General features: G+C 64.1%; 51 protein-coding genes and 1 pseudogene (2 of these 52 running past the window's edge). 29 read left to right on the plus strand and 23 right to left on the minus strand.

All coding sequences use genetic code 11. The features are described from left to right. Nucleotides 1-123 carry the start of a thioredoxin family protein gene (locus tag AWB75_RS18565; RefSeq protein WP_061125549.1) on the minus strand. It extends 405 nt beyond the left edge of the window, so only the first 123 of its 528 coding nucleotides appear in the window; the start codon lies at nucleotides 121-123; its stop codon lies beyond the left edge, outside the window. Between the two features lie 20 nt (nucleotides 124-143). On the opposite strand from AWB75_RS18565, the gene AWB75_RS38580 reads away from it, so the two are divergent. The 4 genes from AWB75_RS38580 to AWB75_RS18585 all read left to right on the plus strand — a co-directional run bounded on the left by AWB75_RS38580 (nucleotide 144) and on the right by AWB75_RS18585 (nucleotide 4841). Next, the gene (locus tag AWB75_RS38580) at nucleotides 144-470 is read left to right on the plus strand and encodes a hypothetical protein (RefSeq protein WP_235012155.1); all 327 of its coding nucleotides are present in this window, start codon (nucleotides 144-146) and stop codon (nucleotides 468-470) included. Beyond that, the gene (locus tag AWB75_RS18575) at nucleotides 457-1200 is read left to right on the plus strand and encodes a response regulator (RefSeq protein ID WP_061125551.1); all 744 of its coding nucleotides are present in this window, start codon (nucleotides 457-459) and stop codon (nucleotides 1198-1200) included. The genes AWB75_RS38580 and AWB75_RS18575 overlap by 14 nt, the downstream gene beginning before the upstream one ends. After that, the gene (locus AWB75_RS18580) at nucleotides 1197-2528 is read left to right on the plus strand and encodes a sensor histidine kinase (RefSeq protein WP_061125552.1); all 1332 of its coding nucleotides are present in this window, start codon (nucleotides 1197-1199) and stop codon (nucleotides 2526-2528) included. Before AWB75_RS18575 ends, AWB75_RS18580 begins: the two co-directional genes overlap by 4 nt. Nucleotides 2529-2837: 309 nt before the next feature. Beyond that, nucleotides 2838-4841, plus strand: coding sequence for a glycoside hydrolase family 28 protein (locus tag AWB75_RS18585; protein WP_061125553.1), 2004 nt, complete (start codon nucleotides 2838-2840; stop codon nucleotides 4839-4841). Nucleotides 4842-4856: 15 nt separating this feature from the next. On the opposite strand, the gene AWB75_RS18590 is transcribed toward AWB75_RS18585, so the two are convergent. From AWB75_RS18590 to AWB75_RS18630, 9 genes are all read right to left on the minus strand, one after another. Next, entirely contained in the window at nucleotides 4857-6170 is a 1314-nt protein-coding gene (locus AWB75_RS18590; RefSeq protein WP_061125554.1) for a c-type cytochrome, read from the minus strand. A 10-nt stretch (nucleotides 6171-6180) separates the two neighbouring features. Continuing rightward, complete coding sequence (locus AWB75_RS18595) at nucleotides 6181-7956, minus strand: GMC family oxidoreductase (protein WP_061125555.1); 1776 nt, start codon at nucleotides 7954-7956, stop codon at nucleotides 6181-6183. A gap of 3 nt (nucleotides 7957-7959) precedes the next feature. Further along, nucleotides 7960-8685 carry a gluconate 2-dehydrogenase subunit 3 family protein gene (locus AWB75_RS18600; protein WP_061125556.1) on the minus strand — a complete coding sequence of 242 codons (726 nt, stop codon included), beginning with the start codon at nucleotides 8683-8685 and terminating at the stop codon, nucleotides 7960-7962. Between the two features lie 273 nt (nucleotides 8686-8958). Further along, nucleotides 8959-9726, minus strand: a complete 768-nt coding sequence (locus AWB75_RS18605) for a glycosyltransferase family 2 protein (RefSeq protein WP_061125557.1) — start codon at nucleotides 9724-9726, stop codon at nucleotides 8959-8961. A 69-nt stretch (nucleotides 9727-9795) separates the two neighbouring features. Continuing rightward, complete coding sequence (locus AWB75_RS18610; protein ID WP_061125558.1) at nucleotides 9796-10581, minus strand: lysophospholipid acyltransferase family protein; 786 nt, start codon at nucleotides 10579-10581, stop codon at nucleotides 9796-9798. Further along, nucleotides 10574-11434 (minus strand): MipA/OmpV family protein, encoded by an 861-nt coding sequence (locus AWB75_RS18615; protein ID WP_061125559.1) that lies wholly within the window; start codon nucleotides 11432-11434, stop codon nucleotides 10574-10576. The genes AWB75_RS18610 and AWB75_RS18615 overlap by 8 nt, the downstream gene beginning before the upstream one ends. Further along, nucleotides 11434-12774: an NAD(P)/FAD-dependent oxidoreductase gene (locus AWB75_RS18620; protein ID WP_061125560.1), complete on the minus strand. Its 1341-nt coding sequence runs from the start codon at nucleotides 12772-12774 to the stop codon at nucleotides 11434-11436. The genes AWB75_RS18615 and AWB75_RS18620 overlap by 1 nt, the downstream gene beginning before the upstream one ends. Before the next feature lie 39 nt (nucleotides 12775-12813). Beyond that, nucleotides 12814-13530, minus strand: a complete 717-nt coding sequence (gene fabG / locus AWB75_RS18625) for a 3-oxoacyl-ACP reductase FabG (RefSeq protein WP_061125561.1) — start codon at nucleotides 13528-13530, stop codon at nucleotides 12814-12816. Nucleotides 13531-13696: 166 nt separating this feature from the next. Further along, the gene (locus AWB75_RS18630) at nucleotides 13697-13957 is read right to left on the minus strand and encodes a phosphopantetheine-binding protein (RefSeq protein WP_008348277.1); all 261 of its coding nucleotides are present in this window, start codon (nucleotides 13955-13957) and stop codon (nucleotides 13697-13699) included. Between the two features lie 444 nt (nucleotides 13958-14401). Between AWB75_RS18630 and AWB75_RS18635 the strand changes: the two genes are divergently transcribed. The 10 genes from AWB75_RS18635 to AWB75_RS18680 all read left to right on the plus strand — a co-directional run bounded on the left by AWB75_RS18635 (nucleotide 14402) and on the right by AWB75_RS18680 (nucleotide 24832). After that, complete coding sequence (locus tag AWB75_RS18635) at nucleotides 14402-15055, plus strand: COG4648 family protein (protein ID WP_061125562.1); 654 nt, start codon at nucleotides 14402-14404, stop codon at nucleotides 15053-15055. A 20-nt stretch (nucleotides 15056-15075) separates the two neighbouring features. After that, nucleotides 15076-16758, plus strand: coding sequence for an AMP-binding protein (locus AWB75_RS18640; RefSeq protein ID WP_061125631.1), 1683 nt, complete (start codon nucleotides 15076-15078; stop codon nucleotides 16756-16758). Further along, a complete protein-coding gene (locus AWB75_RS18645; RefSeq protein ID WP_087086678.1) occupies nucleotides 16755-17729 on the plus strand; it encodes an LpxL/LpxP family acyltransferase in 975 nt (324 codons plus the stop codon). The genes AWB75_RS18640 and AWB75_RS18645 overlap by 4 nt, the downstream gene beginning before the upstream one ends. Before the next feature lie 4 nt (nucleotides 17730-17733). Next, on the plus strand, nucleotides 17734-18318 hold the full coding sequence (locus tag AWB75_RS18650; protein WP_087086679.1) for a LolA family protein: 585 nt from the start codon (nucleotides 17734-17736) through the stop codon (nucleotides 18316-18318). A 6-nt stretch (nucleotides 18319-18324) separates the two neighbouring features. Then, entirely contained in the window at nucleotides 18325-20688 is a 2364-nt protein-coding gene (locus tag AWB75_RS18655; protein WP_061125564.1) for an MMPL family transporter, read from the plus strand. Continuing rightward, on the plus strand, nucleotides 20685-21497 hold the full coding sequence (locus tag AWB75_RS18660) for a polysaccharide deacetylase family protein (RefSeq protein ID WP_061125565.1): 813 nt from the start codon (nucleotides 20685-20687) through the stop codon (nucleotides 21495-21497). The genes AWB75_RS18655 and AWB75_RS18660 overlap by 4 nt, the downstream gene beginning before the upstream one ends. Nucleotides 21498-21537: 40 nt before the next feature. Then, entirely contained in the window at nucleotides 21538-22260 is a 723-nt protein-coding gene (locus AWB75_RS18665; RefSeq protein WP_061125566.1) for a class I SAM-dependent methyltransferase, read from the plus strand. Between the two features lie 99 nt (nucleotides 22261-22359). Then, on the plus strand, nucleotides 22360-23568 hold the full coding sequence (locus tag AWB75_RS18670; protein ID WP_061125567.1) for a beta-ketoacyl-[acyl-carrier-protein] synthase family protein: 1209 nt from the start codon (nucleotides 22360-22362) through the stop codon (nucleotides 23566-23568). Continuing rightward, on the plus strand, nucleotides 23565-24365 hold the full coding sequence (locus AWB75_RS18675) for a beta-ketoacyl synthase chain length factor (protein WP_061125568.1): 801 nt from the start codon (nucleotides 23565-23567) through the stop codon (nucleotides 24363-24365). Before AWB75_RS18670 ends, AWB75_RS18675 begins: the two co-directional genes overlap by 4 nt. After that, the gene (locus AWB75_RS18680; protein ID WP_061125569.1) at nucleotides 24362-24832 is read left to right on the plus strand and encodes a hotdog family protein; all 471 of its coding nucleotides are present in this window, start codon (nucleotides 24362-24364) and stop codon (nucleotides 24830-24832) included. Before AWB75_RS18675 ends, AWB75_RS18680 begins: the two co-directional genes overlap by 4 nt. Here AWB75_RS18680 and AWB75_RS18685 read toward each other — a convergent pair. Together AWB75_RS18685 and AWB75_RS18690 are read right to left on the minus strand one after the other, a co-directional pair. Next, nucleotides 24805-25590, minus strand: a complete 786-nt coding sequence (locus AWB75_RS18685; protein WP_061125570.1) for a class I SAM-dependent methyltransferase — start codon at nucleotides 25588-25590, stop codon at nucleotides 24805-24807. The genes AWB75_RS18680 and AWB75_RS18685 overlap by 28 nt on opposite strands. A 221-nt stretch (nucleotides 25591-25811) precedes the next feature. Further along, the gene (locus AWB75_RS18690; RefSeq protein WP_061125571.1) at nucleotides 25812-26393 is read right to left on the minus strand and encodes a flavin reductase family protein; all 582 of its coding nucleotides are present in this window, start codon (nucleotides 26391-26393) and stop codon (nucleotides 25812-25814) included. A 122-nt stretch (nucleotides 26394-26515) separates the two neighbouring features. Between AWB75_RS18690 and AWB75_RS18695 the strand changes: the two genes are divergently transcribed. The 5 genes and pseudogenes from AWB75_RS18695 (at nucleotide 26516) to AWB75_RS18715 (ending at nucleotide 31535) form a co-directional block, all read left to right on the plus strand. Continuing rightward, entirely contained in the window at nucleotides 26516-26986 is a 471-nt protein-coding gene (locus AWB75_RS18695) for a LysR family transcriptional regulator (RefSeq protein ID WP_087086680.1), read from the plus strand. Between the two features lie 144 nt (nucleotides 26987-27130). Next, nucleotides 27131-28888 (plus strand): IlvD/Edd family dehydratase, encoded by a 1758-nt coding sequence (locus AWB75_RS18700; RefSeq protein ID WP_061125572.1) that lies wholly within the window; start codon nucleotides 27131-27133, stop codon nucleotides 28886-28888. A 173-nt stretch (nucleotides 28889-29061) separates the two neighbouring features. Then, nucleotides 29062-29304, plus strand: a pseudogene (locus tag AWB75_RS18705) (dihydrodipicolinate synthase family protein); the annotation flags it as partial. A 157-nt stretch (nucleotides 29305-29461) separates the two neighbouring features. Further along, on the plus strand, nucleotides 29462-30733 hold the full coding sequence (locus AWB75_RS18710; protein WP_061125574.1) for a LysR family transcriptional regulator: 1272 nt from the start codon (nucleotides 29462-29464) through the stop codon (nucleotides 30731-30733). A 136-nt stretch (nucleotides 30734-30869) separates the two neighbouring features. Then, a complete protein-coding gene (locus AWB75_RS18715; RefSeq protein ID WP_061125575.1) occupies nucleotides 30870-31535 on the plus strand; it encodes an O-methyltransferase in 666 nt (221 codons plus the stop codon). 105 nt (nucleotides 31536-31640) lie between these two features. On the opposite strand, the gene AWB75_RS18720 is transcribed toward AWB75_RS18715, so the two are convergent. After that, entirely contained in the window at nucleotides 31641-33218 is a 1578-nt protein-coding gene (locus AWB75_RS18720; protein WP_061125576.1) for a SulP family inorganic anion transporter, read from the minus strand. An 82-nt stretch (nucleotides 33219-33300) separates the two neighbouring features. Next, a complete protein-coding gene (locus AWB75_RS18725; protein WP_061125577.1) occupies nucleotides 33301-33948 on the minus strand; it encodes a carbonic anhydrase in 648 nt (215 codons plus the stop codon). A 291-nt stretch (nucleotides 33949-34239) separates the two neighbouring features. Here AWB75_RS18725 and AWB75_RS18730 point away from each other — a divergent pair, with 291 nt between their 5' ends. Next, complete coding sequence (locus AWB75_RS18730) at nucleotides 34240-35040, plus strand: alpha/beta fold hydrolase (protein ID WP_235012153.1); 801 nt, start codon at nucleotides 34240-34242, stop codon at nucleotides 35038-35040. 1 nt (nucleotide 35041) lies between these two features. On the opposite strand, the gene AWB75_RS18735 is transcribed toward AWB75_RS18730, so the two are convergent. Then, nucleotides 35042-35896 carry a polysaccharide deacetylase family protein gene (locus tag AWB75_RS18735; RefSeq protein WP_061125579.1) on the minus strand — a complete coding sequence of 285 codons (855 nt, stop codon included), beginning with the start codon at nucleotides 35894-35896 and terminating at the stop codon, nucleotides 35042-35044. After that, complete coding sequence (locus AWB75_RS18740) at nucleotides 35893-36978, minus strand: glycosyltransferase (protein ID WP_061125580.1); 1086 nt, start codon at nucleotides 36976-36978, stop codon at nucleotides 35893-35895. The genes AWB75_RS18735 and AWB75_RS18740 overlap by 4 nt, the downstream gene beginning before the upstream one ends. A gap of 496 nt (nucleotides 36979-37474) precedes the next feature. On the opposite strand from AWB75_RS18740, the gene AWB75_RS18745 reads away from it, so the two are divergent. Then, nucleotides 37475-37885: a hypothetical protein gene (locus AWB75_RS18745; RefSeq protein WP_061125581.1), complete on the plus strand. Its 411-nt coding sequence runs from the start codon at nucleotides 37475-37477 to the stop codon at nucleotides 37883-37885. Nucleotides 37886-37920: 35 nt separating this feature from the next. On the opposite strand, the gene AWB75_RS18750 is transcribed toward AWB75_RS18745, so the two are convergent. Next, nucleotides 37921-38676 (minus strand): FadR/GntR family transcriptional regulator, encoded by a 756-nt coding sequence (locus AWB75_RS18750; protein ID WP_061125582.1) that lies wholly within the window; start codon nucleotides 38674-38676, stop codon nucleotides 37921-37923. Between the two features lie 587 nt (nucleotides 38677-39263). On the opposite strand from AWB75_RS18750, the gene AWB75_RS18755 reads away from it, so the two are divergent. Then, entirely contained in the window at nucleotides 39264-39686 is a 423-nt protein-coding gene (locus AWB75_RS18755; RefSeq protein ID WP_061125583.1) for a hypothetical protein, read from the plus strand. A 25-nt stretch (nucleotides 39687-39711) separates the two neighbouring features. On the opposite strand, the gene AWB75_RS18760 is transcribed toward AWB75_RS18755, so the two are convergent. Beyond that, nucleotides 39712-39960 (minus strand): hypothetical protein, encoded by a 249-nt coding sequence (locus AWB75_RS18760; RefSeq protein WP_061125584.1) that lies wholly within the window; start codon nucleotides 39958-39960, stop codon nucleotides 39712-39714. A gap of 145 nt (nucleotides 39961-40105) precedes the next feature. On the opposite strand from AWB75_RS18760, the gene AWB75_RS18765 reads away from it, so the two are divergent. After that, nucleotides 40106-42787: an excinuclease ABC subunit UvrA gene (locus AWB75_RS18765; protein ID WP_061125634.1), complete on the plus strand. Its 2682-nt coding sequence runs from the start codon at nucleotides 40106-40108 to the stop codon at nucleotides 42785-42787. On the opposite strand, the gene AWB75_RS18770 is transcribed toward AWB75_RS18765, so the two are convergent. Continuing rightward, the gene (locus tag AWB75_RS18770; protein WP_061125633.1) at nucleotides 42770-43306 is read right to left on the minus strand and encodes an HD domain-containing protein; all 537 of its coding nucleotides are present in this window, start codon (nucleotides 43304-43306) and stop codon (nucleotides 42770-42772) included. The genes AWB75_RS18765 and AWB75_RS18770 overlap by 18 nt on opposite strands. A gap of 14 nt (nucleotides 43307-43320) precedes the next feature. Beyond that, entirely contained in the window at nucleotides 43321-44037 is a 717-nt protein-coding gene (locus AWB75_RS18775; protein WP_061125585.1) for a YdcF family protein, read from the minus strand. A gap of 400 nt (nucleotides 44038-44437) precedes the next feature. Here AWB75_RS18775 and AWB75_RS18780 point away from each other — a divergent pair, with 400 nt between their 5' ends. The 5 genes from AWB75_RS18780 (at nucleotide 44438) to AWB75_RS18800 (ending at nucleotide 50566) form a co-directional block, all read left to right on the plus strand. Then, nucleotides 44438-44689, plus strand: a complete 252-nt coding sequence (locus AWB75_RS18780; protein ID WP_061125586.1) for an acyl carrier protein — start codon at nucleotides 44438-44440, stop codon at nucleotides 44687-44689. After that, a complete protein-coding gene (locus AWB75_RS18785) occupies nucleotides 44686-45939 on the plus strand; it encodes an acyl-CoA dehydrogenase family protein (protein ID WP_061125587.1) in 1254 nt (417 codons plus the stop codon). Before AWB75_RS18780 ends, AWB75_RS18785 begins: the two co-directional genes overlap by 4 nt. A gap of 2 nt (nucleotides 45940-45941) precedes the next feature. Beyond that, entirely contained in the window at nucleotides 45942-47018 is a 1077-nt protein-coding gene (locus tag AWB75_RS18790; protein WP_087086681.1) for an amino acid--[acyl-carrier-protein] ligase, read from the plus strand. Continuing rightward, nucleotides 47015-48019, plus strand: coding sequence for a DUF1839 family protein (locus AWB75_RS18795; protein ID WP_061125588.1), 1005 nt, complete (start codon nucleotides 47015-47017; stop codon nucleotides 48017-48019). Before AWB75_RS18790 ends, AWB75_RS18795 begins: the two co-directional genes overlap by 4 nt. Before the next feature lie 75 nt (nucleotides 48020-48094). Further along, nucleotides 48095-50566, plus strand: coding sequence for a glycosyl hydrolase 2 galactose-binding domain-containing protein (locus AWB75_RS18800; RefSeq protein ID WP_061125589.1), 2472 nt, complete (start codon nucleotides 48095-48097; stop codon nucleotides 50564-50566). A 15-nt stretch (nucleotides 50567-50581) separates the two neighbouring features. Here AWB75_RS18800 and AWB75_RS18805 read toward each other — a convergent pair whose 3' ends face one another. Continuing rightward, nucleotides 50582-54118: an indolepyruvate ferredoxin oxidoreductase family protein gene (locus AWB75_RS18805; RefSeq protein WP_061125590.1), complete on the minus strand. Its 3537-nt coding sequence runs from the start codon at nucleotides 54116-54118 to the stop codon at nucleotides 50582-50584. Nucleotides 54119-54221: 103 nt separating this feature from the next. Here AWB75_RS18805 and AWB75_RS18810 point away from each other — a divergent pair, with 103 nt between their 5' ends. Continuing rightward, the gene (locus tag AWB75_RS18810) at nucleotides 54222-55127 is read left to right on the plus strand and encodes a LysR family transcriptional regulator (protein ID WP_061125591.1); all 906 of its coding nucleotides are present in this window, start codon (nucleotides 54222-54224) and stop codon (nucleotides 55125-55127) included. 6 nt (nucleotides 55128-55133) lie between these two features. On the opposite strand, the gene AWB75_RS18815 is transcribed toward AWB75_RS18810, so the two are convergent. Together AWB75_RS18815 and AWB75_RS18820 are read right to left on the minus strand one after the other, a co-directional pair. Next, the gene (locus tag AWB75_RS18815; RefSeq protein WP_061125592.1) at nucleotides 55134-56576 is read right to left on the minus strand and encodes an MFS transporter; all 1443 of its coding nucleotides are present in this window, start codon (nucleotides 56574-56576) and stop codon (nucleotides 55134-55136) included. Between the two features lie 52 nt (nucleotides 56577-56628). Then, nucleotides 56629-56815, minus strand: partial view of an aconitase family protein gene (locus AWB75_RS18820; RefSeq protein WP_061125593.1) — the final stretch only. The gene runs 1775 nt beyond the window's last position; 187 of the gene's 1962 nt are visible here — the last part of the coding sequence; its start codon lies off the right edge, out of view; its stop codon occupies nucleotides 56629-56631.

Raw genomic sequence — 56815 nt, forward strand, 5'->3', positions numbered from 1 at the left:
ATCGATGCCGGCGAATTCCGGCGCGGCGTGCGTGTTGATGTCGGCGCTGGCGCTTGCGGGCGCGACGGCGGCGCACGCGGCCAGTCCGGCGCATGCGGCGGCTTTCCTGATTGCAGCAAACATGATGAAGTCCTCTCGATGCGGTGAAAAAAGCCGACGTTCTCATCGGCATGACCGCATTGGACTGCTTGCGCGTATCGCGCTTGTGTCGGCGAAAGGGCATTGCGCAATGTTATGTATCGTGCGGCATGCGAGATACACTGCGATACAAAACCCCCGCCGAACCGCGCTATAACGCAGTCATCGGTTATCAGCGGGAGCAGGACATGAAGCGCATGCTGGCAGTGCTCGCCTTCCTCGCAGGCGGGATAGCGACGGAATTGGCTCATCCGGTTCAGTGTCTGCTGGTCAGCGCGAGCCGGGTGCAACTCAAGCGTCAACGACAACGATCCATCGATGGAAACCACTGATCACGTATTGATCGTCGACGACGATCGCGGCATTCGCGAGCTCCTCGCGGAATACCTCGAAAAGAACGGCATGCGCGTGTCGCTCGCGGCGAACGGCCGGCAGATGCGCGCCGTGCTCGAACAGCAGGGCGCGCCCGATCTCGTCGTGCTCGATCTGATGCTGCCTGGCGAAGACGGCCTCGTGCTGTGCCGCGAACTGCGCTCGGGCAAGTTCCGCGATGTGCCCGTGCTGATGCTCACCGCGCGCAACGAGGAAGCGGACCGCATTCTCGGCCTCGAAATGGGCGCCGACGATTACCTGCCGAAGCCCTTCGCCGTGCGCGAGCTGCTCGCGCGCATCAAGTCGGTGTTACGCCGCACGCGCATGCTGCCGCCGGGCATGGAGGTGAGCGAGTCGTCGCAGATGCTCGGCTTCGGCGACTGGCGACTCGACACCACCGCGCGCCACCTGCTCGACGCCGAAGGCACGATGGTCGCGCTCTCGGGCGCGGAATATCGACTCTTGCGCGTGTTTCTCGACAATGCCCAGCGCGTGCTCACGCGCGATCAGTTGCTCAACCTGACGCAGGGCCGCCAGGCCGATGCGTTCGACCGCTCCATCGACCTGCTCGTGTCGCGACTGCGTCAACGTCTGCGCGATACGGCGCGCGAGCCGCGCTACATCAAGACGCTCCGCAGCGAAGGCTATGTGTTCTCGGCCGAGGTCAAACCCATCGAGTCGTCCCAATGAGCACGGTTTCATCGACTCCGTTGCTGCACTGGCCGCGCACCTTGTTCGCGCGGCTCGCGCTGATCCTCGTCGTCGGATTGGCGCTGGCGCAGACTTTCTCGTTTCTGCTGACGATGCGCGAACGCGACGACTCGATGACCAACGTCATGGTGGGTTACGTCGAGCGCGAGGTCGCGAGTTCGGTCGCGCTGCTCGATCATCTGCCGCCGGACGAACGCGCCGCGTGGCTGCCGCGGCTCGCGCGGCGCAGCTACGAGTTCATTCTCGGACCGGGCGACACGAACGGCGCGCCGCCCGACGCCGCGCTCTCGGAACGCTTCGCGCGTTCGATCAGCGATGGCATCGGCAAACGCTATCCGGTGACCGTCAATGCGGTGCCCGGCCACAAGGAACGCTTTCAGGTGCATCTGAAGTTGTCGGACGGCTCGCCGCTCACAATCGACATGCGTCCGATGGTCGGCACGCCGCTGTCCACCTGGCTGCCGCTGGTTCTCGTGCTGCAACTGATCGTGCTGGGCGCATGCTGCTGGCTCGCGGTGCGCCTCGCCACCGGCCCGCTCAAGCAACTCGCGAGCGCCGCGGACACGCTCGGTCCCGATCTCAAGGCCGAGCGCCTGCCGGAATCCGGTCCGGAGGAAGTCGCGCGCGCCGCGAAGGCGTTCAACGCGATGCAGGATCGCGTCTCGCTGTACATGACCCAGCGCATGCAGATTCTCGCGGCGATCACGCACGATCTGCAGACGCCGATCACGCGGATGCGCCTGCGCGTCGACACGATGGACGACGAAAAGGCCGGCGCGAAGCTCCAGCAGGACCTGAAGGAGATGGAATCGCTCGTGAAGGAAGGCGTCACCTATGCGCGCACGCTGCACGGCACGAACGAAGCACCGCGGCGCATCGATGCGGACGCGCTCTTCGAAAGCATGGTCGACGATTATCTGGATGCCGGCCAAAGCGTGACGCTGAGCGGCAGCATCGGCGGCGCGCTGATGGCGCCGCCGCAGGCGCTCAAACGCGTGGTGGGCAATCTCGTCGATAACGCGATCAAGTATTCCGGTGCGGCGGAAGTCGAGGTCGCTTCTCGCGCCGATGGCCGCGCCGTGATCGCCGTGCTCGATCGCGGGCCGGGCATCCCGGCCGAATCGCTGGAGGCGGTGTTCGAGCCGTTCGTCCGGCTCGAAGGCTCGCGCAACCGGCAAACCGGCGGCACGGGCCTGGGTCTCGCGATCGCGCGACAGCTCACGCTCGCGATGGACGCGTCTCTCACGCTGCATCGGCGCGAAGGCGGCGGGCTGGAAGCGCGGCTCGTGCTGAAGAAAGCCGCTTAAATACGATGTCCGATATCTGTACGCAACGTGCACCGGTGCAGACCGGCGTACACGTAAGTCCCGCTTGACGTTCGACCGTCAACTCCGCTAACGTTTGCAGCACGACGCGCGGACCACGCGCGCATGAGAATATCGCTGGAGACGCCATGCCCCGCCGCAATCAAGTCATACGACATCGTTTATTTGAGCGTTGCCTCGCGCAATCGCCGCACTGAGTCTTCCCTTTTCCTCCGCTTCGAACTCAGGCCGGACGTTCTCACGTCCGCGCGCTCGCACGCATCCATAAATCCGTATCAGGGAGACATTTCGATGAAGCAACCGAAACACGCATCCGCTGTGCGCTCGGCCGCGCGCCGCACCTTCGTGAAATTCGCGGGCATTTCGGCGGGCGCACCGCTCATCGGCGCGATGGGAACGCTCGGCGTGCTGGCCGGCTGCGGCGGCCACGACTCCGGCTCCGGCACGCCGCCGCCGCCCGCCGCGCAAGATCCGATCTGGGGTCCGTCCGGTTCCGCGACGCAGATCGTCAACGCGCTGCAAAGCGTATCGACATCGATGTTCCCGAGCCGCCAGTTTCCCGTCACCGATTACGGCGCAAAGCCCTGCGCAGTCGTCGCGGTGGCGAACCCGTACACCGATCCGGCTAAGTCGCCGCTATCCACCGGCGCGGACCAGACCAATGCGCCCGCCTCGTTCGATTCTCGCCCGGCGTTTCTCGCGGCCATCGCGGCGTGCAACGCAGCGGGCGGCGGTCACGTCGTCGTGCCGGCGGGAACGTGGTACTGCGCGGGCCCGATCGTGCTGCTGTCGAACGTCGACTTTCATCTGAGCGCGAACTGCACGATCTACTTCAGCCCGAATCCCGCCGACTACGCGAAGGACGGCCCCATCGATTGCGGCGCGAACGGCAAGCTCTTCTACAGCCGCTGGCAGGCGAACGATTGCCTGAACTACGGCCCGCCGGTTTATGCGCGCAACCAGAAGAACATCGCGGTCACGGGCGAAGGCGACACCTCCGTGCTCAACGGCCAGGCGATGACGCCCTTCGCCGGCAGCGGCAACACGGCGACGTGCTGGTGGACATGGAAAGGCAATAACGGCGTGTATGGCTGCGTGAACGCATCGACGCCGTCGCAGGCATCGCTCAATCCGAACAACGTCGATCTGAAAACGGCCGTGCCCGGCATCGCCGATGCGCTCTACGCGAAGCTCACCGATCCCGCCACGCCGTGGCAGCAGGATCAGAACTATCTGCCCGCGCTATCCGAGGCGGGCGTCGCGATCGAGAAACGCGTGTTCGGCATCGGTCATTACCTGCGGCCCTGCATGGTTGAGTTCATCGGCTGCACCAACGTGCTGATGCAAAGCTATCGCACGAACAACACCCCGTTCTGGCAGCATCATCCGACCGATTGCCAGAACGTCGTGATGCGCGGCGTGACCGTCGACAGCATCGGCCCGAACAACGACGGCTTCGATCCCGACGCATGCGACACGGTGCTGTGCGAGAACGTCACGTTCAATACCGGCGACGACTGCATCGCGATCAAGTCGGGCAAGGATCTCGACACGCAGTACGGCCCGGCGCAGAACCACGTCATTCAGAATTGCACGATGAACAGCGGCCACGGCGGCATCACGCTCGGCAGCGAAATGGGTGGCGGCGTGCAGAAAATCTATGCGCGCAACCTGCAGATGCTCAACAAGTTCTGGGCGACGAATTCGCTGAACATCGCGATTCGCATCAAGACGAACATGAACCGCGGCGGCTTCGTGAAGGATTTCTACGTGGACAACGTGACGCTGCCCAATGGCGTGAGCCTCACGCCTTCGGGCTATGGCAGCAGCCTGCTCGCGGGCAGTCCGATCAACGCGACGGTGCCGCTCGGCGTGGCGACGGCGAGCGCGGCGAATCCATCGGCGGCGCAGGGCGGCATCATCACCTTCGATTGTGATTACCAGCCGTCGAAGGACGCGATCCGCACGCGGCCCGCGCTCGTGCAGAACGTGAATATCTCGAACGTGAAGGCGAGCAATGTGACGCTGAACAGCGCGACGGGATCATGTTTTCAGGCGATCGTCGCGCAGGGGCCGGTCGCGTTCGACTACAACGGCCCCGCCCCCACGCCCGCGATTCCCGCGATCACCGGCGTCACGATCACCGATTGCGATTTCGGCACGCCGGTCGCGGCCGGCCCCGCGTCGGCCACCGCGCCCGGTCCGATCTACGCCTACAACGTGCACGACATCACGTTGAAGAACACGTTGATCGCCGGCGTTGCGATGAACACGACAGTCAGCGACGCGCGCTGATTCGTCGTGTATGCGTCAGCCGTTCTCGGGCCGCGTCGGCTGCGGCCTGGCGCCGGTCACGTGGCGCAGCGTTCTGACCTGATCGGCCGTCACCGCCGGCGCGCGATTGCCCCAGCTCGAACGCACGAAGGTCAGCACATCGGCGATATCGCGGTCGGTCAGGCGGTTCGCGAAGCCGGGCATGCCGTAGTGCGTCGGCGCGGCCTTCGTCCACGGCATCTGGCCGCCCTTCAGCACCAGCGTGATGAGTGAGCTCGGATCGTCCGAATTCACCACCGTATTCAGGCCCAGCCGTGGGAACGTGCCGCCGTAACCCGCGCCGCTCGTGCGATGGCACGCCGCGCAGTTGTCGACATACGTCAGCGCGCCATTACCCGTGTCGGTGCCGGCGCGCAGCCTGAGCGCGGCGGCATCGTCGGGCTTCAGCGCCGGTTCCGCTGCGCGCACGGGAGACAGCGTCTTCAGATAAAGCGCGATCGATCCGAGGTCCGCGTCGCTCATGTGCTGCGTGCTGTCCTGAACCACGTCCCTCATGCCGCCGAACGCGGCCGAATGCGCGGTGCGTCCGCTTTTCAGGAAGGCCGCGATGTCCGCCTCGCTCCATGCGCCAAGGCCGTCCTTCGTGTCGCCGCGCAGGCTTTTCGCGAGATAGCCGTCGACCGTGCCGCCCGACAGATACAGCGGGTTCGCGTCGGTAAGCGCCTTTTCCTGCAAGCCGATGCCGCGCGGCGTATGGCACGCGCCGCAATGCCCGAGCCCTTCGACGAGATAGCGCCCGCGCGCGGCGGAGTGATCGGCGAGCGGCATGTCGTCCGCGACGGGCGCCGGCGCGAACATCATGCGCCAGAAGCGCAGCGGCCAGCGCATCGAGAGCGGCCACGGAATATCGGTCGCGCGGTTGGGCTGCGAAACCGGCTGCACGCCGTTCATGAAATACGCGTAGAGCGCCTTCACATCGGACGGTCTGACCTTCGCATACGACGCGTAGGGCATCGCGGGATAGAGCGTGGAGCCGTCCCTGGCGATGCCCTGGCGCAGCGCGCGGTCGAAGTCCTCGAGCGTGTAAGCGCCGACGCCCGTGTCCTTGTCCGGCGTGATATTGCCCGAATAGATCGTGCCGACCGGCGACGCAATGCCGAGCCCGCCCGCGAACGGCTTGCCGCCCTTCGCCGTGTGGCACGCGGCGCAATCGCCGACGCTTGCGAGATAGCGCCCGCGTTCGATCAGTTGCACATCCACGCTGCCCGATGCAATGGCGTCATGCGTGACCGCCGAACCCGCGACGATCAGCGCCGACATGAACGCGGTCGTGAGTTGCCTGAATGTCATCACCGTCTCCTCAAGCCTGCACCAGCGGAGCCGGCTGCTTCAGATACTGTTCGCGGATCGCCTTCGCCGTGTGGAAGGCGAGCGCGGCCACGACGCCCGTCGGGTTGTAGCCCATGTTCTGCGGAAACGCGGACGCGCCCGTCACGAACACGTTATGCACGTCCCAGCTCTGCAGATACTTGTTGACGACGCTCGTTTGCGGCGATGAACCCATGACCGCGCCGCCCGTCGTGTGCGTCGACTGATAGGCGCGCGTGTCGTAGTGGTCGCCCTTTTTGCGGATCGCCTTGAAGTACGCTTCGGGCTTCATCGCCTTCGCGACGCTTTCCATGCGATCGCCCATGTAGCCGAGCATCGCGTATTCGTTGTCGTGCCAGTCGAAGGTCATGCGCAACAGCGGCAGTCCATGCGCGTCGCGATACGTCGGGTCGAGATCGAGACAGGCGTCGCGATACGGCATGACCGAACCGGAAATGCCGATGGTCATATAGCGCTGATAGGCGTCGACCACGCCGTCTTTCCACTTGCTGCCCCAGGCGGGCGTGCCGGGCACCGTGGGCGTCATGTTGATCGGGCGCCCGCCGTACATCACCTGGCGAATGCTCGCACCGCCGAGGAAACCGAGCGGGCCGTGATCGAACTGGCCGCCGTTCAGATCGTCCAGCGCGACGCCGCCCGCGCCCGTGCCGATGAACGGATTGAGCTGCGTGCCCTTCGGCAGCAGCACGTTGATGCCGCCGTTCATCTGATACGCATAGTTGCGCCCGACGACGCCCTCTCCCGTCTTCGGGTCATACGGCTTGCCGATGCCCGACAGCAGCAGGAGACGCACGTTGTGCATCTGGAACGCCGCGACGATCACGATATCGGCGGGCTGGATGACTTCGCGGCCTTGCGCGTCGATATAGCTGACGCCCGTGGCGCGCTTTCTGTCGGAATCGAGCAGCACCTTGGTCACGTAGGCATTCGTGCGCAGCTCGAAGTTGGGCTTTTTCAGCAGCACCGGCAGGATGGTGGTCTGCGGCGACGCCTTCGAATACATGTAGCAGCCGAAGTCTTCGCAGAAACCGCAGAAGTTGCACGGGCCGAGGCGCACGCCATACGGATTCGTGTACGGCTCGGACGCATTCGCCGCCGGCGCCGGATAGGGATTGAAGCCCGCTTCGCGCGCGGCTTTCTCGAAGAGTTGCGCGGAGAGCGAGTTCTTCAGCGGCGCGGTCGGATACTCGCTGCTACGAGGCCCTTCGAGCGGATTGCCGCCCGGCTGGATCGTGCCGTTGAGATTGCCCGCCTTGCCCGATGTGCCGAACACCTTCTCGGCGAACGTGAAATGCGGTTCGAGCTCGTCGTAGGTCACGCCGAAGTCCTGAACCGTCATGCCTTCGGGAATGAATTTCTTGCCATAGCGCTCTTCATAGTGCGAACGCAGCTTCAACTCTTCCGGCAGGATGCGATAGTGCATGCCGTTCCAGTGGAAACCCGCGCCGCCCACACCATTGCCGAGCAGGAAGGAACCATGCTGACGATACGGCACAGCCAGATCGTCGACCCCGTGACGGATCGTGACCGTTTCGTTGGCCAGATGCTGAAACAGCTTGCCGCGCCGCACGTGGGCCAATTCGTCGATGACTTTCGGATATTCCGCGTCCGTCGGCGTGTCGCGCATTGCGCCGCGTTCGAGCGCGACGACATCGAGCCCCGCATCGGTCAATTCCTGACCCAGAATCGCGCCGGTCCAGCCGAAACCCACGATCACGCAATCGACTTTTTTCTTTTGAATCGCCATGACTTAGCCTCGCCTTCCGTCGATCGATACCGGGCCATACGGATATTTCTCGCCCGGCCGGTCGATCCAGTCGGCGAAATCCGCGCGCGCGCCAGGAAAACCGACCATCTTCCAGCCCGCCATGTCTTTATTGCCGCCGTAAATCGGATCGGCGAAAAAACCTTCCTTGGTGTTCGTGAGCAAATACGAAAAGAAGGTTTGCGCGGGCAGCGTGCCGAATTCCGCCTTGCCATGCTCCAGTTGCCCGAGCACGGCTTCCTGCGTGGCGAAATCGAGATCCGCGAAGACTTTGCCGCCGTGCTGTTTCTCGCACCAGTCGTTGCAGGCCTCGATGCCGAGGCGATAAATATCGCGCGGCGCGAGATTCATCTGATAGCCGAGTTCCGGCGGCAAATCCGTATGGAACGGCCCCTGCATATACCAGAGCTTGCCGTAGCCGTAAGGTGTTTCCATTTGCCGGTCGATGAATTCCGGGACGCCTGCCTTCAGCGCGCCCGGACCGTGCCGGTCTTCGGGAATCAGACGATCGACGGCGGCTTGCAGAAAGCGCCATTCGGACGCGTGGAAATAGACGGGATGATAGTCCCGGGAAGGCGATGCGGCTGCCGTCTCCGTCGACTGGCTGCACGCGGATTGCGTGAGCGCCGCGCCCGACGCGACGCTCGCTGCCGGCATGATGGCAATGACCTGCCGCAGGAAGCGGCGGCGCGGCTCCTGATTATTCGACATATTCAAACTCGCTGGATCAGGGATTAATTCGATTAGTTATTCGAATTTATTTCAGCAACGATCGCAATCCGGCGCGCGCGGTTATTATTCTCGCCGCGCCATTCGGGAGCAGTTGAAATGCGGTTGCTGAACCTATTGAACGAGTATGGCAGCCGGAACCGGACTAAAAGGTTGAAAATTGCAAACGTTGATTACGATTTACGTTTTCGTCAAGAAAACCGAAAAGCATTCAACGATTTATTCGCCTTGCCGTTCGTGGAACCGGATGAGGCTTTAACGGGTTTTCAAACGCCGCGCAATCAACAGCGGCAGCCGTATCAGAAAACCAATCAATAGCCGCGCGTGCATCCACGTCAGCAGCGCGTTGTCGCGGCCATAGTGAAAATGCGAAACGCCGCCCTCTTCCGGCCTGAAGTAGCGCACGGGCGCGTCGAGATTGATCGGCCGCACGCCGCGCCAGCACAGACGCACCACCGCTTCGGGATCGAAGTCGAAGCGGCGCATGAACATCTGCGAGCGCATCACGGCGGCGAGCGGCGCGACCGGATACACGCGAAAGCCGTAGAGCGAATCGCCGATGCCCATCCACAGCGTCTCCAGATTCGCCCAGCCGTTCGAGATGCGCCGCCCCTGCACGCGCAATTGCGGCGCGCTCGCGTCGAACCTGGGGCGGCCGAGAATCATCGCTTCGGGCGCGGCCATCGACGTTTCCATGAACGTGCGGATCAGCGCGGCGGGATGCTGGCCGTCCGAGTCCATCGTCAGCACATGCGTGAAGCCGAGTTTCGCCGCTTCGTCGAGGCCCGCCAGGATCGCCGAGCCCTTGCCGCGATTGTCCGGCAGCACGATCACGCGCAGGCCGGGATCGGTTTCGGCCATTTTCACAAGACGCGCGGCGCTGCCGTCCGTGCTGCCATCGACGACGACCCATACGGGATTCCACTGCTCGCGCGCGCCGCGCACGGTTTCATCGACTTTCTCGCCGGGGTTGTAGCTCGGAATCAGGACGAGATGCGTGGACGATGCGCGTGTCGAAGGCATTAGGGGAAACAGGAAAACGAAAAGATGCGACGAATTTTAACGTCTGCGGTCGCCGCCGCTCTCAGTCGCTCAGTCGCGCCTGCGATGCGTGTCGAGCTCGCCCGCATAGAAGCGCTGCAATTCGCCGATGAACGCCTGCAGCGCGGCGTGATCGCGTCCCGGCGGCGCGAAGCGGCGGCCGAGCGTCACGCGATAGGTGATCGGCAGAGCCGGCTTCCTGAAGATCTGCCAGCCCTTGCCGAGAAAGCCCGAATCCGTCTCGATGATGAGCGTCTGCACCGGCGCCTGCGCGCGCGCCGCGATCAGCGCGATACCGCCTTTCAGCGGATTCACCGAGGCGCTTTCCGTGCGCGTGCCTTCGGGAAACAGCAACAGCGGACTGCCGCGCTGCAGTTCGGCGACGGCGGCGCGGATCAGTCCGACAGGCGAGTCGTTGACGATATAGCCCGCGAGCAGCGCGCCGGGCCCGAGGAACACGTTTCCAGCGACGTCGCCTTTCATCACGCAGCATGTATCGGGCACGCGCGACGCGATGAGCAGCGCATCGAGCAGGCACGGGTGATTCGGCGCGAGGATCATCGCGGATTCGCCCGCGAGCGCATCGAGCTCGGCGAGATCGAAGCGGCACGCGCCGAGCGTGCGCAGCAGCGCGAAGTACATGTGCCACACGCGCTGGACGGCGGTGCGCCCGACGCGCCGCCCCGCATCGACGGACAGCACGCATCGCAGAATCAGCGCGAACGGAAACCACGCGAGGCATACGAGCGCGAGCACGACGAGCGCGAAGTAGAACGCCACGCATTGCCAGACGCTTTCGAGGTCCGCGCCGCCGATTTTCCGATGCGCGTCACTCATCGCTCGCCACCGTTTTCGACGATTGCCCGAACACCCACGCAAGCGCCACGCCGCCCGACAGCACGCTTTTCTGACGCACGAGCGGACTGTCGGCGAAGCTCGCGCCCGCGAGATTGGCGTAGCGCATGAACGCGCCGACCCAGTAATGGCTGAAGCGCCGCGACATCGACACGAGCGCCTGCGCGCCCGAATAGCCGCCGCTCGCCTGAAACGCCGGCCGGCCGGGCGTCGCGTATTGCGGCGCGACGGTGTAGTAGTGATCGCTGTAGTGACCGTTCGCGAACATCGGCCCGGCGAACATGCCGACGCGCAGGCCCGGCACGCCCGCGACATCGACGAGATCGAGGTTCACGTTCGGCTCGAACTGCCAGCCGACCGTCTTCGGCGACGATTCCAGCGTGATGCCCATGCGCAGCGGCATGCGCAGATCGAGCAGCATGTCGCGCGAAAGCGTCCGCCACAGATGCACTTCCACCGACGGACCGATTTCGATCGTCGGCTTGAGATCGGGCATGCCGGCGCGCGCGTTGTCGTCGCGGCTGGAAACCGGCAGCGAGCCGAGCACGCTGATATTGAAGTTGACGCGGTCGGTATTGAGCAACTGGCCGCGCACGCCGTCGCGGTCCGCGCGCAGGAACTTGCCGCGATAGATCACGTACGGAAACGGAAAGACCCATGCGCGTGTCTGGTCCGAACCGGGATAATGCGGAAACGCAGCCACGCCCGCGCCGATGCCGAGCTCCCACAGCGGCTTGCTCGGCGGCGGCGCTTCTTCGTCGGCGCAGGCACCGCTGCTCGCGGCGAGCAACAACAGCAAAGCAAAGCGTGACGGACGGATCGGCGGCATCGTCATCAATTGGCCGACAGCTCCGCGCGTTCCGCATCGCTCAGATTGCGCTTTCGCATCCGGTATGCACGCAGCGAATTGCGCCAGTCGAGCGCCGCCGTGACGTAATAGATGCCCTTGAACGCGCGCAACGAACGCCAGATCGGTGTCGTGCCGAAGATATCGCCCGCAAGCAGCGACAGCAGCGCTTCCTTCATGCGCAGCGGGTTCCTCGGTCCCATAAAGAGATTGCGCATCGTCGGCGATGTCATGCGGTAGATGAACCACGAGAATTCGCGCGGCCCGTGGCGCACGTCGCGATCGAACTTCGCGAGCGCGGCTGGCGCGCCAGCCGGGTTCGAGAGCGCGCCGTCGATCGCTTCCGCGCCCGCGAACGCGCTTTGCATCGCGAGCATCACGCCGGACGAGAACACCGGATCGATGAACGCGAAGGCGTCGCCGAGCAGCAGGAAGTTGCGTCCGTGCGTCATGTCGCCGGTGTAGGCGTAGTTGCCCGTCGCGTGAACTTCGCTGATCAGCTCGGCGTCGCTCAGGCGCTCGGCGAGCGGCGCACAGAGCGCGATCGTCTCGCGGAAGTACGCTTCCACCGACGTGCCCTTCGGACGGCGCTTCAGATACGCCGGCCACACGACCGCGCCGATGCTCGTCGCGCCGTCGGCGAGCGGGATGAACCAGAACCAGCCGTGCTCGAACCAGAACACGGTGATGTTGCCCTCGTTCTGCCCGGCGTTGCGGCGCGCGTTCCTGAAATGGCCATACAGCGCCGACGAGTTGTGGCGCGCGTTGCGGCGCTTCGTTCTGAACTGATTCGCGAGCAGCGTATCGCGCCCCGATGCATCGACGATGAAGCGCGCCCGCACTGCCTCGATGCGGCCATCGTCGTGCTCGGCGCTGATCGTCGCGCTGGAATGGTCGGGCGCGAAGGCGACATCGCGCGCGCGGCAGCCTTCGCTCACGTGCGCGCCGTGCTTCGCCGCGTTGCGCAGCAGGATTTCGTCGAGTTCGGAACGGCGCACCTGATACGCGCTCGGCATCGACTTGTCCCACGCATCGGCGAACATGAAACGCTGCATGCGATTGTCGTGCTGCGGCGACACGAACTCGGCCGCGAGCTTGACCATGCCGATCGCGCGTACTTCGTCGGCTACGCCGAGCCGTTCGAACAGCCGCAAATTCGCCGGCAAAAGGGATTCGCCGATATGAAAGCGCGGATGCCGCGCCTTTTCCAGCACGCGCACGCGATAGCCGCGATCCGCGAGCAGCGTCGCCGCCGTCGATCCGGCCGGACCGCCGCCGATCACGACGACGTCCCAGGTTTGCTGCTGCGTTTGCGTCGCTTCGCTCATCCGTGTTCCTTTGCGTTCATGCAGCGTTCATGCAGCGTTTTAGGCGATCCCGCCGTTGATCGACAAGACCTGTCCGGTGACATAAGCCGCCGCGTCCGACACCAGATACGCGACCATGCCCGCGACTTCTTCCGCCGTGCCCGCGCGCTGCGCCGGCACGAGCTGCCTGATGCGCTCCGGGGGAAACGCCTGGCCGAGCATCGGCGAATCGATGACGCCGGGCGCCACCGCATTCACCGTGATGCCACGCGACGCGAGTTCCTGCGCGAGTGCGCGCGTCGCGCCGATCAGCCCGGCCTTCGCCGCCGCGTAATTCACCTGGCCGCGGTTGCCCATCAGCCCCGACAGCGACGACATGTTGACGATCCGTCCCCAGCGCGTGCGGATCATCGGCATCAGAAGCGGCTGCGTGACGTTGAAAAAGCCGTCGAGTGTCACGTCGAGCACGCGTTTCCATTGCTGGCGCGTCATGCCTGCCATCGGCGCGTCGTCGTGGATGCCCGCGTTGTTCACGAGAATCTGGACGGGACCGTCGGCCAGAATGCGCGCGAGCGCGGTGTCCGTTGCGTCGGGGTCGGTGACATCGAAGGCGATGGCATGCGCCGCGCCGCCCGCCGTGCGGATCGCTTGCACACAGCTTTCGGCACGTTCGATGCCGCCGTTCGCGTGAACCCAGACCTCGTGCCCGGCGGTTGCCAGCGTTCGGCTCACCGCCTGTCCGATCGCGCCGCTGCCGCCTGTCACGAGCGCGCGCATGGGGCTTCCGTCATCGATTGCACTCCGCTTTCGTGTGTCGCCGCAACGAGTTCGCACGAGCGTGCGCGTCGTCCAGTCTCGATGCGGCGGATTTCAGTTGCATGACAGCGGCTGCGTGCTGGACGATCGGACGATCGGACGATCGGACGACCGGACGAGCCGCGTCTTACCGCGTGCGATGCGCGGCGACGTGCGCCGCGAGCGCGCCGAGGCTTGCGAAGATTTTCTGGTTGTCGGGATTGTCCGAGCGCAGCTCGAAACCGTACTTCTTCGAGATCAGCAGCGCGATCTCGAGGATGTCGATGGAATCGAGCCCGAAACCTTCTTCATACAAGCGCGTATCGGCCGAGACCGCCTTCGGATCGACGTCTTCGAGATTCAGTTCGGCGACGATCAGCTCGGCGAGCTCTCTTTCCAGTTCATTCATAGTGTGTACAACCAGCGCAAAAACGCGCGGCGAAGGTCGCTCGCAATACGTGCGCCCCGCGTTCTCCGCACGCTGCCGGCCGCCTGTTATCGAGATAATTGCGGTGGCGAAATTCTAGACGATGCCCTCTGGCACGCCTAGTAGTAAAGGTAACCGCCGGTACACGGCTCACCGGCAGGATTTTATCGAGAAAAATCAGTGGTTTCCCCCTCTGCTCGGGGGGCCGCGCCGGTAGGGTAAAATTCGCGCGTCTGACGAATGTAAGATCATCGAACAATCGGTTACAGACCGACCCACCACCCGCGCGGGAAAATGATCGTCAGGCGGGCGACTGCCGCATCTTTGTTCAACAACCGAGCGTTCAGAAAGAACGCCGCAGCCGCATCCCATGTTGCGTACCTTTTTCCTTTCTTCACGCGCGTTGCGCGGCGCGGGACTTTGCCGATGAGCGCCGCCCGCTTCCTGCGCGCGGCCGGCGTCGTGGCCGCGATCGTCGCATACCAGCTTGCCGCGCATCATGCCGCGTCCACACCGGGCGGGCACGGGCTGGGGCTCGCGCTCGTCCTCGCGCCGCTGCTGCTCGTCACGCTCAACGCGGCATTGCGCTCGAACGCGCGCGCATGGCTGCTGCCGCTCTGGGCGCTGGCGTGCGCCGTATTGTGGCTCGGGCGCGCGCCGCTCACCGCGCACTTCGGCTGGGGGCTTTGGCTGGAGCACGCGAGCTTCAATCTCGCGCTCGCGTGGATGTTCGGCCACACGCTCGCGGCCGGCCGCGAACCGCTCTGCACCCAGTTCGCGACGATGATCCACGGCAAGCTCGAACCGCGCGTCGTGCGCTATACGCGCGGCGTCACCATCGCGTGGACGCTCTTCTTCATCGCGACCGCGCTCGTTTCGACCGCGCTGTTCGCGCTCGCGTCGATCGTCGCGTGGTCCACGTTCGCGAACTATCTCGCGCTGCCGGCGGTAGGGCTCATGTTCGTCGCCGAATACGCGTGCCGCCGCATCGCGCTGCCGGACATAGCGCCCTCGGGCATCATGGACGCCGTGCGCGCCTATACGCATTCGATGCAGATGCGTCGCAGCGGGGCGCGGTGATGCCGACGAGCCCATCGCCCATGCAGACTTTTCCGCTGGTCTTTCACGCGTCGCCGGATCAGACGATCGCCTGGCGCGACGGTGCGCCCGTCAGCGTGCGCGAATTTCTCGCCGATGTGCGGACGCTCGCCGCTGCGCTGCCCGAAGGCGGTCATGTGTTCAACGTGTGCACGGATCGATACCGCTTCACGGTGAGCCTGTGCGCGACGCTCGTCGCGGGCAAGACAAGCCTGTTGCCGTCGACCCACACGCCCGACATGGTGCGCGCCCTCGCCTCGTTCGCACCCGACGCGTTCTGCCTGCACGACCATGACGACTGCGCGATCGACCTGCCGCGCTTCCGCTATCCGGAGCGCGCGCCGGCGTGCGCGGACGGCGAAACGCAGGTGCCGCATATCGACGGCGCGCGCGTCGTGGCCTACGTGTTCACCTCCGGCTCGACCGGTGCGCCGGTGCCGCATCGCAAGACGTGGGGCTTTCTGGTGAAGAACGTGCGCGCGGCGGCGGCGCGTCTGAACCTGCTCGGCGAAGCGCATGCGACGCTCATCGGCACGGTGCCGCCGCAGCACATGTACGGCTTCGAATCGACCGTGCTGCTCGCGCTGCTCGGCGGCCTCGCGTTCAGCAACCGCCAGCCGTTCTATCCCGTCGATATCCGCGCGGAGCTCGATGCCGTGCCCGAGCCGCGCGTGCTCGTGAGCTCGCCGATCCACCTTCGCGCGCTGTTCGCCAACGACGAAGCGCTGCCGCGCGCGTCGCTGGTGCTGTCGGCGACCGCGCCGTTATCGGAAAAACTGGCGCTCGACGCAGAAGCGCGCCTGCAAGCGCCCCTGATGGAAATCTACGGCAGCACCGAAACCGGCCAGATCGCGACGCGACGCACCGCGCGAACCGCCGCATGGGAGCTGTTTCCCGACATCATGCTGACGCCGCGCGCCGATGACTCGAATGAACCGACGATGTGGGCGTCCGGAGGCCACGTCGAAGTGCCCGTGCCGATGGGCGACGCGCTCGAACTCATCGACGGCGCGCATTTTCTGCTGCACGGGCGCAAGGCGGATCTCATCAATATCGCGGGCAAGCGCACGTCGCTCGCGTATTTGAACCATCAGTTGAACGCGGTGCCGGGCGTCGTCGACGGCGTGTTCTACATGCCCGACGAATCTCCGTCCGACAGCGAGCCGGTGCGCCGCCTGCTGGCGCTCGTGGTCGCGCCGGAACTCGCGGCGGCCGATTTGCAGCGCGCGTTGCGCGAGCGCATCGACGCCGCCTTCATGCCGCGGCCGCTGCTGTTCGTCGATTCGCTGCCGCGCAACGCGACCGGCAAGCTGCCGCGCGAAGTGCTGACGAAGCTGATCGACACCGAACGCAACCGGCGCGCCGCGCTGACGTTCACCGTGCCGCCCGGGCATCCCGCGCTCGCCGGACATTTTCCGGGGCGTCCGATCGTGCCGGGCGTAGTCCTCCTCGATCACGCGCTCGATGCGATCGGCGTCGCGCTCGGACAGCGCTTCGACGCGTGCCGGATCGAATCGGCGAAATTTTTGAGTCCGGCGAAACCGGGCGAAACGCTCGACATCGCCTACGAGACGGCGGCGAGCGGCGCGATCCGCTTCACGATCCGCGCGGGCGAACGCGCGGTGGCGAGCGGTGCGCTCGCTACGTCATCTACAACAAACGTCACGGATAAGCACACATCGTGAACGAGCCGCGCAACCGCGACGACTGGGCCGACCGCCAGGAACGCAGCAACCTCGCGTTGCTGCGCTTCATGACGTGGGTATCGCTGCGCTTCGGACGGCGCGCGGGACGTGTGCTGCTGCGGATCATCACCGCGTATTTCGTGGCCTTCTCGCCGCGTGCGCGGCGTGCGTCGCGGTCTTATCTGAATCGCGCGCTCGGGCGGCACGCGGGCTGGCGCGACGGTTATCGCCACGTGTTTTCGTTCGCATCGACGATTCACGACCGCATCTATCTGCTCAACGAACGCTTCGATCTGTTCGATATCCGCACGCATGGCGTCGAACATGTCGAAGCCGCGCTCGCCGATGGGCGCGGCGCATTTCTGATGGGCGCGCATCTCGGCAGCTTCGAAGTGGTGCGCGCGATCGGGCGGGCGCAGCCGCATATCCGTATCGCGATCACGATGTACGAGGAGAACGCGCGCAAGATCGGCGCGATTCTCGCTGCCGTGAATCCGGCCGCGCATCACGACGTGATCGGGCTCGGCAAGGTCGATGCGATGCTGAAAGTGCGCGAGCGGCTCGATGCGGGCAGTCTCGTCGGCATTCTCGCGGACCGCACGCTGCGCCAGGCCGGCGACACGCTGAAGGAGCGCGATTTCCTCGGCGCGCCCGCCGCATTTCCCCTCGGGCCACTGCACATGGCGGCGGTGCTGCGGCGGCCGGTCGTCTTCATGACGGGGCTGTATCTCGGCGGCAATCGTTACGACATCCACTTCGAAACGCTCGCCGATTTTTCGACGGTCGAGCGCAGCGAGCGCGCCGCCGCCGTCGATGCCGCGTTGACGCGCTACGTCGCGCTGCTGGAAAAGTACTGCCGCGCAGCACCGTACAACTGGTTCAACTACTTCGACTTCTGGCAGGCGAACGCCGCGCAGGAGCCCGAGCGCGCGCCGGACGCCGTCTTGCAGAAAATTGTGGAGGATGCCTGAGCTTATGCGAGTTTTCGCCGCGGTGCTGACCGCCGCCGTTCTTTGCGCTTCATCGACGCTGGCCGTCGCCGCCGACACACCCTGGACGCTCGATCGCCTGATGAATACGCTCGGCGCGAAGAAGTCCGGCCGCGCGCGCTTCACCGAGACGCGTTATCTGAAGATCGCGCAGGAGCCGCTCGAATCGTCGGGCGAACTCGTGTTCGTCGCGCCGGATCATCTGGAAAAGCATACGGTCAGCCCGAAGCCGGAGAATCTCGTCGTCGATGGCGACATGCTCACCGTCGATCGCAAAGGCCGCAAGATCACCATTCCGCTGCGCAACTATCCGGAGCTGGGCGCCTTCATCGACAGCATTCGCGCGACGCTCGCGGGCAACCGCTTCGCGCTGGAAGAGGCGTACAAGGTTTCGATCGACGGTAAAGGCAACGACTGGACGATGACGCTCGTGCCGATCGATTCGCGCATGAAGCAGAAAGTCAGTTCGATCACGCTCGCCGGCACGGGCGCGGCGCTCGCGCGCGTCGAGATCAGACAGGCCGATGGCGACCGTTCGCTGATGCGCCTGCAAGACGCGTCGGCGCACTGAACACGCATGCGCGCGGTTCTTCGTCGGCCTGCGGTCATCGCCTGGCTGTGCTTTCTCGCGGTATGCGCGGCGGTCATCGCGCGCACGAACTTTTCCGCCGATCTCTCCGCGTTCCTGCCGCGCTCGCCGAGCGAGCAACAGCGCGTGCTCGTCGAGCAGTTGCGCGACGGGCTCGTGTCGCGGCTGATTCTCGTCGGCATCGAAGGCGGCGATGCAAAGGGGCGCGCGGAAGTCTCGCGCAAGGTCGCGGCGAAGCTCCGCGAGGACAAGCGCTTTTCCGCCGTCAACAACGGCGAACCGGTCGGACAGGCGCGCGACGAGCGCTTCGTGTTCGATCATCGATACCAGTTGAGTCCGGCGGTGACGCCCGAGCGTTTCAGCCAAACCGGCCTGAAAGACGCGCTCGCCGACAGCCTCGACTTGCTGACGTCATCGGCCGGCATGATGGCGAAAGACCTGCTGCCGCACGATCCGACCGGCGAAGTCACCGCGCTCGTCAGCCAGTTGGACAGCGGCGCGCAGCCCGCGATGCGCGACGGCGTGTGGGCATCGCGCGACGGCCAGCGCGCGGTGTTGCTCGCGCAAACCGCGAACGCCGGTTCCGACACCGATGCGCAAGCGAGCGCGATGGCCGCCATCCGCGATGCGTTCGCATCGGTTGCGCCGTCGTATCGCCTTTTGATGACGGGCCCCGGCGTGTTCGCCGTCGAGACGCGCGACACGATCATGCACGACGTGCGCTGGCTGTCGGCGGCGAGCATCGTGCTGATCGTCGTGCTGCTGCTGGCGGTGTATCGCTCGCTTCCGACGCTGCTGCTCGGCCTGATGCCCGTTCTGTCGGGCGTCGCGGCGGGCGTCGCCGCGGTGAGCCTCGCGTTCGGCACCGTGCATGGCCTGACGCTCGGTTTCGGCACGACGCTGATCGGCGAGGCCGTCGATTATTCGATCTATCTCTTCGTGCAGTCGGCGGGCGTGACCTTTGGCGGGCGACGCGAATCGCTGAAAGACTGGGTCGCGGGCTTCTGGCCGACGATCCGTCTCGGCGTCTTGACGTCGATCTGCGGCTTCGCGTCGATGCTCTTCTCCGGCTTTCCGGGCCTCGTGCAACTCGGGCTGTATTCGATCGTCGGTCTGGCGACGGCGGGCATCGTCACGCGCTTCGTGCTGCCGCATCTGCTGCCGCAAGGCTTCGCGATCCGCGACGTGTCGCGCCTCGGCAATCTGCTCGCGCGGGTCGCGGCGCGGGCGTCGCGGTTGCGCGTCGCGCTCGCCGTGCTGCTGCTCGTGGCTGTCGCGGCGTTGCTGATGCAGCGGCATGGATTGTGGAGTCAGGAATTGTCGGCGCTGAGTCCGGTCCCGAAAGCGAGCCAGGATCTCGATGAACGCCTGCGCGCGGATGTCGGCGCGCCGGACGTGCGCTATCTCGTCGTGGTGTCGGCGGTGGATGAGCAGACGGCGCTGGAGCGCGCGGAAGCGCTCGCGCGTCAGCTTCAGCCTCTCGTCGATGAACACGTGATCGCCGGCTACGAAAGCCCCGCGCGCTATCTGCCGAGCGATGCGGCGCAGCGCGCGCGCATCGCGAGCCTGCCGCCCGCCGATGCGTTGCGCACGCGCCTCGCCGCCGCGCTGCGGGCGCAGACCGTCCGCGTGAAGCCCGACGTTTTTGAGCCCTTCATCTCCGATGTCGAAACCGCCCGCGCGCAGCCGCTTGTGCGCCGCGCCGATCTGCAAGGCACGTCGATGGCGCTCGCCGTCGATTCGCTCCTCACGCAACGCGACGGCCGCTGGACCGCGATGCTGCCCTTGCGCGCCGCGCAAGGCTCCGACGTGCAGGCGCAGACGATCCGCGCGGCGGTGGCGTCGGCGCACGTGCCGGACGCGCTTTTCGTCGATATGAAAGCCGAGGCCGACCGCCTCTATCAGAACTACGTGCACGAGGACATTCGTCTTTCGCTCGGCGGTTTCGCCGCGATCGTCGTGCTGCTCGTAGTGGCGCTGCGCTCGCCGGTGCGCGCGGCGCGCACGCTCGCGCCGCTCGTCGCGGCGGTGATCGTCGTGATCGCGGCGCTCGCGCTGGCGGGCAAGTCGCTCACGATCCTGCATCTGATCGGCATGCTGCTGATCGTCGCGGTCGGCTCGAACTACGCGCTCTTCTTCAACTATCGCGCGCACGCGGACGACAACGCGATCTCGCCGCAAACGCTCGTGTCGCTCGTGATCGCGAATCTCGCGACCGTGCTCGGCTTCGGCCTGCTCGCGCTGTCCAGCGTGCCGATGTTGAAAACCTTTGGCCTGACCGTCGGCCCCGGCGCGATTCTGGCGCTGTTGTTTTCTGCGATCCTCGCGCCGCGTTCGGGATTCAGGCGATGAACGCGCCGGGCACGTCACGCCGATGGACTCCGACGCCGCTGATCGGCGGCGCGGTCGCCGTGCACGCGGGCGCGCTCGCGTCGCTGGCCGTCGCGCCTGGCGCATGGCCGTGGGCGGCGGGCGGCGTGATCGCGTCGCATCTCGCGCTGACGGCGGCGGGACTCTGGCCGCGCAGTTCGCTGCTCGGTCACAACTGGACGACGCTGCCGGAGTCGGCGGGCGCGTGCATCGCGATCACCATCGACGACGGTCCCGATCCCGACGTCACGCCGCGCGTGCTCGATCTGCTCGACGCGCATCGCGCCCGCGCGACGTTCTTCTGCATCGGCGAGCGGGTGCGCGCGCATCCGCGCATCGTCGAGGCGATCGTCGCGCGCGGACATGCCGTGGAGAACCACAGCCAGCGGCATCGGCACAATTTTTCGCTGATGGGGCCGCGCGCGCTGCGGCGCGAAATCGAAGCCGCGCAAGCGACGATCGGCGAAATCGCGGGCACGCGGCCCGTGTTCTTTCGCGCGCCCGCCGGACTGCGCAATCCGTTTCTGGAGCCCGTGCTATGCGGTCTCGGCCTGCATCTCGCGAGCTGGACGCGGCGCGGCTTCGATACGCGCGCGGGCGATGCCGCGCTCGTCGCCCGGCGTCTCTTGAACGGGCTCGCCGCGCGCGACATTCTGCTCGTCCACGATGGCCACGCCGCCCAAGCGCCCGACGGCGCGCCGGTCGTGCTGGCCGCGCTCGATGCGGTGCTGCGCGCGGCGGCGGATCGCGGGCTTGCCACGGCGACATTGCGCGAGGCGATTGCCGGTTAGTCGGCTAGACTGCACGGGCCCATCGTTCAACTGCGCCCGCATGGTCCCGACCGCGCTCATCGAAGCCGCCTGCCGTCCTTACCGCGCCGCGGGCCGGTTCGCGTGGCACTTCGCGTCGGCGAAACTGCGTCACGATCCGTTCTTCGCCCACGTCCTCGCGCATGGACTGATCGGCGATGGCGCGCGCATCCTCGATCTCGGCAGCGGACAGGGCCTGCTCGCCGCGTGGCTCGTCGGCGCGCACGCGTGGCATCGCGATGACGCATCACGGAAGTGGCCGTCGCGCTGGCCCGCGCCGCCCCTGCCGCATTCGATACACGGCATCGAGCTGACGCCGCGCGATGTCGAGCGGGCGCGCATCGCGTTGAAGGCGCACGAAGCGCGCATCCGCTTCGTCTGCGACGACATTCGCGTCGCGCCGTTTCCATCGGCCGATGTGGTCGTCGCGTGCGATGTGCTGCATTACGTCGACGCCGACGCGCAAGCGTCCATCCTCCGCCGCGTGCGCGCGAGCCTCGCGTCGGACGGCGTGCTGCTCCTGCGCGTCAGCGACGCCGCCGCGGGCTGGCATGCGACGCTCGATCGCGCCGTCGATTTCGGCGTGCAGATCGCCCGGTCGGGACGCACGAACGGGCTCACCTGCCGCAGCGAAGCGCAATGGCTCGCGCTGCTCGACGAACTGCGCTTCCACACGAAGATCCGTCCGATGGGCAGCGGCGCGCACGACGCCAATCGTCTGCTGATCGCGCGACCGGCCGGCTGAGCGTCGTCCCGTCCCGAAAATCTCGTTTGTTACAATTAATCGCATCGAAATGCCACTGGGCGCCACCGAGCGCCACTGAATGTCGAGGCCGAACCTGTAGTGAACCCTCTTTTGCTTACGCATTTCACCGCCACGAGCTGCGCGGGACGCGGCCTCGACGCGACGCTCGCCGCGCTCGCGCAAGGACGCGGCGGCCTCGCGCCATGCGACTTCGAAGGCGCCGCGCTTGCCACGTACACGGGGCGCGTCGCGGGCATCGAAGACGCGCCGGTACGCGCGGACCTCGCCGGATTCGACTGCCGGAACAACCGCCTCGCGCAACTGGCGATGACGCAGGACGGCTTCGAGGCGCGCGTGCGCGAAGCGATCGAGCGGGTGGGCTCGGCGCGCGTGGGCGTGTTCATGGGCACGAGCACGGCGGGCATTCTCGAAACCGAACTCGCGTACCGGCGTCGCGATGCGCGAACCGGTGCGCTGCCCGCCGATTTCAACTATGCGACCACGCACAACCCGTATTCGCTCGCCGGCTTCGTGCGCGCTTATTTCGGGCTGCGCGGACCGGCGGTGTCGGTGTCGTCGGCGTGTTCGTCGGGCGCGAAGGTGTTCGGCTCGGCGCGGCGCATGCTCGAAACCGGTCTCATCGACGTGGCCGTGGTCGGCGGCGTCGATACGCTCTGTCTCACGACGCTCTACGGCTTCAATTCGCTCGAACTGCTGTCGACCGGGCCGTGCAAGCCGTTCGACGTGAAGCGCGACGGCATTTCCATCGGCGAGGCGGCGGCGTTCGGGCTGCTCGAACGTGAGTCGACCGACCGTGCCGACGATGGCGACGCGATCCGTCTGCTCGGCATCGGCGAATCGAGCGACGCGTATCACATGTCGTCGCCGCATCCAGAAGGGCTCGGCGCGCGGATCGCTATGGAACAGGCGCTCGCGAGCGCGGGCCTCGACGCGCGCGACATCGGCTATGTCAATCTGCACGGCACGGCGACGCCCAGCAACGACGCCGCCGAAAGCCGCGCGCTCACGGACCTGTTCGACCGCGTGCCGTGCAGCTCGACCAAGGGCGCGACGGGCCACACGCTCGGCGCGGCCGGCGCGCTCGAAGCGGTGATCGCTGCGCTCGCGCTCAAGCATCGGATGATTCCGGCGGGCGCCAACACCACGGAGCCCGATCCCGCGCTCGGTCTCGACTACGTGCTCACGTCGCGCGACGCGCCGCTCTGCGCAGTGCTGTCCAATTCGTTCGGCTTCGGCGGGACGAACTGCAGTCTCGTGTTCGGGCGCAAGGGAGCGGCATCGGCATGACTCCATTGCGCGCGTATATCGAAGGGATCGGCGTGATCGGGCCGGGCCTCGCGGACTGGCCGCGGGCCGCCAGCGTATTGATGCAACGCGCCGCGCGCGACGCCGCCGCGCGGACCTCGCTGCCGGCGCCCGCCAGCCTGCCTTCCGCCGAGCGGCGCCGCACCGGGCCGGTCGTGCGCGCGGCGCTCGCGGCCGCGCACGAAGCGGTCGCGCAGAGCGGACGCGAGGCCGCGGCGCTCGCCGCCGTGTTCGCTGCATCCGGCGGCGATGGCGGGAATTTTCACGCGATCTGCGAAACGCTCGCGAGCGACGAGCCGCAACTCTCGCCGACGCGCTTCCACAACTCCGTCCACAACGCGCCGGCGGGCTACTGGAGCATCGCGACGCGCGCGATGGCCGCATCGAACGTGCTGTGTGCTTATGACGGCAGCTTCGCGGCGGGCTTGCTGGAGAGCCTCGCGCAAGTGAGCGTCGATGGTGCCGCGACGCTGCTCGTCGCCTACGACACGGATTACCCGGAGCCATTGCATCAGGCGCGCCCGATCGCCGATGCGTTCGGCGTCGCGCTCGTGCTCGCGCCCGAATCGAGCGGCCGCACGCTGGCGCGCATCGAGGCGCGTCTCACGGACGCCAACGCTTTCATTTTCGCCGATGCGGATCTCGAAGCGCTGCGCCTGTCGAACCCCGCGGCGCGCGCGCTGCCGCTGCTCGAAGCGCTGGCACGCGGGGAGGCATCGAGCGTCGTCCTCGATTATCTCGACGGCACGCGCCTAGCCGTGGATATCGACCCGACATGAGCGACGCCGCGCACATTCTCGATCGCGACTGGATCGCGGCGCGCATTCCGCACAGTGGTCCGATGTGCCTGCTCGATGCCGTCGTCGCGTGGGATGCGCAGCGTATTCGCTGCACAGCGACGAGCCATCTCGCTTCCGACAATCCGTTGCGTTCGAAAGGACGGCTCGCGTCGGTATGCGGCATCGAATATGCCGCGCAGGCGATGGCGACGCATGGCGCGCTCGTCGGCGATGCAAGCGAGCGTCCGCGCGTGGGCATGCTGACGAGCGTGCGCGGCGTTCAGATGCACGTCGATCGCCTCGATACGCTCGACGGCCCGCTCGATATCGACGCCGAGCGCATGGGCGGCGACGACAACACCGTGCTCTATCGCTTTGCCATGCATTGCAAGGGACGCTTGCTGCTGAGCGGACGCGCGGCCGTGATCCTCGACGCGGCTCAGGCGGCTGGCTTGATCGCGCAATAAGCGGAGAAGATGCCGAGCTCGACATCGCGGCGCACGTTCGCGAAACCCGCGCGGCGGATGGCGGCGAGCACGGTGTCGGGCGGCACGCAGGCTTCGATCGTGTCCCAGTAATAGCGCATCAGCTCGACGCTTTCCTCTTTCTTCCCGACGAGTCGCGCGATCACAGGCACCACGCCGCGCATGTACAGCTTCAACGCGGCGATGCCCACGCCATGCGCGGGGCGCGTGATTTCGAGCACGCAGAGCCGTCCGCCGGGCGCGAGCACGCGAAAATATTCGTCGAAGACTTTCGCGAGATCGCTGACATGGCGCAATGCGAAACCCATGCTGAGAAAATCGTACGCGGCGGTGTCGCACGGCAGGTCTTCGGCAGTGCCGATGCGCGTTTCGACGCCTTTCGGCAGATGCGCCTGACCGACCATGCCCGGACTCGGATCGACGCCCGTGACGAGCGCGGGGTTGCCGGTGATCGCGACCGCTTCCTTCGTGACGAGCCCCGTTCCCATGCCGACATCGAGCACACGCATGCCGCGCGCGAGACCCGCCGAGCGCAGCGCGCGATTGCGGTACCACGGGCCCGAGCCGAAGGCCATCGCACGTTCGATGGCATCGTAGTCGGAGGCGGTGCGGTCGAAGATGCCGCGCAGCCAGAGGCGTCGTCGGGATTCGTCGGGGTAATAGGAGGTGAGCGGCTCGTGCGGGGCTTTTTCGTTGGTTTTGTTGGTTTCGTGGCTCGTGTCGCGCCGGGGGGAAGTCATCGAGTCTCCTGGGTCTTGTGCGCGCGAGACCGGTACGCCGCGTCAAATCGCTTGGACACGCTCGTCATGACGCCTCACGCTCGTCACGGCGGCGCGGGATATCGCTCATCCTTAACCGATGCCAATCTGCATCAATTTGATCTCGTTCGCAACGCTGGAAGCGCAGCCTGCACAGCCTCGTCGCGGGCCAAAGCGGGCGCGCCAGGCACCCGTGCAACGCATCAGCGTGCAAGCGGCTTCGCCTGCTCCATCGACGACGCGCGCACGAACTTGCCCGCGCCAAGGTGATGAATCGTGTGCAGCGGCTGATTCGATTCGTCGATAGTCCAGTGACCGTCGGCAAACACGCGCGCATCGGCGGCGGCCGCGACGACTTCCGCGAAACAGGTGTCGTAGGCGTCTTCGGTGTGCTTTTCGTCGATGAGCCGGCACTCGAGCCAGGCCGCGCAGTTCGTCTCGATGAGCGGCAGGCCGAGCACCGGCCCTCGCACCGTCTCGATGCCGAAGGCCTCGAACTTGTCGATCTCGCGCCCGCTCGTCGAACCGACCGCGTAAGTCAGATCGATCATCGCCGCGCCCGGCACGATGATGCCGAACCTGCCGCTCGCGGCGGCTAACTCGCGCGTGTACGTGCTTTTGTCGATCACGACAGCGATACGCGGCGGCGTGAATTCCACCGGCATCGACCACGCGGCGGCCATCACGTTGCGCCGGCCGTCGTGCGCGCTCGTGACGAGCACCGTCGGACCATGATTGATGAGGCGGCTCGCGTGCTCCAGCTTGACGGGATGAAAGTGGCTCATGGTTTTATGAATGCAAAAGACAATGCGCGTAATTGTATGCGGCGTTCAAAATGCGCGCCGCCGCACGATCGCTCGCCGCAAACTCGGCTTGACAGACACTCTTACGATATAACTTTTTATCGATGGACTCGCGCTATCTGCAGAGCTTCGTGTTCGTCGTCGAGCTCGGCTCCATTGCCGAAGCCGCGCGCCGACTGGATCTCACGCCCGCCGCAGTCGCGCAAAGGGTGAAGATGCTGGAGGCCGAACTCGGCGCGACGCTCGTGCGCCGCTCGGGCCGCACGGTCGGCGCGACGGAAGCCGGCGAGCGCATTCTCGCGCGGGCACGCACCGTGCTGCACGACATACGCGACCTGCGCGCGGACATCGACGATACGGATCAACTCGGCGGTCAACTGCGCCTCGGCGGCATGGCGACAATGATGGCGGGCCTTATCCCCGATGCGCTCGCGGTGCTCCTCGATCTGAAGAAATGGGCGTTGCCGCATGCGGCGCCCAAGCGGTTCGTCGGCCTGCTTTGGGGACGTTCATCCGCGCGATTACGCCTCGTGCAAGCGTTTCTGGCCGCGGCCGACTCCATCGAACGACACTGACAAGCGACGATCATTAGCGTTGCCCACTTCGGGAAGCAAAAATCTCTATGGTTTGAAGCAAACGCCACGTGCGCTCAAAGCCTGCCAAAGCCGCGATAATCAAGGCACGGAGACATTCAACGCTCACTCGACGGTAGTGCAGCCATGACAGATACGTTCAATAAAAAGCCCGGCGACGAGCCCACGCAACCGGGCGGCCTGCGCAAATCGCTGACGAGCTATGGCGACAGCGGCTTTTCGCTCTTTCTGCGCAAGGCATTCATCAAAGGCGCGGGTTATACCGACAGCGCGCTCGATCGCCCGGTGATCGGCATCGTCAATACAGGCAGTGCTTATAACCCTTGTCATGGCAACGCGCCGCAACTCATCGAGGCCGTGAAGCGCGGCGTGATGCTCGCAGGCGGCCTGCCGATGGATTTCCCGACGATATCGATCGCCGAATCGTTCTCGCAGCCGACGAGCATGTACTTGCGCAATCTGATGTCGATCGATACGGAAGAAATGATTCGCGCGCAACCGATGGACGCGGTCGTGCTGATCGGCGGATGCGACAAGACGGTGCCGGCGCAACTGATGGGCGCGGCATCGGCGGGCATTCCGGCCATTCAGCTCATCACAGGCTCGATGCTCACGGGCGCGCATCGCGGCGAGCGTGTCGGCGCGTGCACCGATTGCCGCCGCTATTGGGGCCGTTTTCGCGCTGAGGAAATCGACGAAGCCGAGATCGCCGCGGTGAACAATCAGCTCGTCGCGAGCGTGGGCACCTGTTCGGTAATGGGGACCGCGAGCACGATGGCGTGCATCGCCGAAGCGCTCGGCATGACGGTGCCGGGCGGCGCATCGCCGCCGGCGGTGACGTCGGATCGCATGCGCATCGCCGAGATGACCGGCACGCAAGCGGTGCAGATAGCGCGCGATAACCTCACGATCGACAAGATCCTTACGGCGGAAGCATTTGAAAATGCGATGCGCGTGCTGCTCGCGATCGGCGGCTCGACCAATGGCATTGTGCATCTCACTGCTATCGCCGGACGCATGGGTTATGACGTCGACTTGAAGGCACTCGATCGCATGGGGCGCGAGACGCCGGTGCTCGTCGATCTGAAGCCTTCGGGCTCGCATTACATGGAAGACTTTCACAAGGCCGGCGGCATGGCGACGCTCCTGCGTGAGTTGAAGCCGCTTCTGAACCTCGACGCGCTGACCGTCACGGGCCGCACGCTCGGCGAAGAAATCGAAGCGGCCGGGTCCGCTTTCGAGCAGGATGTCGTGCGTCCGTTCGATAAGCCGATCTTTCCGCAAGGCGGCATCGCGGTGCTCGAAGGCAATCTCGCACCGGGCGGCGCGATCATCAAACAGTCGGCGGCGGATGCGAAGCTGATGGAGCACGAAGGACGCGCGGTCGTGTTCGAGAATGGCGCGGATCTCGCGGCGCGCATCGACTCCGACGATCTCGACGTCACGGGCGACGATATTCTCGTGCTGAAGAACATCGGTCCTAAAGGCGCGCCGGGCATGCCCGAGGCGGGCTATATCCCGATTCCGCGCAAGCTCGCGGTCAAGGGCGTGAAGGATATCGTGCGCATCTCGGATGGACGCATGAGCGGCACGGCCTTCGGCACTATCGTTCTTCATGTCACACCGGAAGCGGCCGTCGGCGGGCCGCTCGCGCATGTCCGCTCGGGCGACCGCATTCGCCTTAGCGTGTCCAAACGCGAAATCAGCCTGCTGATCAGCGATGAAGAACTTGCAGCACGCGCGAAAGCAACGCCTGTGACAGTGCCGACTGCGGACCGCGGTTATCGCAAGCTGTTTTATGACACGGTGACGCAAGCGGATAAAGGCGTCGATTTCGACTTTCTGCGCGCAACGCAAACGCGAGGCGTGACACCGCGGCGATGACGTCGGCGTTCAATCGAGTCGTTGCCAGGCCACCTACGAGTGGCCTTTTTTACGCTCCACGCGACCGACCACAAGACATAAAAAATTTTTGCGTTTGAAGCAAGCGGCCCCCGGTTCTTCGATGCTTGACGCACGGCGATACTGGCTTCCATCGCAAAGGACCGTAAAGGAGATACTACAAAGGCGTGAGCGACGAAGGACTGTTTCGTGCGTATGCGAGCGTGATCGAAGCAATCGGCGATGCGCGTCTGAAGATCTATCTCTATCACATCCCGCCCGTCTCGCAAGTCGGCCTGAGCCTGACGCTGATCGAGCGCCTGCTCAAAGCTTATCCCGATGCAATCGCGGGCATCAAGGACAGCTCGGGCGATTGGAACAACACCGCCTCGCTCATCGACGATATGTCGATACATGGCGCTACCCCCCGAACACTGAATAGCGCGTTATGAAAGTTCAATACATAACTTCACGATCGGCGCGAGAATTAGCTTTCAGTGAGCGCACCCCTCTGATATGGGCGTGACGATGCGATAAATTAAACTGATAGCCTGCGCATTCGATCGCCTTTCGGATATGGACAATCGCGAACTGCTGAACCTCGGCTACTTGCGCGCATTCCGGCTCGTCGCGCAAACCGGAAGCGCCACTCGTGCCGCCGCTGCATTATTCCGCGCGCAATCGGCCGTAACGCGTTCGCTGCAAGAACTCGAAGCGTCGGTGGGCGAAACCCTGCTTGAACGCCGTCCGTCAGGCATGTTGCCCACGCCCGCCGGTCGCGCGGTGCTGTTGCGTTGCCAGCGCATCTTCGGCGAGCTGGAGGAACTGGCGCAATGGTGCGCAACGCGTCAATCACGCAGAAGAACCGCAACCGGGGGCACGCTCCCCGCGTTCCTGCTCAACACACGGCGTCTGCAATTGTTCTCCGCACTCGCGCGACATCGGCACATGCCGAGCGCGGCGCAGACCCTGGGACTCAGTCAGCCGGCCGTGAGCAGCGCGATCCGCATCATGGAGACGGGCGCCGGAATGCAATTGTTTTATCGAAGCCCGCGCGGGCTTCTGCTCACGAGCGAAGGCGAGACCTTCGTGCTGCACGTGCGCCGCGCACTGAACGAATTGCGCCATATTCCCGACGATCTCGCGGCGTTGCGCGGCACGATACAAGGTTATGTCACGGTGGGCTCGCTGCCCCTCGGCAGAACGCTGATCCTGCCGAGTGCAATCGCGCGCGTCGCCGCGCAATATCCAGGCGTGCGCATCGTGACTGACGAGAGCGCTTATGAAACGCTCGTCGCGGGATTGCGCGCCGGCGATATCGACTTCGTGCTCGGCGCGCTGCGGCACAACGATGCGTCGAGCGGGCTCGTGAACGAACCCCTCATGTCCGAAGACATCGTCGTGATCGCGGGGCGCGGGCATCCGCTTGCGAGCGCGAGCGGATTGACGCTCAAGGATCTGATCTCCGCGCAATGGATTCTGCCGCGCAGTCAGGCTCCTGCGCGCGGCTTGTTCGAAGCGCAGTTCAGACGCTGGAAGCTGAAGCCGCCGATGCCCACCGTCGAAACGGCGGACCTCGCCGTCATTCGCGGTTTGTTGACGCACACGGATATGCTCGCTGCCGTATCAGCGCAACAGTTGCACTACGAATGCGAATCGGGCCAGCTCGTCGTGATGGATGTGCCGCTGCACAACACACGGCGCGATATCGGCCTCACGATGCGCGCGGGTGGCACTCCGTCGCCGGCAGCGCGGGCGTTGATAGATGCTATACGATTGACCGTCGATCAACTCGGACATGACATGCGTCGCAAATCGGCCGGCGCTGTCAAAGCCGCTGCTTCATGAAACCATGATGTCACTTTCATTGCAGCGTGATGGCATCGCGATAAAGCGCTTTGTATCAGCCCGTGCGCGTGCTGTATCGTGTCGTGAGCGTCACTACGGAAACGGCAGCGGCAAAGGCAACCGCAAAGGAGATGCGATGGACGAGCAGCAATGGATGGCAGTCGACGAGTACCTGTGCGAGCGGACGCAAACACCGGACGAATCGCTCGATGCGGCCTTGAAATCCAGCGTGGAAGCAGGCCTGCCCACGATCAACGTCGCGCCGAATCAGGGCAAACTGCTGAACATGCTCGCGCGCCTGCGCGGGGCGCGGCGCATTCTCGAACTCGGCACGCTCGGCGGCTACAGCACGATCTGGCTCGCGCGCGCCCTGCCCGAAGACGGGACGCTGCTCACGCTCGAAGCCGTCGAGCACCATGCTGATGTCGCGCGCAGGAATATCGAGCGTGCGGGCTTATCGGGCGTCGTGTCGGTGATCGTCGGAGATGCAGTGGATACGATGCAGGCATTCGTGCGCGACGGCATTCCGCCGTTTGACTTCGTTTTTCTCGATGCCGACAAGCAAAGTTATCCCGCGTACCTGCGCCTCGTCTTGCGCCTCAGCCGGCCAGGAACCGTGATCGTCGCGGACAATGTGGTTCGCGGCGGCCGCGTGACGGAGGCTCAAAATAGCGACCCGGCCGTCGTCGGCGTGCGCGCGTTCTTCGATATGCTCGCCGCAGAAAAAGACGTGTGCTCCACGGCGATTCAGACGGTGGGAAGCAAAGGCTGGGACGGGTTTTCGATTTCCATCGTGTCCTGAGTTCGAAGAATAGTTGCCCGAACTATTTTCATCCGAGAAACAGTCGGGCAACGCCGGATGGCCGGTGAATTGACGCCGTCGACGCCCGGTTGATCTCGCGCTCGCTCACTCGGACGTCATGCCCTGTCTCGTGAATCCGAGCCATTTCCCGCGCAAGGCGGACATGCCTGTTTCCGCCGAGGTAAGCGGCAGCTTTCGGCATTCGACATGCATGTTTCGCGAAGGCGCGGCAGTCACGAACTTGTCGATTTCCTCGCGCACGTCGGGATCGATATAGTCCGCTCGCGAGGCATCGAAGATCACCGTGGCGCCATCGGGAATCGTGCGCAGATGATGCTTGAGCGTGACTTTGCCGAGGAATGAGACATCCTTGCGGAACGACAGCAGGTAATGATCGTCGTGCTGCGCAATTGTGATCGGACGTTTGAGGTTCGCGCGGAACGCGAGCAGGAGACTGCACGCAATGCCAAGCAGAATGCCCATCAACAGATCCGTCAGCAATACGCCCGCAATCGTGACGACGAACGGCGCGAAGCGGTCGATGCCCTGCTTCGCGACCGCCGCGAACAGCGAAGGCTTCGCGAGCTTGAGGCCCGTGAAGATCAGGATCGCCGCGAGACAGGCGAGCGGGATCAGGTTGATCACGCTCGTCAGCGCGAACACGCTCGCGAGCAACAGCACGCCATGCACGAACGACGACCAGCGGCTCTGCGCGCCCGCATGCACGTTCGCGGAGCTGCGCACGATCACCGAGGTGATCGGCAAAGCGCCGATCGCACCGGCCATCATGTTGCCGATGCCTTGCGCCTTCAGTTCGCGATCCGGATGCGCCGCGCGCTTCTTGGGATCGAGCTGCTCGACCGCTTCCAGACTCAGGAGCGTTTCGAGGCTCGCGACGATCGCGAGCGTCAACGCAAGACGCCACACATCGGGATTAACGAGTTGGGAGAAGTTCGGCAATTCGAGCGCATTCGTGAGCGCCGCAAACGTTTCAAGCGACGGCAACGCGACGCGATGTTGGGCGGGCGGAGCGAACCCCGGCGCGAACAGATCGAGCAACAGCGTCATGCCGATGCCGAACGCGACCACCGCGAGCGGCGCGGGCACGGCGCGCACGAGCGCGAAGCGGCGCATCGCGCGCGTCTCCCAGGCGGCCAGCATGGCGAGCGATACGACGGCCACGATGCACGCCGCCATCGATACGGGACCGAACGGCGTGGCGAGCATGCCGGGACCGCTCGCAGCGGGCGCGCCGTGATTGGCGAAACCCGCGGCGAGCGGAATCTGCTTGATGACGAGCAGAAGGCCGATGGCGGCGAGCATGCCTTTGATCACCGACGAAGGCACATACGCCGCAAAGCGCCCCGCTTTCAACATGCCGAAGCCGAACTGGATTGCGCCGGAAAGCAGTACAGCAAGGAGAAACGCGGAGAAGCTCCCGAGCCTGGCAATGCCATCGACGACGATCACGATGAGACCCGCGGCCGGACCGCTCACGCTCAATTGCGAGCCGCTCAACAACGCGACGACGAGCCCGCCGATGATGCCCGACAAAAGCCCGGCAAACGGCTCGACGCCCGATGCATTGGCGATACCGAGACATAGCGGCATCGCGACGAGAAACACGACAGTGCCCGCGAATACATCGCGCGGAAAAGTGGCCAGACGGTTAGCTTGATTCATGAATTTTTTTCGAACGAGTTGGGGCCTGCGAATGCCGCGGGAGCGACTTCGCATCGACAAGCTATCGAGGGGAAACAGCCGACTAAGCGGCCTGAAGCGATACGACCTGCGCGCGCGCAGTGTCTTGTGTCCCGGCCTCTTCCGCATACCCGGAAGCGAGCACGTCGATGAGGCCGTCATGCAGGCCGAAGATCCAGCCATGAACGAGCGGCGGCTCGGCGCGATCACGCACGACCGCGTGTTGCCGCAAGAGGCGCACTTGCTCCAGCACATTCAGTTCGGCGAGGCGATTTGCGCGCGTGTCGAGCTCGGCGAATGTGTCGAGTTCCGCGCGATGGCGCTCGCCCAATGCGCACAACGGTGCGATACGGCGATTCACGTGCGGCAAGTCGCTCGATTGCGGCAATAGCGAGGCGCGCACGCCGCCGCATCCGTAATGGCCGCATACGATCACATGATCGACTTTCAGCACGCGCACCGCGTATTCGAGCACGCTCATCGTGTTGTCATCGGAAGGAGAAAACAGGTTCGCGATGTTGCGATGAACGAAGAGATCGCCGGGATTGGCGTTGGTCACCGTTTCGGCCGGCACGCGGCTATCCGCGCAACCGATCCACAGCACCTTCGGGCTTTGCCCTTGCGCGAGGCGCGGGAAGAATTGGGCATCCGCATGCGCGGTTTCGCGCGCCCAGGCAATGTTTTCCAGAAGCATTCGTTTCGGTCGATTCATGCATTTTTCTCCATAAGCAAACCAGCGCGCCTTCCATGCCGACGCAATGAATAAAAAGGGGATCGTACCTACGCTGCAGTGCGGCGAATTCCTTACGAATCACTTTCGCAGAAAAAGTTCATCGGCGTCCAGTGAAATAAATCTGACGTATCTTTAATGCGCCGCGCGTCCGTGAATGATGCATCGACGGGTCGGGTTTTATTCGCGACTCGTGAGTTGGCGTCTGCTAATCTCTGTCGTTCGGAATTCAGCCTTCAAACATCCATGAACCATCCGGCAACAGGCATCGACATGACCCGCTTCGTCGAATTGAGCAGCGGCGCTTATCCGGTGCGCATCGAATATCAATGGTTGAATGCAGAGCGCGCCGATGCGCCCATCGCATTGTTCCTGCATGAAGGTCTGGGATCGATCGCGCTGTGGAAAGGCTGGCCGCAAATGCTATGCGATCGCCTCGCTTGCCGTGGTCTCGTTTATTCGCGGCCCGGCTACGGGCGCTCCACTCCGCGCCGGCCCGAAGAAAAGTGGCCAGTCGAATTCCTGCATCGGCAAGCGCATGACGTGCTGCCCGCATTGCTCGATGCACTCGGCATCGGCGCTGAAGAACGATCGCGCATGTGGCTCATCGGCCATAGCGATGGCGGCACCATTGCGCTCCTGTACGCGAGCGCCTTCCCCGAAGCGCTCGCCGGTCTGGCCGTCATGGCGCCGCACATGTTCGTGGAAACGATGACGGTGGAAGGTATCGAGAAGGCCCGCAGCACGTATGAGACGGCATCGTTCAGGGAAAAGCTGCGGGCTTATCACGACGACGTGGATTCAGCCTTTTACGGCTGGAACGACGCCTGGCTGAATCCCGCGTTTTTGCATTGGAACATCACGGAAGAGATAGCGTCGATCGTTCGCCCGTTACTTGCGATACAAGGCTATGACGACGAATATGCGTCGATGCGGCAACTGGACGCGATCGAGGCGGCCGTTCCACATGCGCGACTCGTCAAGCTGACGCAGTGCGGACACTCGCCGCATCGCGATGCGGCCGACGCAGTGAACGATGCGATCGCCGCTTTCGTGGCATCGCATCGCGCCTGATTCAACGCTTGATTTTCAGATAGGCACGGCTGATGGCCGGCCGCGTGTGGACCCATAAGCGCGACGCAAGCCACGAAGCCGGACGATCGCGCACTTCGAGTCGTTTGATGGTGCGCTCGGCATCAACGCATGCGTTCCGATCGAGCGGATTCGCGCTGATGTTCGTGCCCGTATGGCACGTATAGAAGTGCCTGAAGCCCGCGTTCAGCGCCACTTCGCGATAGTCGTCGTCGTAATAACCTTGTGGCCAGCACAGATGATCGGAGACTTCGCCGAGGCGCGTGCGCAATGCGGAACGCGCCGCATGCAGATCGTCATGCAGACGCTCGCGCTTCTCGCCCGGCGAGCCCGCGACCCGATCCCAGCGCACATGCGTATGCGTGTGGCTATGGAATTCGAACGTGCCGGCATTGCGCATCGCTTCGATTTCCGACCAGCGCAGGATGGCATCGTCGGCGCGACCGCTTTCGATTGCGCGCTCGCCTGCGTGATGATCCAGCAAAGACGGCAACGCCGCGCCCGCGTTCGCTGCATTCGGGCGCACGCCGGCCTCGCCCGGCCAGCTGCTTACGAGAAAGCACAATGCCGTGAAGCCGTGGCGCTCCAACACCGGATGTGCATGCACCCAGTTGTCGAGATAGCCATCGTCGAAAGTAATGACGATCGATTTCGACGGCATGTCCTCGCCGCTCAGAAACGCCGCGAGCTGCGCCGAGCCGATCGTCCGATAACCGGCGTTCGCCAGATAATCCATTTGCGCCGCGAAATGCCCGGGCGTCACGGTGATCATGCCGGGCGACGTGCTGACGTGGTGGTACATCAGCACGGGAACGGCGCGTGCCTGCTTCCGGCTCATTGGCGATGCCCCCGCTCTTCCAGGGCACGTCGATAGAAGAGCGCCGTTTCATTCGCCATTTCGCCGACCGTGAAGCCGCGTTCGGTGATGCGCACGCTTTCGCGTTGAAGGCGCTGACGCAAAGCCGGATCATCTATCATGCGCGCGATCGCCTCGCGCAACGCAACCGGATCATGCGGCGGCACAAGCAAGCCATTCACGTTGTCTTCGATGAGTTCGGGCACGCCATCGACACACGTGCCGATGACCGGCAATCCTGCGTCCATCGCCTCGATGAATGCCTGGCCGAGCGCTTCCTGATGCGTAGGCAGCACGAAAAGATCGGAGCCGCGAAAGATGTTCTGCACGTCGGTGCGAAAGCCCAGCAAATGGATGCGATGCGCGAGACCGAGGCTATCCACGATGCCTTTGACACGAACGTAAAGATCGCCATCGCCCGCCATCACGACGTGCAGGTGCGGATAGGTGTCGAGCAGCGGACGCACCGCGGCGATCAGATCTTCATGGCCCTTCTTGTCACGCATGATCGCGACCATGCATACGATGAACGCGTCCGGTCCAAGACCGAGTTCTTCGCGCAAGGTCGAATGCGCGACGGGCTGTGGCTTGACGATGCCGTCATAGATCGTCTGCACCCGTTCCTCGCCGACGCCCGCGGAAATCAGATAGCGGCGCACGTAATGACTCACCGCGATCACGCGGTGCGGAATCCACGTATAGGTAGCGAGCGACGAGATCGGCAGCGCGAGATGCCGCGTGCGAACGATGAGCGGCGTGCGTGCGAGCCGTGCGGCCGTGCCGGCCACGAGACTGTCGTGACCGCTATGCGTATTGACCACGTCGAACGGGCGGCGGCGCAACAGCGCGTTGATGTGAAGCATCGATTGCATGTCGCCGCCGCCACGCATGCGCGCGTGATGCACGGTGAAACCGAGTTCGCTGCAACGGTGCCCGAGGCGCGCATCGCTTGGACACACCAGTTCCACGGTATGACCGCCTTCACGTAGCGCCACCATTTCTTTCAAGGTGCGGATCTCCTGGCCACCCCATCCCGTCGAGGACTCGCTATGTAGGATCTTCAATGCTCGATGCTCCGAATTTCGGCGGCAACGCAGCCGAAATATCTGGTAATAATTTGTTTGCCTTTCAACCCTCGGGGATTCGCAATGAAAACGCAAGGGGTTTGGTGCCGCCTCGAACGAGGCTATCGGAAGAAATGCAGTGCTTGTTAGCGTAATGAAAGCGCGACGCCGATGGTGCTAAAAACAGTCAACCGATGTAACGTTTTGAGGGCGGTCGGCCCGCTTGACCAGCTAACGGCTCGAGCGAGTGCCTGGTTGACGCAAAGATGGCGAATTTGTCAGTTTCGCTCATCGAACCTTATCAGTCGCTTAAAGAAAAAAAACTCGGTGGTAACGAGCAAACGTTTGTCGAGTTCCTGATTAACCATTGTTCGCTAAACGCCTTGATTGCTTAGCGCTCGCGGCAAGAATTCAGCGTCTGTTTCAACCTCGGTCTTGCGTCAGCAAGTACTGTGCGAGCGTGATAACTTCAATCGAAATTGCGAGGAGAAACCTCATGTTGCTCTCCGATGAAGAACTCGCACGCCTTCAATCCGTCGCGCCGTTTTTGCGTAGCGAAGCGCGTTCGGCACTCGAAGCCGAAGCCGGTTACGAAGTAACGATGGAACTCGAATCGCATCTGCAGCCGGGCTTGCGCATCCGCGCGCCCGATTCACCGCGAACGACCGCCGATGCCGACGCGCCGCCGTATCCGCTCGATCTCTTCGTCGGCTTGCCATTGAGCGAATTGCGCGCGCTGTCTCATGCGGACGGCGCCGCACGCGAAGCCGAGCTTGCGCGTTTCGGCGCGCGCTTCTCGCCGCGTTTGTTGCGCGCGATCGCGACCATGACGCCGCATCAGATCGATCTCGACGCAGGTGTGCAAAGCGAAGCGGGAACGCTGTCAGTGATGCTCGACGAAGACTGACGCCACGTGTTCAAGGGCCGAATAGCGGTGGGCGCTCACCCCGCGTCTTGCGACTTCGGCAATGCTTCGTGCGCGCGCCGCAACCGCTCGCGGCTATTCGACAGATGCATGCGCATGGCCGCGCGCGCGGCTTCGGGATCGCGGCGCTCGATTGCATCGTAGATATCTTCATGCTCGCGATTCACACGATCCAGATAGCTGCCCGGATCGTTATGCGCGAGCGCCGCGGAGTTGACGCGCGTGCGCGGAATGATCGTATTGCCGAGCTGACTGAGGATGCTGTGGAAATAGCGGTTGCCCGTCGCCTTTGCGAGTTCGAGATGGAACGCGACATCGGCTGCGACCGCGCTGCCCTCGCCCGCTTCGACGAGCCGCTCGAACTCGTCGAGCGCGCGACGCATCTGCGCGAGGTTTTCATCGGTGCGGCGCATGGCGGCGAGACCGGCCGCCTCTGCTTCGAGGCTGATGCGCAGTTCGAGAATGGCCATCACGTCGCGCACGGTGAGATCGCCCGCAGCTTCGATCTGGAAGCGGTCCTGGTCGCCTGCCTGGAGCACGAAGGTGCCAATGCCGTGACGGGTTTGCACCAGCCGCGCCGCCTGCAGCCGTGAAATGGATTCACGCACGACCGTTCGGCTCACGCCGAGCTGCGCCATGATTTCGGATTCCGTCGGCAGCTTGTCGCCGGGTTGAAGCGCGCCGCTGCGAATCCGCTCGGACAACTCGGCGACGACCTCCTCGGTGAGATTGCGGGAGCGGCGAAGCGCGCCGGACGCGAGTGCTTGGGACATTGAAGGGCCAATCTTGGTGTGCTGATCGGCCCATTATAGGGGCGCGTGACAGCTTGTACGATGACTATCGAATTTTGCACGCAGGATGCAGCGGCATTGCACACGCGGAGTTAGAAGCAGCATTCGTTTCAGCGAGTAAGCGAATCATGAATCGCGTGGGCGCACTGGCTAAGGCCACCAAAGCCCTGAAAATCATGCGATTGGGGCCAAAGCAAACCGTTGTTAAACCACTTGTTGCGGCGTAAAGTTCAAGTACCACATGAAGTGAATCCGCGCAAGCCAGGCGACGACAGCCGCTATCGGCGGTCTTCGTTCGTCTGACCGCGCGGGTTGGTTTCATCGTCCGGCTCGCCAATCCATGTCCGCATCCGTTGGATTCGCCATCCTCTCGCGCACTCGCGGGCCAGGGCACAGCGGTTCACCGGCTCGCAGACGCGCGCGCACACGCGTGTCTGTACGTTTCACCACGCCTCTACGCGCCTCGCCCATCGATCAGGCGAAAGCCGGTGTACATCCGTATTCCCATTCGCCGGATTCACGGCGATACTGAGTCGCGGCATCGAGGTTGGCAGGCAAGGAGACGAGCAATGATGCGTGAAGTAAGCGGAGCGTTCTATAACTCCCGTAAGCTGGATGAGGCACTTGAAGACTTGCGCGCGGAGGGCATCACGGGCGATCGCGTCCGCATGGCGAGCATGAGCGGCTTTGCCGATTTCCATGCGGCGCAAACCCAGAGCAACAACGCGCAGACACAGTGGATCGCCGCGGAATACGCAGGCCACGGCGAACATCTCGGCGTGGTCGATACGCACGACTACCCGTTCGGTCTCGATATGTCCGGCGACGACATCCTTCCCTCGTTCGGCGCCGACGGCGGCGATGCGGACGAGGCCTGCGGAATCACGCGCGTGATCGTGAGCATCCGCGACGAAGCCGAGATGCGCGCGGTGTGCGACATCTTCTCGCGCCTCGGCACCGACGATATCGACGTGGAAGGCGCGCCGGCCTGATTCGCAGCGCCCTGGCGTCATCGGGTCATGGCGTGGTTGTCGCGGGTTTCGGCTTCTTCTTGTGCTTGAAATGAGCGTCCTCGTGACGGGTGCTGTCAGGCACGGAGGTTTTTTCGCCGCCTGCAGTCGGCCCTGCTGTCGCCGCGCCGTGTGCGTTGCCGCCGCCCGCGCCGCCATTGCCGTTGCCGCCCGATTGCGCTACCGCCGCGCCTGCAACGCCTAACGTCACGCTCGCGGCAAGCGCGAGCAACGCCTTCAATCCAGCTTTCCTCATTTTTCCCTCTCCTCGAAAATCATTGCTGTTCGGCGTGCATTTCGCATGCAAGATGCGTAACGCAAAATGCCATCTGGTATATGGCATGCTGAATGCTCACCCCCTCAACGTCCGCGCCGCGTCTGGCCGTCACCCCGCCCTGCTCATGGATGTCCGCAAAACCCACCGCAAGTCAGCCGAACACGACGATCCCGCGAGTGCATCGAGAGCAGGTTTCGTGCGCGTTCGTGGCGCACGGGAGCACAACCTGAAGAACGTCGATGTCGACGTGCCGCGCGACGCGCTCGTCGTCTTCACCGGCATCTCGGGATCGGGGAAATCGTCGCTGGCGTTCGGCACGCTGTACGCCGAGGCGCAACGGCGTTACTTCGAGTCGGTCGCGCCGTATGCGCGGCGGCTCATCGAACAAGTGGGCGTGCCGCAGGTCGACTCGATCGAAGGCTTGCCGCCCGCGGTCGCCCTTCAGCAACAGCGCAGCGCGCCGAACGCGCGGTCGTCGGTCGGCAGCGTGACGACGCTATCGAGCCTCGTTCGCATGCTGTACTCGCGCACCGGCAGCTATCCGCCGAAACAGCCGATGCTCTACGCGGAAGACTTTTCGCCCAACACGGTGCAGGGCGCGTGCCCGGTGTGTCACGGCCTCGGCCGCGTCTACGAAGTCACGGAAAAGTCGATGGTCCCGGACGACTCGCTCACGATCCGCGAGCGCGCCATCGCAGCGTGGCCGCCCGCATGGCACGGGCAGAATCTGCGCGACATTCTCGTCACGCTCGGCTACGACGTCGACACACCCTGGCGCGACCTGCCGAAGAAGGACCGCGACTGGATTCTCTTCACCGATGAGCAGCCGACCGCACCCGTGTACGCCGGGCTCACGCCGAAGGAAACGCGTGCGGCGCTCAAGCGCGGCGCCGAGCCGAGCTATCAGGGCACGTTCACCGGCGCGCGCCGCTATGTGCTGCATACCTTCGCGCATACGCAAAGCGCGCTCATGAAAAAGCGCGTGTCGCGCTTCATGGTCGGCCACGATTGCGCCGCGTGCCAGGGCAAACGGCTCAAGAAGGAAGCGCTGTCGGTGACTTTCGCGGGGCTCGACATCGCCGAGTTCGCGCGGCTGCCGCTCAACCGTCTCGCCGATCTGCTCGCACCCATCGCGCGCGGCGAATGGCCGGCACGCGACGATGCGCCCGGCTCCACGCTCGCGAAGAAAGACCGCGTCGCCGCAACCGCGAAGCGCGTCGCGGCGGGCGGCTCCGCGCACAAGGCCGCCCCCGATATACGCCGAACGGCGAATCTGTCCGACGAGAAACGCGCCGCCGCCGAGCGCATCGCAGCGGACCTGCTGGAGCGGCTCGGCACGCTGATCGATCTCGGCCTCGGCTACCTGTCGCTCGATCGCGCGACACCGACGCTCTCCTCCGGCGAACTGCAGCGCCTGAGGCTCGCGACGCAGCTTGCATCGCAACTGTTCGGCGTCGTGTACGTACTCGACGAACCGTCCGCCGGCCTGCATCCCGCCGATAGCGAGGCGCTCTTCGCCGCGTTGCAGCGCCTGAAGGCCGCGGGCAATTCGCTCTTCGTCATCGAACACGATCTGAACACGATGCGGCGCGCGGACTGGCTCGTCGATGTCGGTCCGGCCGCAGGCGAACGAGGCGGACATGTGCTTTACAGCGGGCCGCCGGCGGGCCTCGCATCGGTCGAAGCATCGCAGACGCGCCCGCATCTCTTCGGCGCGAAGCAAGCGAAAGCACGCGCCGCGCGCGAACCGCGCGGCTGGCTCAGGCTGGAGGGCGTTACGCGAAACAACCTGCATGGCATCGACGCGGCCTTCCCGCTCGGCGCATTCACGACCGTCACCGGCATCTCGGGCTCGGGCAAGTCGAGCCTCGTGAGTCAGGCGCTGCCGGAACTCGTCGCAGAACGGCTCGGACGCGCGCTCGACGACGCGCAGGAAGACGAGCAGGACCCGCTGTTCGCAGCCGCCAATACATCGGGGGACGGACGCATTGTCGCGGGCATGGAGACGATCCGGCGTCTCGTGCGCGTCGATCAGAAACCGATCGGCCGCACGCCGCGCTCGAACCTCGCGACTTACACGGGTTTCTTCGATCACGTGCGCAAGCTTTTCGCCGATACGCCCGCCGCGCGCAAACGCCGCTATGGCGCGGGACGCTTTTCGTTCAACGTCGCGCAGGGTCGCTGCCCGACGTGCGAGGGCGAAGGCTTCGTGAGCGTCGAGCTGCTGTTCCTGCCGAGCGTCTACACCTCGTGCGCGACCTGTCATGGCTCGCGCTACAACCCGCAGACGCTGGAGATCGAATGGCACGGAAAGAACATCGCCGACGTGCTCGGCATGAGCGTCGACAGCGCATGCGAATTTTTTGCCGATGAACCGAACGTGATGCGCGCGCTCGCCGTGCTGCGCGACATCGGCCTCGGTTATCTGCGGCTCGGGCAGCCCGCGACGGAGCTATCGGGCGGCGAAGCGCAACGCATCAAGCTCGCGACGGAACTGCAGCGGGCGCATCGCGGCGACACGCTCTATATTCTCGATGAACCGACGACGGGTCTGCATCCGGCCGACGTGGACCGGCTGATGGCGCAACTGCAAGGACTCGTCGATGCGGGCAACACCGTGGTCGTCGTGGAGCACGACATGCGGGTCGCGTCGTCATCCGACTGGGTCATCGACATCGGTCCCGGTGCGGGCGAGGATGGCGGAAAGATCGTCGTGGAAGGCGCGCCGCAACGCATCGCGGAACATGTTGCAAGCCGCACGGCGGGTTATCTGAAGGAAGCGCTGGCGTCAGGCCGCGTGTCCTGAACGCACGCCTTGCCGATACGCGTCGTCGAACACGGCTTCGAGCCCGGCATGCGCGCCGCGCAATTGATCGACGACACGTTTCGCCCACTCGAAATACTCGCGTTTTCTTTCTTCGCTCCAGTCCGAAGGCGGCATCGCGACGATATCGCGCAGATTGCAGATCTTGTCCGCGAGCTTCACGAGTTGTGCCGCATGACTGATATGCGCCGCATGTTCGATTTGCAGGCGCTTTCTTTCCGCCTTCGGCAAGGACTTGTCGTCCGTGACTTCGGCGACGATGCGCGCAACCTCGTCGCCGAACCATCGCGTGAGCTCGTCATGCGAGGTGTCCGTATCCTCGATCGTGTCGTGCAAGATGGCCGCGAGCAACACGCGCTGATCTTCGACTCCGCCTTCGTTGGCGAGCACGTTTGCGAGCGCGATCGGATGATTGATATACGGCGACGCCTCCGCGTCCTTTCGCCGTTGCTTGCGATGTTTGTCCGCGGCGAATGCGATGGCTCGAAGCAGTTGATTCATGAGTTGGTCTTCCATCAATAGAGGCCGAGGCATCGCCAGGCATAGAACCGTGCGATGCCGACCAGTTCATGCAGCGCGCGGTTCGAATCGAACAATGCTGCCGGGCGCAGCACCCACCGCGAATCCGGTTCGCGTATGGAGGCCACCGCCGGCTGCGGATGCACCCCGAAGGCTTCGAACGCCAGCATAGCGCGGCGCATATGAAGCGACGACGTAACGAGCACCGACGTATCGTATTGCCGCGACCGGAGTAACTTCGCCGTGTTGCGCGCGTTCTCGTATGTATCGAGACTCTGATTTTCAATGACGAGATCCGAGCGCCTCACGCCCGCGTCGAGAAGCAAGCCGCTGTAGAGATCGGCTTCGCTCTGTTCATGATGCTGCGGATTGCCTCCGCTCATTACGACAAAGCACGCCTTCTCCGTTTCGACGCAGCGCCTGTAGAGCGATGCCGCGAGATCGATGCGAGCCATCCCGTCGCCTTCGGGCACGAGACGCTGGTAGAAATCGTGGCGCGTGCCGCCGCCGAGCACGATGATTGCCGTGCGCGCTTTCAAGCGCGGTTCGCTCGCCGAGCCATAAGCGGAATTCGCGATCCACACGAGCGGCCCCGCAAGCCAGCTTCCGAGCAGCCAGAACACCGCGCATGCAACGATGAAGATGGCAACGCGTCGTTTTTTCCACGCGATAAATAAAACAATGAATACGAGCAGCAGAGCAATCAGTACCAATTACCTCACCTGAGCGTTGCTATTTTCAATAACCTTTCAATCGCACATGAAACTTGCAAGATCGTCCCTGCGGGAACGGATTGCATTGCGCCCTGCGCGACTGGCATGAGTTTCAATAATTCAAGCGGATCATAACGTGCGAGTTATCGCGCACAAAAGCCGCATTGCTGTTCGAAGCCCTCCGTGCGCCATCGCACGGACGCACAAGGCCGCAAATTCGTTAAATACGATCAAACAAAAACAAAGCGGCAGTGCGTGGGAGGAGGCGCGTGAAGCGTCTTCAAGAGATGAACACCACCCCTGTCTTCGCGCTTCGGAGCAATGCGGCATTCGATAAGAATTCATCGCCGCAGTCCGGATTAAATTGACCGTTGGCCGGGTAATAAGGAAAACACACCCAATGAAAACTGAACTGCGCCGTATCCTCGCCGAGTCCGCTCGTCTCGACGTGCCCATCGACACGCTCGCCGACAGCGACGATCTCTACTCCGCCGGTCTTTCCTCGCTCGCCACGGTGCACGTGATGCTCGCGATCGAAGACGAATTCGGCATCGAGATTCCCGATCACATGCTCACGCGCCGCCTGTTCTCGAGCGTCGACTCTCTCGCGTCGGCCGTCGACGAATTGCGTCGCACACAGGCGGCAGCATGAACGCGCCCGCACAGGAGCGGGAAATCGCCGAGCTCGCGCAAAGCGTCGGCGCGCGCAGTGAGAGCGAGCTGATCGAAGCCGCGAAACGCGTCGCCGCCGTTGCGTCGAAGCACGCCGATGCGGTCGACAGACAAGCGCGCTTCCCCGCTGAAGCCGTGGCCGCGATGCGCGAAGAGCGTCTCTTCTCCGCGATGATCCCGACGATTCACGGCGGCGACGGTCTCTCGCTGACTGGCGTTGCACGTCTGTGCGAAGCCATCGCGCAAGGCTGCGCATCGTCGGCGATGATCTATGCGATGCATCAGAGCCAGGTCGTGTGCATCGTCGATCATGGCGTGAACGTGCCGTGGCAGCGCGACTTTCTCGCCCGCATGGTGAGTGAGCAATTGCTGCTCGCATCGGCGACGTCGGAAGAGAACATCGGCGGCAACATGCGCACGAGCGCATGCGCGGTCGATCTCGTCGACAACGCGTTTCGCATCGAGAAGCTGGCGCCGACCATTTCGTATGGCAAGTATTCGGACGCCATTCTCGTGACGGCACGCCGTCATCCGGATGCGCCGCCTTCGGATCAGGTCCTGATCGTCGTTCCGCGCGACACGTTCACGCTGGAACAGCGCGGCACGTGGGACACGCTCGGCATGCGCGGCACGTGCAGCGAAGGGCATCGTCTCGTCGCGAGCGGCACAGCGGAACAGATCCTGCCGACGCCCTTTTCGAAGATCGCCGACGAAAGCATGCTGCCCGTGTCGCATACCTTGTGGTCCGCGGTCTGGTGCGGCATCGCGAGCGATGCCGCGAACCGCGCGCATCAGTTCTTCCGTAATCAGGCGCGCGGCAAGCCCGCGCTGCCGCCATCGGCCGCGCGGCTCTCGCAGGTGCTCACGCTCATCAAGATGATGCAGGCGCGCTTGCGCGAATCGCTCGCGAATGTCGAAGCAGCGAGCGCCGGGCGCGCGGCACGCAAGGCGAGCCAGAGCCATGACGACGACGCGCCGCTCGCGGCATCGATCGGCGTCAACGCCGACCTCAACATGCTGAAGCTGGCGATCTCGCAATCGGCCGTGCATGTCGTGCAGGAGACGCTGATGATCACCGGCATGGCGGGCTACAAGAGCGACACGCCGTTCAGCGTGGGGCGCCATCTGCGCGATCTGCATTCGGCGCCGCTCATGATCAGCAACGATCGCATCGAATTGAACACGGCGAATCTGCTGCTTGCGCAGCGCGCCGCAACGGGGACTCTTTGACGATGAACATGCCGACGGAACAGGCCGCCATTGCGCAGGCCGAAGCACAACAAGCACAACAACAAGCCCAAGAGACGCAGGCGCCGTACGATAAGTCGGACCTGACCTTGCGGGATCGCCTCATCGAGGCGGGCATTCTGCTCGACACGGGCGAAGATGGTCTCTATGGCCGCAGCGAAGTGTTCGAGGATGTCGTCGAGCGCCTGAATCAAGCGATCACGATGCTCGGCGCGGATCAACACGCGGAAGTGCTGCGCTTTCCGCCCGCGATGCGCCGCCGCGACTTCGAGGACAGCGAATATCTGAAGAGCTTCCCGAATCTCGCAGGCACGATCCATTCGTTCCAGGGCAATGATCGCGGACATCATCGTCTGCTCGAAGCGCTCGACAAGGTCGTGCATATCGGCGAGAACGAAGAGCGTTCCGACGAATGGATGGATCAGCAGAAGCCCACGCGCCTCGTGCTCACGCCGGCCGCATGCTATCCGATCTATCCGCTCGTCGCGAAGCGCGGCAAGCTCGCCGCAGACGGCGCGATCTTCGATGCGTTTTCGTACTGCTTCCGTCACGAGCCGTCCATCGATCCGGGCCGCATGCAGATGTTCCGCATGCGCGAGTACATTCGCGTCGGCAGCCCCGAACAGGTGATGGCGTTCCGTCAGAAGTGGATCGAGCGCGGCTCGCTGCTCGTCGAGATGCTCGAACTGCCCTACGAAATCGATCTGGCCAACGATCCGTTCTTCGGCCGTGGCGGCATGATCGTCGCGGATAGCCAGCGCGCGCAACAGCTCAAGTTCGAACTGCTCGTGCCCGTCGCGACGCCCGATCGCCCGACCGCGTGCCTGTCGTTCAACTATCACCAGGATCACTTCGGCGAGCTCTGGCATATCAGTCAGGCGGACGATCAGGTGGCGCATACCGCGTGCGTCGGATTCGGCATGGAGCGCACGACGCTCGCGCTCTTCCGCCATCACGGTCTCGATGTCAACGCGTGGCCCGAGAAAGTGCGTCAGTTGCTCTGGGGCGACAAGGCGCCGCTCATCGAGCAAGGCCTCGCGAACCTGGGAACGGAAGCATGAACGCCCGCACGCCGGCAGAAGTCGTGACGGCCGCGTCCACGCCTGCGGATAGCGACTTTCAGCAACACGCGCTGCATCGTGAAGAGCGCGTGTGGCTGGAGACCAACTGCTACGTCGATCTGTGGATCGAGCTGCTGCATCACTACCGCTGCGATCCGCATGCGGGACTCAGCTTCACGGTGACGCAGGCGTTCGAGGGCGATCAGTTCACGTTCCCGAAGTTCTCGCTCGACGATATCGCGCGGCTCTATGGCCTCCAGGCGCAAGAGCTCGCGATCTACGACACGCTGGAAGCGCACGTGCGCGAGCAGACGCGTCGCGGGCAGATGGTGGTCGTCGAAATGGATGCGTACTATCTGCCCGATACGCGCGCGACCGCGTACCGGCAGACGCATACGAAGACGACCATCGCCATCGACGCCATCGACACGGACGCGAAGCGCATCACGTACTTCCACAACGCGGGCTATTTCGCGTTGTCGGGCGAAGACTACGACGGCGTGTTTCGTCTGATGCCCGGCCTCGCAAGCGATGTGCACGCGCTCTTTCCGTACGTGGAGTTCGTGAAGCGCGCGCGTGCCCCGCTCGAAGGCCATGCGCTCGTGCAACGCTCGGTCGACCTGCTCGCATTGCGGCTCGCGGATCGTCCGACGGTGAATCCGGTTGCGCAATGGCGCGCGGAATTTCCGGCGCATTTGCGCGCGTTGCTCGAACGCGATCCTGCGTACTATCACCTCTACACGTTCAACGTGATGCGTCAGTTGGGCTCGAACTTCGAATTGCTTTCGAAGTATCTCGGCTGGCTCAACAGGCACGGCGTGGAAGTGCCGGTCGAGATTCAAACGAGCGCGCAGGCGATCGCAAGCGAAGCGATGGTCATGCAGTTCCGTCTCGCGCGCGCCCGCATGCGCTCGCGTACCGATGCGTGCGAGGATTGCTTCGATTCGATGCAAGCCTCTTACGATAAAGTCATCGAGCCGCTTGCCGCGTGCTTTCTCTGAACGCCAAAACCGCGCGGTCCCTCGCGCGGTTTTGGCGTCGTTCTCAAGATCCCGTCATCCTCATCGAGGAAGGTCATGCAGGTCCTTTCCGCGCACGCGCCGCTGCGTCTTTCCGAAGGCTGGCAATGCCTGAGCACGCCCGCGGGCGCATGCGCCACGCCCGCATCGCTCGATACACTCACGCACACGCAATGGATCGACGCGCCCGTGCCCGGCACGATCGCATCGGCATTGCGTTTGTCCGGCGTCGCCGATGAAGCGCTCGCGCAACCGTTCGCGCATTCGGATCACTGGTATCGCGTGAAAATTTCAGATGATGGCAAGCGGCGCTTGCGCTTCAACGGCCTCGCGACCATCACCGAAATATGGCTGGACGATCGCAAGCTGCTCGAATCGGATTCGATGTTCATCGCGCATGATGTCGATGTCGAACTCAACGGCGAGCACACGCTCCATCTCTGCTTTCGCTCGATCGCGCCCGCGCTCGCGGCAAAACGCGGACGCGCGCGCTGGCGACCGAAGCTCGCGCAGCCGGCCACCTTGCGCAATGTGCGCACGACGCTGCTCGGGCATATGTCCGGCTGGTGCCCGGCGATTCAACCAGCGGGACCGTGGCGCGCGATCGAACTGATCGGCGCATCGCGTGCGTGCATCGACGATGTGGATATGCGCACGAGCGTCGATGGTAGCGATGGCATGCTCGACATCACGGTCCGCTTCTTTCACGCGCAAGAGCCAACGCCGCTTCGGCTGGAATGCGGTGAAGCGCGAGCCGCGCTGCAATGGCAGGACGCGCACACGTTGACGGGCCGCGTGCGCGTGCCGAACGTGCGCCTGTGGTTTCCCCATACGCACGGCGAGCCGTCGCTTTATGCGGTGAAGCTCGGCGATATCGAACTCGGCGACGTGGGTTTTCGCACCATCGAAGTCGATCGCGGCAAGGATAACAAGGGCTTTCAGCTCGTCGTGAACGGCGTGCCGGTGTTTGCGCGCGGCGCGTGCTGGACCTCGGCGGATATCGTTTCGCTCGATGCCTCGCGTGACAAGCTCGAAGGCATTTTCCGGCTGATTCGTGACGCGGGCCTCAACATCGTTCGCGTGAGCGGAATCACGCTATACGAGTCCGATACGTTCTACGAACTCGCGGACAAGCACGGCGTGATGATCTGGCAAGACTTCGCGTTCGCGAATTTCGATTATCCGGATGACGAAACATTTCGATCGAGTGTGCAACGCGAAGCCGAACAATTTCTCGCGCGCACGCGACGCTTCGCATCGCTCGCGGTTCTATGCGGCGGAAGCGAGGTGCATCAGCAGGCCGCGATGCTCGGTCTGCCCTTCGACGCCTATCAGCAGCGTCTGTTCACCGAGTTGCTGCCGAACGCGATCGCCGCGCAAAGGCCCGATGTCGCCTATGTCGTGAACTCGCCGAGCGCCGCGCCCGGCGACACGGAATCGATGCCCTTCAACACGCGCGGCGGCATCACGCACTACTATGGCGTGCCCGCCTATCAGCGTTCGTTCGACGACGTGCGCCGCGCGCAAGTGCGCTTCGCATCCGAGTGCCTTGCATTCGCCAACGTGCCCGACGATGTCGCGTTGCGTGCATTGCCGAATCCGCGCGCGCACGAACCGCGCTGGAAAACCGGCGTGCCGCGCGATCCCGGTTCCGCGTGGGACTTCGACGATGTGCGCGAGCACTACATGCAATCGCTCTATCGTGTCGATGTGCCGCGTCTGCGCTATGAAAACCCCGAGCGTTATCTCGAGCTATCGCGCGCAATCGTCGCCGATGTGATCGGCGCGGTGTTCTCCGAATGGCGCCGCGAAGGATCGACGTGCGCGGGCGGCATCGTATGGAATCTGCTCGATGTGCGGCCGGGCGCGGGCTGGGGCGTGATCGACGTGCTCGGCGCACCGAAGAGCGCGCTGCATGGACTCGCGCGTGTGCTGCAACCCGTGCAGGCGCTGATTCTCGACGAAGGGCTCGACGGCCTCGACGTGCATCTCGTCAACGAGACGGCGCGCGAGATTCGCGCGCGTGTGGAGTTGACATGCCTGCGTGAAGGCGCGGTGAAAGTGGCGGGCGGTTCGTGCGATATCGTGTTGAAGCCGCGCAGCGTGCAGCGCGTGTCGTCGAATGCGCTGATCGGCGCGTTCTTCGATATCGCGTATGCGTATCGCTTCGGCCCGCGCGCGCACGATGCGACGCATGTCGTCCTGCGCGATGCCGAAACGGGCGACGTGTTATCGGAAGCGTTCCACTTCCCCGATCCCTCGATAGGCGAACGGCGCGATATCGGCCTGAAGGTCTCGGTCGAGAAGGATGAGGAAGGCTGGAGTCTCGTCGTCGAAACAGGGCAACTCGCGCGCTGGGTGCATGTCGTCGATCCGAACTATCACGCGCGCATCGACTGGTTTCATCTCGCGCCAGGCAGCACGAAACGCATTCCGCTCGTCGCGCGGCACGCGAATGTGCGCGCCGCGCCCGAAGGCGATGTGTGTGCCGTCAATGCTTTGCGCAGCGCGATGTATCGCGCTGCGTGAGGCATCGCACGGCGATCACGCCGTCGCCGCCATCTCCACCGGCGCGCGATAACGCCCGATCAGACGCTCGCGCTTCTTCGCAACCGCCGCCATGTTGCGCTCTTTCACATGGCCAAAGCCACGGATCTCATCGGGCAGCTTCGCGAGTTGCAGCGCGGTGTCGACACGGTCCATATCGAGCGTCGCGCAGAATTCATCGACGAGCGCGATGTAATCCGCGATCATCGCGCGCTCGGTGCGGCGCTCATCGGTCTTGCCGAACACATCGAGCGCCGTGCCGCGCAAGCCCTTCATCTTCGCGAGCACGCGGAACGCGGGCAGCATCCAAGCGCCGAAGCGCTGCTTCACGAGATGGCCGTGCTCGTCACGCTTCGCGAAGAGCGGCGGCGCGAGATGGAACATGAGCTTGTAATCGCGGCCCGGTTCGCCCTCGAACTGCGCGCGCAGCTTGTCGAGATACGCGGGATCGGCATAGAGACGCGCGACTTCGTACTCGTCCTTATAGGCCATGAGCTTCGCGAGATTGACCGCGACCGCGCGCGTGAGCGGCAGCTTCGCGTTCAACGGCTTCTCTTTCTCGCGGATGCGCTCGATCACGCTTCGATACGAACGCGCATACGCTTCGCTTTGATACGCCGTCAGCAAGGCTTCGCGCGTCGCGATCACGTTGTCGAGCGACTCGGGCATCTTCATCACGACCGCATGCTGCGCGGGCTTGATGAGATCGCCCGCGCCATGATGCGCGACGAATCGTCCCCAGTTGAACGCGAGCCAGTTCTTCTCGATCGCCACGTTGTTCAGTTCGATCGCGCGCTTCAGGCTCGCCAGTTCCAGCGGCAGCCAGCCTTTCTGCCACGCAAAGCCGAGCAGCAGCGGATTCGAGTAGATCGTATCGCCGAGCAGTTTCAGCGCGAGCGCGTTGGCGTCGACGAATGCGCACCCCGCGCCGATGCTGTCCTTTAGCGCCTCTTCCGTCTGCGCGCCCGGAAAAGTCCAGTTCGCGTTCGTGACGAACTCCGCGGTCGGCGTCGCGCCGCTGTTGATCGCCGCCTGCGTCACGCCGTTTCGCGTGCGTGAAAGCACATCGTTCGATGCCGACACGATCGCATCGCAACCGATCACGAGGCGCGCTTCGCCCGTCGCAATGCGCGTCGCGTGCAGCGCTTGCGGCTCGGGCGCGATCTGCACGTGACTCAGCACCGCGCCGCCCTTTTGCGCGAGACCGGCCATGTCGAGCACGGTGACGCCCTTGCGCTCGATATGCGCCGCCATGCCGATCAGCCCGCCGATCGTCACCACGCCCGTGCCGCCCACGCCCGTCACGAGAATGCCGTAAGGCTTCGAAAGCGCGGGCAATGAAGGCGACGGCAGCGTGTCGAAATCAGGCTTGGTCTCTTTCGAAGCCTGCGGCTTGCGAACCTGCGCGCCTTCGGCCGTCACGAAGCTCGGGCAGAAGCCATTGACACACGAAAAATCCTTGTTGCACGACGATTGATTGATCTTGCGCTTCGTGCCGAGCGGCGTATCCATCGGCTCGACGGACAGGCAATTCGACTGCACCGAACAATCGCCGCAGCCTTCGCACACGGCATCGTTGATGAACGCGCGGCGCGCCGGATCGGGATACGTGCCGCGCTTGCGGCGGCGGCGCTTTTCGGTCGCGCAGGTCTGATCGTAGATGAGCACCGTCGTGCCTTGCGTATCGCGCAGCTCGCGCTGAATGCTGTCGAGCTCGTCGCGATGATGCACGTTCACGCCCTGAGGCAATGCAACGTTCGCATCGTATTTCTGCGGCTCGTCCGTGACGATGACGATGCGCTTCGCGCCTTCCGCATAGACCTGATGGGCGATCTGCGGCACCGTCAGCACGCCGTCGACGGGCTGGCCGCCGGTCATCGCGACGGCATCGTTATAAAGAATCTTGTACGTGATGTTCGCGTTCGCGGCGATCGCCGCGCGCACCGCGAGCAGCCCCGAATGGAAATACGTGCCGTCGCCGAGATTGACGAACACGTGCTTGTCGCCCGAGAAATGCATCTGGCCGATCCACGCAACGCCCTCTCCGCCCATCTGGCTGAAGGTCTCGGTCTTGCGGTCCATCCACATCGACATGTAATGGCAGCCGATGCCCGCGAGCGCGCGCGAGCCTTCGGGCACACGCGTCGACGTGTTGTGCGGGCAACCCGAGCAGAACCACGGCTTGCGCTCGACATCGACACGCGGCTTGATCGCCTCGCGTTCTTTCGCTTCGATGGTTTCGACGCGCGCCAGCATGCGTGCGCGCACATCGGCGGGAAGATCGGCGCGTGCGAGACGGCGCGCGATAGCCTTTGCGATCAGCGCGGGCGATAGCTCGTAATGCGCGGGTAGCAGCCAGTCGCCGCGCGGCACGGACCATTCTCCGCCTTCGTTGTCGCGTTCATCGAACTTGCCGTAAATGCGTGGGCGCACGTCTTCGCGCCAGTTATACAGCTCTTCCTTCAGCGCGTATTCGAGGATCTGCCGCTTCTCTTCGACGACGAGAATCTCTTCGAGACCCGTTGCGAATGCACGCGCGTCCTGCGCATCGAGCGGCCACACGCAGCCCACTTTCAGCACGCGCAGACCGATCTGCGCGCAGGTTTCATCGTCGAGGCCGAGATCGACCAGCGCCTGGCGCACATCGAGGTAAGCCTTGCCCGCGGTGATGATGCCGAAGCGCGGCTTGTCGGAGTCCAGCACCACGCGATTCAATTTGTTCGCGCGCACATAGGCCAGCGCGGCGTACCACTTCTCGTCGAGCAGACGCGCTTCCTGCGCGAGCGGCGCATCGGGCCAGCGGATGTTGAGACCGTCCGCGGGCATCGCGTAATCGGTGGGCGTGACGATCTCCACGCGGTCCGGATCGAGGTCGATCGATGCCGTCGATTCGACGACATCGGTCACGCATTTCATCGCGACCCATAGACCCGAGTAGCGGCTCATCGCCCAGCCGTGCAAACCGTAGTCGAGATATTCCTGCACGTTCGACGGATACAGCACCGGAATGCCCGCCGCGATGAACGCATGATCCGACTGATGCGCCACCGACGACGACTTCGCCGCGTGATCGTCGCCCGCGAGCACCAGCACGCCGCCGTGCCTGTCAGTCCCGGCCGAGTTGGCGTGCTTGAACACGTCGCCCGTGCGATCCACGCCCGGTCCCTTGCCGTACCACATGCCGAACACGCCGTCGCGCGTCGCGCCCGGCCAGAGATTCACTTGCTGCGTGCCCCAGATCGACGTCGCGGCGAGGTCTTCGTTCACGCCCGGCTGAAACACGATGTCGTTGGCTTTCAGATGCGCCTTCGCCTTCCACAAGGACTGATCGAGCGCGCCGAGCGGCGAGCCGCGATAACCCGATATGAAGCCCGCCGTATTCAGTCCCGCCTTGCGGTCGCGCGCTTTCTGCAGCATCGGCAGGCGCACGAGCGCTTGCGTGCCGCTGATATAGACGCGGCCTTTCTCCAGCGTGTATTTATCATCCAGCGAAACATTGGCGGCGGCGAGTGCGGCGCGATCGGGTGCGTTCATGTGGGCGTGTCTCCAAGTTCGGGGAATTGTTTTTTGCGCAGTATAGAAAGCCGAATAGCCATCGTAAAATCACGAATAAACAACTCTGGTATTCGAAAATCAGATGGCCTTCGATCTCACGCTCCGGCAGTTGCGCTATTTCGTGGCCGCCGCGCAAACCGGCCAGTTCTCGATGGCGGCGGCGAACGAACATGTCTCGCAATCGGCGATCACGAATGCGGTGCTCGCGCTCGAAAGCGCGCTCGGCACGAAGCTGTTCGAACGCATGCCGCAAGGCGTCGCGCTGACGCCCGATGGTCAGGACTTTCATCATCACGCGCGCCGCGTGCTCGATGCCGCGCGCGACGCCATGCACAAGCCGCGCTTTCGCTCGCACGACATGAGCGGCGTGGCACGGATTGCCGCGTCCTATACGGTGCTCGGGTATTTTTTGCCGGAATTGCTCGCGCGCTTTCGTGCGACATATCCGTTCATCGATTTCGACTTGCGCGACATGGAGCGCGCCGATATCGAAACGGCCGTGGCGAATGGCGATGTCGATATCGGCGTGGTGCTGTTATCGAATCTGCAACGTCCGGAGCGCTTCGACAGTCAGGTGTTGATGCGCTCGCGGCGGCAGTTGTGGGTCGCGCCGACGCATCCGCTCGCGCGGCAGCACGCGGTCTCGCTGAAGGATATCGCCGCGCATCCGTACATTCTCATTACCGTCGATGAAGGCGAACAATCGACGATGCGCTATTGGCATAAGAAGCGCCTCGAACCGAACATCGCGTTTCGCACGAGTTCGATGGAGGCGCTGCGTGGACTCGTGGCGCACGGCTTCGGCGTCACCGTGCTGTCGGATATGGTGTTTCGGCCGTGGTCGCTCGAAGGCAAGCGCATCGAAGCGCGGCCCGTGAACGACGCCATTCCTCACATGGAAGCGGGCATGATCTGGCGCAAGGGCGCCGTGCTCGACGCCCCCGCGACCGCCGTGCAGCAATTCCTGATTCACGCGTGCGGCGGCTAGCCAAACTCAATGCGAAATACTTTCGAGCGACTTCCCGAGCGTGCGCGGCCCCATCAACCCGATAGAAAGCATCACGAGCAGCATCGCGCCCGCAATGAAACCGAACACGCCGGTCACGCCCGCTTCTTTCAGCACGAACGCGATCACGAACGAACTGAACACCGCTGACAACCGGCTCCACGAATAAACGAAGCCGACGGCGCGGGCGCGTATCGTCGTCGGATAAAGCTCCTGCTGATACGTGTGATACGTGAACGAGATGATGTTGCCCGCGAGCGTGAGCATGACCCCGAGCGTGACGATCATCACGGGGCCGGCCGCCTGGCTGAACAGCAGGCCCGCGATGATATTCACGCCCGCCATGAAGACGATCACATGCTTGCGTTCGAAGCGATCCGCGATCCAGTAGCCGAGCAACGGGCCGATGGGCGCGGCGAGCCCGATCACCGTCGTATAGAGCAGGCTCGACGTGACCGTCACGCCCTGCTTCACGAGCAAGGTCGGCACCCAGTTCGCAAAGCCGTAGAAGCCGACCGTCTGGAAGATATGGAAGACGATCAGCATCAGCGTGCGCTTGCGATAAGGCGGATTCCACATATCGGCGAAACCGGCCTTCTTCGCGATCGGATCGGACGGACCCGGCGCGGGCAGCGGCTTGCCGTATTCCAGCGCGACCTTGTCTTCGAGACGGCGCAGGACTGCATCGGCTTCATCGACACGGCCCTTGCTCGCGAGCCAGCGCGGGCTTTCCGGAAGATTGCGCCGGAAGTACCAGACGAACAGCGCGCTCACGCCGCCCGCCAGCGCGACCCAGCGCCAGCCGTCGAAACCGAACGGCGCTTGCGGCACCAGCAGATAGGAAAGAAACGCGACCACGGGCACGGCTGAAAAGCCGATCGCCTGACAGACCGCGAACGCCCGGCCGCGCAAATGCTTCGGCGCGAGCTCCGACATATACGTGCCGATCGTCACGAGCTCGACGCCGATACCGAGTCCCGACACGAAGCGCCAGAAGTTGAGCCACATCGCCGTGTCCTGAAACGCCATGACGGTATTCGCCGCGACGTACCACAGCAGCGAATACGTGAAGATCGCGCGGCGTCCGTAGCGGTCGGCGAGAAAGCCGCACGCAATCGTGCCGATGAACAGCCCGCAGAACAATGCCGCGATGAAACTCGCGACGCCTGTGGTGCCGAACAGGCCCGCGGTCGTCGATGTCAGAATGCCGCTCTTCACGAGGCCCGGCGCGATGTAGCCCGTGAAGAGCAGATCGTAGAGCTCGAAGAAGAAGCCGAGGCTCAAGAGAAAGATGAGCTTCCAGACCGCGCGCGTCGCGGGAAGCCGGTCGAGGCGCGCCGAGATGCCCGCCGTGTCCGCGATTGCCGGCGCGTCCGTAAGCGTGCTGCCGGCGGCGTCGTGCAGACCCGAAGTGCCCTGCATGATAGCCATTGCTGTCTCCTGTTCGTATGTCGATGCCGCATCGATGGCGGCCCGATCGTGCCTAGCTCATGAAGCGCGCCTGCAACTCCGCGAACGACGCGACGCTGCCGAGAAGCGCGCTCGCCGCGACCGTCGGCGGGCTTGCGAGCCACACCTTGCCCGGACCGGAACGGCCCGGAAAATTTCGGTTGATCGCGCTGATCGTGACTTGCTGCGCTTCGGTCGATGAACCCGGCCCGCAGTTGGCG

The organism is Caballeronia catudaia (assembly GCF_001544755.2).
In the GTDB taxonomy this organism is placed as follows: domain Bacteria; phylum Pseudomonadota; class Gammaproteobacteria; order Burkholderiales; family Burkholderiaceae; genus Caballeronia; species Caballeronia catudaia.

What these genes read in the sequence shown, in the direction of transcription:
- AWB75_RS18575 (WP_061125551.1), top strand. Translation starts at nt 457, where the DNA reads ATGGAAACCACTGATCACGTATTGATCGTCGACGACGATCGCGGCATT.
- AWB75_RS18580 (WP_061125552.1), top strand. Translation starts at nt 1,197, where the DNA reads ATGAGCACGGTTTCATCGACTCCGTTGCTGCACTGGCCGCGCACCTTG.
- AWB75_RS18585 (WP_061125553.1), top strand. Translation starts at nt 2,838, where the DNA reads ATGAAGCAACCGAAACACGCATCCGCTGTGCGCTCGGCCGCGCGCCGC.
- AWB75_RS18590 (WP_061125554.1), bottom strand. Translation starts at nt 6,170, where the DNA reads ATGACATTCAGGCAACTCACGACCGCGTTCATGTCGGCGCTGATCGTC.
- AWB75_RS18595 (WP_061125555.1), bottom strand. Translation starts at nt 7,956, where the DNA reads ATGGCGATTCAAAAGAAAAAAGTCGATTGCGTGATCGTGGGTTTCGGC.
- AWB75_RS18600 (WP_061125556.1), bottom strand. Translation starts at nt 8,685, where the DNA reads ATGTCGAATAATCAGGAGCCGCGCCGCCGCTTCCTGCGGCAGGTCATT.
- AWB75_RS18605 (WP_061125557.1), bottom strand. Translation starts at nt 9,726, where the DNA reads ATGCCTTCGACACGCGCATCGTCCACGCATCTCGTCCTGATTCCGAGC.
- AWB75_RS18610 (WP_061125558.1), bottom strand. Translation starts at nt 10,581, where the DNA reads ATGAGTGACGCGCATCGGAAAATCGGCGGCGCGGACCTCGAAAGCGTC.
- AWB75_RS18615 (WP_061125559.1), bottom strand. Translation starts at nt 11,434, where the DNA reads ATGACGATGCCGCCGATCCGTCCGTCACGCTTTGCTTTGCTGTTGTTG.
- AWB75_RS18620 (WP_061125560.1), bottom strand. Translation starts at nt 12,774, where the DNA reads ATGAGCGAAGCGACGCAAACGCAGCAGCAAACCTGGGACGTCGTCGTG.
- fabG (WP_061125561.1), bottom strand. Translation starts at nt 13,530, where the DNA reads ATGCGCGCGCTCGTGACAGGCGGCAGCGGCGCGATCGGACAGGCGGTG.
- AWB75_RS18630 (WP_008348277.1), bottom strand. Translation starts at nt 13,957, where the DNA reads ATGAATGAACTGGAAAGAGAGCTCGCCGAGCTGATCGTCGCCGAACTG.
- AWB75_RS18635 (WP_061125562.1), top strand. Translation starts at nt 14,402, where the DNA reads ATGAGCGCCGCCCGCTTCCTGCGCGCGGCCGGCGTCGTGGCCGCGATC.
- AWB75_RS18640 (WP_061125631.1), top strand. Translation starts at nt 15,076, where the DNA reads ATGCAGACTTTTCCGCTGGTCTTTCACGCGTCGCCGGATCAGACGATC.
- AWB75_RS18650 (WP_087086679.1), top strand. Translation starts at nt 17,734, where the DNA reads ATGCGAGTTTTCGCCGCGGTGCTGACCGCCGCCGTTCTTTGCGCTTCA.
- AWB75_RS18655 (WP_061125564.1), top strand. Translation starts at nt 18,325, where the DNA reads ATGCGCGCGGTTCTTCGTCGGCCTGCGGTCATCGCCTGGCTGTGCTTT.
- AWB75_RS18660 (WP_061125565.1), top strand. Translation starts at nt 20,685, where the DNA reads ATGAACGCGCCGGGCACGTCACGCCGATGGACTCCGACGCCGCTGATC.
- AWB75_RS18665 (WP_061125566.1), top strand. Translation starts at nt 21,538, where the DNA reads ATGGTCCCGACCGCGCTCATCGAAGCCGCCTGCCGTCCTTACCGCGCC.
- AWB75_RS18675 (WP_061125568.1), top strand. Translation starts at nt 23,565, where the DNA reads ATGACTCCATTGCGCGCGTATATCGAAGGGATCGGCGTGATCGGGCCG.
- AWB75_RS18680 (WP_061125569.1), top strand. Translation starts at nt 24,362, where the DNA reads ATGAGCGACGCCGCGCACATTCTCGATCGCGACTGGATCGCGGCGCGC.
- AWB75_RS18685 (WP_061125570.1), bottom strand. Translation starts at nt 25,590, where the DNA reads ATGACTTCCCCCCGGCGCGACACGAGCCACGAAACCAACAAAACCAAC.
- AWB75_RS18690 (WP_061125571.1), bottom strand. Translation starts at nt 26,393, where the DNA reads ATGAGCCACTTTCATCCCGTCAAGCTGGAGCACGCGAGCCGCCTCATC.
- AWB75_RS18695 (WP_087086680.1), top strand. Translation starts at nt 26,516, where the DNA reads ATGGACTCGCGCTATCTGCAGAGCTTCGTGTTCGTCGTCGAGCTCGGC.
- AWB75_RS18700 (WP_061125572.1), top strand. Translation starts at nt 27,131, where the DNA reads ATGACAGATACGTTCAATAAAAAGCCCGGCGACGAGCCCACGCAACCG.
- AWB75_RS18710 (WP_061125574.1), top strand. Translation starts at nt 29,462, where the DNA reads ATGGACAATCGCGAACTGCTGAACCTCGGCTACTTGCGCGCATTCCGG.
- AWB75_RS18715 (WP_061125575.1), top strand. Translation starts at nt 30,870, where the DNA reads ATGGACGAGCAGCAATGGATGGCAGTCGACGAGTACCTGTGCGAGCGG.
- AWB75_RS18720 (WP_061125576.1), bottom strand. Translation starts at nt 33,218, where the DNA reads ATGAATCAAGCTAACCGTCTGGCCACTTTTCCGCGCGATGTATTCGCG.
- AWB75_RS18725 (WP_061125577.1), bottom strand. Translation starts at nt 33,948, where the DNA reads ATGAATCGACCGAAACGAATGCTTCTGGAAAACATTGCCTGGGCGCGC.
- AWB75_RS18730 (WP_235012153.1), top strand. Translation starts at nt 34,240, where the DNA reads ATGACCCGCTTCGTCGAATTGAGCAGCGGCGCTTATCCGGTGCGCATC.
- AWB75_RS18735 (WP_061125579.1), bottom strand. Translation starts at nt 35,896, where the DNA reads ATGAGCCGGAAGCAGGCACGCGCCGTTCCCGTGCTGATGTACCACCAC.
- AWB75_RS18745 (WP_061125581.1), top strand. Translation starts at nt 37,475, where the DNA reads ATGTTGCTCTCCGATGAAGAACTCGCACGCCTTCAATCCGTCGCGCCG.
- AWB75_RS18750 (WP_061125582.1), bottom strand. Translation starts at nt 38,676, where the DNA reads ATGTCCCAAGCACTCGCGTCCGGCGCGCTTCGCCGCTCCCGCAATCTC.
- AWB75_RS18755 (WP_061125583.1), top strand. Translation starts at nt 39,264, where the DNA reads ATGATGCGTGAAGTAAGCGGAGCGTTCTATAACTCCCGTAAGCTGGAT.
- AWB75_RS18760 (WP_061125584.1), bottom strand. Translation starts at nt 39,960, where the DNA reads ATGAGGAAAGCTGGATTGAAGGCGTTGCTCGCGCTTGCCGCGAGCGTG.
- AWB75_RS18765 (WP_061125634.1), top strand. Translation starts at nt 40,106, where the DNA reads ATGGATGTCCGCAAAACCCACCGCAAGTCAGCCGAACACGACGATCCC.
- AWB75_RS18770 (WP_061125633.1), bottom strand. Translation starts at nt 43,306, where the DNA reads ATGAATCAACTGCTTCGAGCCATCGCATTCGCCGCGGACAAACATCGC.
- AWB75_RS18780 (WP_061125586.1), top strand. Translation starts at nt 44,438, where the DNA reads ATGAAAACTGAACTGCGCCGTATCCTCGCCGAGTCCGCTCGTCTCGAC.
- AWB75_RS18785 (WP_061125587.1), top strand. Translation starts at nt 44,686, where the DNA reads ATGAACGCGCCCGCACAGGAGCGGGAAATCGCCGAGCTCGCGCAAAGC.
- AWB75_RS18790 (WP_087086681.1), top strand. Translation starts at nt 45,942, where the DNA reads ATGAACATGCCGACGGAACAGGCCGCCATTGCGCAGGCCGAAGCACAA.
- AWB75_RS18795 (WP_061125588.1), top strand. Translation starts at nt 47,015, where the DNA reads ATGAACGCCCGCACGCCGGCAGAAGTCGTGACGGCCGCGTCCACGCCT.
- AWB75_RS18800 (WP_061125589.1), top strand. Translation starts at nt 48,095, where the DNA reads ATGCAGGTCCTTTCCGCGCACGCGCCGCTGCGTCTTTCCGAAGGCTGG.
- AWB75_RS18805 (WP_061125590.1), bottom strand. Translation starts at nt 54,118, where the DNA reads ATGAACGCACCCGATCGCGCCGCACTCGCCGCCGCCAATGTTTCGCTG.
- AWB75_RS18810 (WP_061125591.1), top strand. Translation starts at nt 54,222, where the DNA reads ATGGCCTTCGATCTCACGCTCCGGCAGTTGCGCTATTTCGTGGCCGCC.
- AWB75_RS18815 (WP_061125592.1), bottom strand. Translation starts at nt 56,576, where the DNA reads ATGGCTATCATGCAGGGCACTTCGGGTCTGCACGACGCCGCCGGCAGC.